The sequence below is a fragment of the Desulfogranum aggregans genome (assembly GCF_055398265.1).
The window spans coordinates 1,456,714-1,514,384 of record NZ_AP042447.1; the positions used below are offsets into that span (position 1 = coordinate 1,456,714).

The window sequence follows — 57,671 nt, forward strand, 5'->3', positions numbered from 1 at the left end:
TACTACACGATAGCCTTCCATGGCCGCCTGCAGTGCGCAGATGGGATCAATTTCGGTGACAAGGACCGTTGCTCCCATCCCCCGGAGGGCCTGAGCGCATCCCTTACCCACATCCCCATAACCGGCGACCACCGCAATCTTGCCGGCAATCATCACATCAGTGGCCCGCTTGATGCCGTCCAACAGCGATTCACGACATCCGTACAGGTTATCAAACTTGGATTTGGTCACGGAATCGTTAACATTGAAAGCAGGTGAGAGCAGGGTTCCCTCATTCGCCATTTCATTCAGCCGATGAACGCCGGTAGTGGTCTCTTCTGAAATACCGCGAACATCTTTCATCAACTCCGGATACTTCTGGTGCATAACCAGGGTAAGGTCTCCCCCGTCATCCAGCAGCATGTTGGGACGCCAATCGTCGGGGCCAAAAATAGTCTGATCAATACACCACCAAAATTCTTCCTCTGATTCGCCTTTCCAGGCAAAGGTCGGGATACCCGCTGCAGCAACGGCGGCTGCGGCATGATCCTGGGTGGAAAAAATGTTACATGAGGACCAGCGCAGCTCCGCACCCAGATCAACCAGGGTTTCCATCAATACTGCTGTTTGGATGGTCATATGCAGACAGCCGGCAATCCTGGCCCCGGCAAGCGGCTTACTGTCCCTGTATTCCTCACGAAGGGCCATCAGGCCTGGCATTTCGGTCTCGGCAATGGCGATCTCTTTTCTTCCCCATTCAACAAGGGCCATGTCGGCAACTTTAAAATCGGTCATGATATGCTCCTGCACCTCCTGTAAGGGGTGCTCTTTCTACTCTCTCAACTTTCTGGTTCAACAACATGCCTCAGCCGGGATACTAGATTCCGGCAGCATCCCTGAGGGCATCCACCTTGTCAGTTACCTCCCATGTAAATTCAGGCAGTTCTCGTCCAAAATGGCCATAAGCGGCGGTTTTCTTGTAAATCGGCCGCAACAGATCAAGCTGTTGGACAATAGCCTTGGGCCGCAGGTCAAAAACCTGCCTGACCACTTCAACCAATTTTTCTTCACTTACCTGACCTGTACCAAAGGTCTTCACGTTGATGGAAACCGGCTGGGAAATACCAATGGCATAGGCTACCTGTACCTCAACTTCTCGCGCAAGTCCTGCTGCTACAATATTTTTGGCCACATAACGGCCCATATAGGATGAAGAGCGATCCACCTTGGAAGGATCCTTTCCGGAGAAGGCGCCTCCACCGTGCGAACCACGGCCGCCATACGAATCGACAATGATTTTTCTCCCGGTTACGCCGCAGTCGCCAACCGGCCCACCGATAACAAAGCGGCCGGTAGGATTGATGAAGTATTTGGTGTTGCCATCGACCATTTCAGCCGGGAGGATGGGGCGAACTATCTCCTCCATGACCCCTTCCTTCAGGTCGGCGTAGGTCACGTCCGGACTGTGCTGGGTAGAGAGCACCACCGCCTCGATACGCTTGGGGACATTATCCTCATATTCAATGGTCACCTGACTTTTGGCATCAGGTCGCAGCCATGGTAATACTCTGGCTTTTCGTATCTCTGATTGCCGTTTTACCAGCCGATGGGCAAAGGTAACAGGCATGGGCATCAGTACTTCGGTCTCGTCACAGGCATAACCAAACATTAATCCCTGGTCCCCGGCACCCTGATCCAGGTCAAGGCCAGAGCCCTCATCCACGCCCAAGGCAATATCAGCGGACTGCTTGTCGATGGAGGTGAGCACGGCACAGGACTGCCAGTCAAACCCCATATCTGAGGAATTATAACCAATATCACGAATGGTCTGGCGAACGATATCTGGCATGTCGACATAGGCAGAGGTGGTGATCTCCCCGGCAATAAGGGCCATTCCGGTCGTCACGAGACTTTCACAGGCAACACGGGCATGTTTATCTTGACCCAGAATAGCGTCAAGAATGGCATCAGATATCTGGTCGGCGACCTTATCTGGATGGCCTTCAGAGACAGACTCCGAGGTGAATAAATGATTTGACATATGGTTTACTCCTTGAGGAGAAAAAAGGTTATAAGCATCCTGTGCCTGACACAGGGTGCATTTTTTGAATAAAAAATCTTAAATTTACCACAGACAAGAGGCAATTCAAGCCAATTATACCGTTGTTTGGGGAAAAATATGCACTGCTGGGTATTTTTTTCTGCTTTTTCTGTACCACCATCCAGTTGTTCACGACAGAGGACAACGGGGCAGAGGCCTCTCTTTCGTCAACAACCTTTATTTTCTGCTAAAAAAAACGACGAAACACCGGACAGGACAACACCCAGATGATTTTTTTCCGCAGCCTCACCTCTTTCCTGCTTGGAATCACCTTTCCAGTCTTCTGGATGTTATCACCCTTGAATGGCATACCCGCCATCCACCACCACGACCTGTCCATGGACCATGGAGGCAAGGTCGCTGCATAAAAACAAGGCCACATCGGCAACATCTTCCGGGGTTGTCAGCCGCCCCAGAGGTGTACGTTCTTCCGCCGTACGGATAATCTTGTCGCGATTGGGAAATTTCTTGAGTGCATCGGTATCAACAACTCCGGCACTCAGCGTATTAATGGTGATCCCTTTAGGACCAAGTTCCACGGCCAAATGACGAACCAGGGACTCGAGCGCCGCTTTGGATGCCCCGACCACGGTATATTCAGGGATAGCGCGTACTGAGCCCATGGAGGAGATAGCGATAATTCTCCCTCCCTGGCCCATCATAGGGGCCGCATGTTGCGTCAGGGATAATAAGGCCCGTGCATTGATATTCATCGCCCAGTCCCAATGGTGGAGGGTCAGCTCCATGGCGGGCTTCAACACCCCGGACGCAGCGTTGGAGACAACTATATCCAGGTGGTGTACTCCGCGCTCCCTGATCGATTGAAAAAGCTGAGCGAGGTGGCGCTCATCAGCGATATTTGCCTTAACGGCAAAACATTCAACGCCTTGTGCACGAATGGCCGCCACCGTCTGTTCCGCATCGCTGCGATGCCGAACATAGTTAACAATGATATTCACCCCATATTCTGCCAAGCGCAGAGCAATAGCTCGGCCTATTCCTCGTGAACCGCCCGTTATCAACGCGGTCTTCCCTTGAAAACTGTTCATAGAGTATCCTCCTTTTTCAAACCTTGAACCAATCCGGGGTTCCCCGATCAAACGCCCTGCCCTTCGATGGAACTATCGAGCAAGGTATGGCGCAGCGGCCCGGCGAATGGAATTTTTCAGATAGCGGAACGGATTAAAACGAATGGGCATAAGGCTATCAGGAACGCGAAAACCTTCCACGCAAAAATCGCCTGGTGACAAAAGTAACCACGAGATATCTTCCAGCATCACACCTGGAACACCAAGCTTTTTGGCAGCTGCCCATAACGGGCAACTCTCCGGAACAACACCAAAGAGGTGGAGAAAGGCGGTATCCAGTGCCACAGGGCTGGTTGATGCCCCCAGCACACCTGCAGAAAACGGCTTGCCGTGTATTGGTCCAGTTTCGTGCATGGCCCGTACACCATCGAGCACGCTGATACTGTTTGGAAAGGCCGCAAGCAGCAGCACAAGGCGCTCGGCAAAAGAGCCGTATTTACCGCCATAGGCCATATGCCACCAGGCCTTTCTAGGCCCGGCAACACAGCCAAACATATTTTTTACCGCCATGGTCACCCTTGCCTGCGCATGAGCTTTTACCCGTGGCACATTGACCAAAAGATCACATTCCCTGGAGGCAGCAGCAACCTGTACTTCAAGGGTATCTGCAACAACCACGCGCTCCACCCGATCAAACTCGACAATTTCGACTCCCAGCCGAACCAATTCTTCCAGTGCCCCGCATGCCCGAAGCACGGCTTTTGCCGACCCAAATGCCGGAGAATCACCAAGTTTGACGTGTGCTCCCCGATCGATAAACCAACGGGCGACACCTTGCATCACAGCCGGTTCACTACACGCCAGTGCGCCATTCCGGGCGCAGATAAGGTTAGGTTTTACCAGTACCTTTGCACCAGAAAAAGCACGATCTCCTGCAACGGCTGTCAATATACGATTTGTGGCCGCATCAACAAGCGATTGGGGATAGGCGTCAAGCGGTACCAGGGCTACGCAACAGTCCTTTGAACTCATACACACCGCAACGAAAAAAAGACCGGCTTGACCCTACAAAAGGATCAAGCCGGTAAAGGAGAGAAGAGATGAAGAATCACTAACCACTTTGCATAATTGATGCCAGAAAGAAATAGCGCAAAATACACCATTCATTTCAATATGTTACAAAAAAATTACCAATTATCCCCTGCTCAAAGCTGTGGCCAAAGGTACATTTTTTTGTTCTCTCTGTTCGGCCTGATCAAGAGCAAGGAAAAATACAATAGTATTTCAACTAGATAGACAGCGTCTAGTTTTTTTTACTCCCGCTGGCATTTTTTTGACCAAGTGGTTATTTTTTACCCACTTGTACGGCATCCTGCTCCCTTCCATTCAGAAAGCGTCCGCCTCAAGGCTGATGAAATGGTAAGACCCGTGTTCGGAAAACCCCTTCCTGATCACAGATCTGCTTTTCCACTTCTTTTGGTACCGGGCCTGCACAGTCAATAATGTTATACCCCACAGTCCCGTTGCTCTTGTTGGTATAGTTCATGATGTTGATGTGATGGGAGCCGAGAATATTGGTGACTAAACCGATCATTCCCGGCTGGTCACGATTAATGACCGTCAACCGGGTATGAATATCCACCGTTGGAATAGTCTCAATATTGGGAAAGTTGACGCTGTGGACAATGTTGCCATAGAGCAGATAACTCCTCAGTTCCTTGACCGCCATAATGGCACAATTCTCTTCCGACTCCGAAGTTGAGGCTCCCAGGTGGGGGGTGACGATGATCTTATCGTGACCTAAAAATTTCACTGAGGGAAAATCGGATATATGCCCTCTGAGTTTTCCGCTGGCGAGTGCGGCAAGCACCGCATCCTCATCTACGATCGGACCGCGGGCATAATTAATGAGAATTGCCCCGTCCTTGACAAACTCCAGGAAATCTTTTTTCGTCACATACCCCTTGGTCTTGGCGTTAAGTGGAATGTGGACGCTGATAAAATCCGCTTTGCTCAAGGCCTCCATCCGCGAACGAGCCAGGGTCACCTCAGGCGATAGACCATGAATGTTATCCATGGCAGGGAACGGGTCAAAGCCGATTACTTTCATCCGATGATGCAATCCGGCGTTGGCAACACCAACCCCAATCTTGCCCAGACCGATGACTGCCAGGGTCTTACCTGCCATCTCCTCCCCCTTGAACATCTTTTTCTGGGCCTCTACCTCCTTGTTAATGGTATCGTCGTCTTGGAGGGCTGTGAGCTCCTTGCAGTAGGAGATACTCTTTTCTACGTTCCTCAGCCAGATGCCCAGAGTCGTATAGACAAGCTCCACCACGGCGTTGGCATTGGCTCCCGGGGCATTAAACACACAGATGCCTTTTTCTGTGGCTTCCTCAACCGGAATGTTATTTACTCCCGCTCCAGCTCGAGCGACTGCCAGCAAATCCGGATAGAGTTGAAGATCCACCTGAGAGCTCCGGACCACCAACCCTTCAGGGGATGGTTCATCCGGATCAACGGTAAAACGTTCAGTCAATAGCTCCAATCCCTCCGGAGCAATGGCATTGATGGTCTTGATACGAAATGTGTGCATGTCTCTCCTCACTGTAAGATCATTCAAGGACTGTTACGAAACGACTGGCGCCCCCTGGCAAACGCACCGCTGCCAAATACCTTTCACCTCCAGCGCAATCTACGTAACCTCTTGTCAAGCGGTTATAAAATGCAATCGCCAAACCTACAATGGCCAGATAAAGCTTGTCAAGCACAAGGATTATTCACAGGTGCGGCATCCTTTCAAATCATAAAAAAATGATTATCATTACCCCGTGGTTCTTCTTCCATTTCTCGCACAACCATTTGATTGTCCATGAAAATAAAACGATTATTCACTCTGCTCGCCTTACTTGTACTCTTTTTTCGCCTCTGCTCTTCGGTGTTCGCCGCAGACACGCCTGAGGAGGGTATTCACCACCGGCTCTCTCTCAGCTTTGAGCTTGAACAAAGCACACTCTATGCGACGTCGCACATTTCCCTGCCCAGGGATACCCCATTGCACCTTCGTTTCGGCCCACTGGTCGTGACCGGTGTGGTGCTCGAGCAAGCAAACAGCACCCCAGTTCAACTGCGAGTCGACGGGGACAACTCCATCACCCTTGCCCGCTCCACTGATACCCGTCAACTCTACGTTTCCTGGGAACTGAGAACTCGTGAAACACCTGACAGAGATAACCTGATCGCAGCAACAGGCATCACCCTTGCCGGCTTCTGGCACCCGATTGGAGACAGGGACATGCGTTTTTCAGTGGACGCCGTGCTCCCTGCCCATTTTTCTGCAATTACCGAAGCTGAGACACTGCAGACCACCACCGACAAGCATGCACCCCGCATTCATGCCACGTTCCCGCATCTCGTGCAAAACATACACTTTGTTGCCGGACCATATGTCATTTTCCGCAAGCAGCTCGATACCCTCACCCTGTATGCCTATTTTTTCGAAGAGGACAAGCACCTCGCTCCAGCATACCTGGAAAAGGCCGCCGGATATATAGATCGTTATCAGCATCTGATCGGCCCTTTTCCCTACTCGCGCTACAGTATTGTCGAAAACAGGCTTCCCACTGGGTACGGTATACCCACGTTTACCCTGCTCGGTCAGGCGGTCGTACGCCTGCCATTCATCGTCAACACCTCACTGGGACATGAAGTCCTCCATTCCTGGTTCGGCAACAGCGTCTTCGTGCGGAGCGGCACAGGCAACTGGACCGAGGGGCTGACCACCTATCTTGCCGACCAGAGCTATGCCCAAGAGTCCGGAGAAGGTCCACAGTACCGAAAACAGCAACTGATCCGCTATGAGGCATTTTCCGGTAGCGGCCAGCCTCTCTCCCTGCGGAACTTTCACAACAGCAGCCATGCCCACACCGCCTCACGGGCTATTCGCAGCGTCGGATACGATAAGGCCTCCATGCTCTTTCACATGCTGCAGCAGTTGATCGGCAGGGACAACTTTATCCAAGCACTGTCCCGCTTCTACCGGGAGCATCAGTTTCAGCGGGTCGGATGGCAGGAGCTTCAGGCCGCATTCGAACAGGTCGCAGGCCACAAGCTCGACAGCTTTTTTCGTCAGTGGCTTGACCGGCTGGACGCCCCACGCCTCTCCTTTGGTAGAGTAGAGGTACGTCTTCAGGACGGCCAGGCAATAATCGAGGGTGAACTGGTCCAGGAGAACGACCAACCATATACCCTGCAGGTGCCCTTACGCATACATACCCTCGAAGGCCCGATCGATCATACAGTCACCAGCAACCGGCACCGTCAACCATTTCAGCTCAGCACCCCGTCCCTGCCGAGTTCCATCACCATCGACCCCGATTATGATCTCATGCGCAGGCTCTTAGAGAAGGAACGGATTCCTACCTTAGCGCACCTCATGGGCAGCAGCAAGCAGCAGCTTCTTCTACCCGGCAAGGGTGCCGCTGCCTTCGCCCCCCTGGCAAGGCTGGTGGAACAATGGGGTGGAACCGTGGTGACGGATGAGACCGTCTCCAACCAGGATCTGCAACAGGGGAGCTGGGTATTCGCCGGAGACAGCGCTGCGCGACGTTCGCTCTTTGGATCCTACCGGCAGCCTGGGGCAGGCTTTTCTCTGGACGTCCACTTCAACCCCTTTGATCAGGAGCATGTGGTGGTTCTTGTTGATAGCGCTTCCGTCGAAGAAACCCAGGCAGCGTGCACCAAATTACGCCACTACGGGAAATATTCCTCGCTGCAATTTGATGCAGGTGTCAATACACTTCGAAAGGTGGCCGCGGCAGACAATGGCATCATCACCCTACTTCTCCCTACTCCCAGTGCCGTACCGGTCGAAACCGCATTGGACTTTGCTGGCACCATCAAGCGGTTGCAGGACGCACGGGTGGTCTACATCGGGGAAATACATACCGACTACGGTGCACACCTCCTTCAACTGCAAATAATCCAGGGGCTCTACCAATCCAACCCTGATTTGATCATTGCTATGGAAATGTTCCCCCGCTCTTCCCAGCAGGCGCTGGATGACTATATCCAGGGAACAATCGAATCAGAGGGTAAATTTCTCCAGGCATCGCGGTACTTTTCCGTATGGGGCTACGACTATCGGCTCTACAGAGATATCATTGCGTTCGCCAAGCAACGGAACCTTCCCCTGATAGGGTTGAACCTGGACAAGGAGATTACCAGCACGCTTTTCCGCCAAGGCTCTACTAATCCCCTGACAGCAGAACAGCTGGCGACCATAGCCAGAGAGAGAGACCTGACCCTGCCTGGCTACCGGCAACGTCTGCTGGAAGCCTTTTCCATGCATGCTGCACCTCATAGCGGCAACGCTTTTGCCGGTTTTCTTCAGGCTCAGGCGCTCTGGGACGAAACCATGGCCGAATCCGTAGTTTCCACACTCCACCGTTTTCCAGACCGGCAGATGATAGTTATAGCAGGAAACGGACATGTACATAAACAGTCAGGGATTCCTCCGCGGGTGCACAGGAGATTGCCGGGGATTTCGCAACAGGTCGTCGTACCCGTTCACGACGGTGGCAGGGCATCGGCTTTACGGGCAGGCGCTGACCTCCTGATGGAAACACCCTCGCTGCAGCTCCCCGCCTCAGGAAAAATAGGCGTGGTGCTGGAAGAAACAGCCTCAGGCAACGTACGCATCCTTCGCATCAGTCCCCATGGACATGCAGGCGAGGCCGGTCTGCTTCCGGAAGACCTGATTACTCGGGTCAATAGCGTGCAAGTTTCCAGTATAACGGATGTGAGGGCGGCCCTTCTCGACTCAATTGCTGGAGAGCGGGCTGTGGTAGAAGTGGTACGCGATGAACGAACACTGCAGTTTTCAGTGGAATTATCTTCGGCCAAACAGGGGGCTGTGCCTAAGGGGCACCCGGAAGTTTCCCCGGCTAGCTCTTCAGGTCGCCATTCGTTGCCATAAGGGTGTGAGCCAGGGTCACGGCCTGTACATTGGCATACACAGCATGCACGCGGAGATAATCAACGCCCTGCTGGGCACACAGCGCTGATACTACGGCGGTGGCCAGGTCACGTTCTGCCACGGGGACGTCAAGCAGGTCAGCAAAAAACGATTTCCGAGAATGACCGACCAACACCGGACAGCCATGCTGCTTGAACGATTCTATATTGCGCAGAATGGCAAGATTATGGGCAAGAGTCTTACCAAAACCGATGCCCGGGTCAAGGATTACCCGATTTGGTGCGATTCCCCTGCGTTCCATCCATGCTAATCGCTCAGCAAAAAAGGCATTGATCTCCGCAACAACGTTCCCATACTGCGGACGATTCTGCATTGTACCCGGTGTTCCCTGCATATGCATGATGACCACCGGCCCATCATACGCTGCAACCACCTCCACCATCTGCGGGTCGTACCGCAGGGCAGAAATATCATTGACCATGGTAGCTCCCGCAGCAATCGCCGACTGGGCAACCGCGGCTTTGGTGGTATCAATGGAAATGGGAATATCGCTCAGCGCCCGTATCTGCTCAATAGCAGGTAGGACACGCCTCAACTCCTCTTCCGTCTCTACCGGCTCTGCATAAGGGCGGGTTGATTCCCCCCCTATATCAAGAATATCCGCCCCTTCTGCTATCATTTGTTGGGCCTGGCTCTGTATGGCTGATGCGGTACACCAACGCCCGCCATCAGAAAAGGAATCAGGGGTGACATTCAGGATACCCATTATCCTGGGAGCTCTGTTCATGGCAGGGTTCTCTCAATAGACAACGGCCGGCAGACTGCATGCAGTCTGCCGGCCGTTGTGGATCCTTCTACAAGGCAAATATTATGCTTCGACGGTTTCCTTCTCTTCACCGCTCTCCGCTGGTGTTTCCGTAACTTCTTCAGTCTCGGTTTCTTCGCCTCGCAACGTGGCGATAATGCGATCCATGTCTTCAAGCATAATGGTTTCTTTTTCCAACAACTCCTCAGCAACAGCGTCCAGAATGTCCATGTTCTCTTCCAGCAGGCGAGTGACCTTTTGGTTGGCATCAAGAATAATCTGTTTTACGGCTGCATCGATTTTCTGTGCTGTTTCTTCACTGTAGTCACGATGTTGGGCAATTTCCCGGCCGAGAAAAATCTGTTCCTCTTTTTTTCCGTAAGCGAGCGGCCCGAGTTCATCGCTCATGCCCCACTCACATACCATCTTCCTGGCAAGTTCGCTCGCACGCTCGATATCGTTTCCAGCTCCAGTGGTTATCTCATTAAAAACCAGCTTCTCGGCAACTCTCCCCCCGAAAAGTATGGCTATGGAATTGAGCAGGTAACCTCGCGCATGCGTATATTTCTCATCCATGGGGAGCTGCATGGTCAGTCCCAGTGCCCTGCCCCGCGGGATGATGGTTACCTTGTGAATAGGATCGGTGCCGGGAAGAAACCTGGCCACCAGGGCGTGTCCTGCCTCGTGATAAGCGGTTATCTCTTTTTCTTTTTCCGATATTATCATCGATTTTCGTTCAGCACCCATCATCACCTTGTCTTTGGCCCGTTCAAGCTGTTCGGCGTCGATTTTTTCCTTCCCTTCGCGGGCAGCCATCAAAGCGGCCTCATTGACAAGATTCTCGAGATCAGCGCCTGAAAACCCAGGGGTTCCCCTGGCAATAACCGCCATGTCCACATCATCGGCAAGCTTGGTTTTCTTACCGTAAATTTCAAGAATCTTCTCCCGCCCTTTGACATCCGGTACCGGAACCACCACCTGGCGATCGAAACGTCCGGGACGCAGCAGAGCCGGGTCAAGCACGTCGGGCCGGTTGGTTGCAGCAATAATAATGACCCCGTCATTGCCTTCAAATCCGTCCATCTCCACAAGCAGTTGGTTCAGGGTCTGCTCCCGTTCATCGTGCCCTCCGCCGAGCCCCGCCCCACGGTGGCGCCCAACGGCATCTATCTCATCTATAAAAATAATGCAGGGGGCATTCTTTTTGCCCTGGTTAAAAAGATCGCGCACCCTAGAAGCCCCCACGCCAACAAACATCTCTACAAAATCCGATCCTGAGATTGTAAAAAACGGAACTCCAGCCTCTCCGGCTATGGCCCTGGCAAGGAGGGTTTTCCCTGTACCCGGCGAACCGGCCAGCAGCACGCCTTTGGGAATGCGGCCACCCAGTTTGGTAAATTTTTGGGGATCGCGAAGGAAGTCTATAATTTCCTCCAGTTCTTCTTTGGCTTCATCTATTCCGGCCACATCCTTGAAGGTCACCTTGACCTCCCCTTCACCCTGGAGTTTGGCCCTGGTCTTCCCAAAGGAAAGCGCTCCCCCTTTGCCGCCCATCTGCATCTGCCGCATGAAAAAGATCCATACACCAATCAGCAGCAACATGGGAAACCAGGAGATAAAGATTGTCAGGTACCATGGGGTCTGCTCTGGCTCTCGTACCGAAATGTCCACCCCGGATTCCCTCAACATGGGAATAAGTTCTGTATCGTCTGGTGCAACGGTTGTGAAGGGACGACCGTCAAGCCCGGAGCCGGTGATCTTATCTCCCTGGATATTCACCTTGTTGATGGCTCCACTATCGACGCTTGACCAGAACTCACTGTAGGTCATGGAATTGCCGGCTGACTGTGGTTTATTAAACAGGTTGAACAGCAGGATCATGGTCAATCCGATGACCAGCCACATGCTTAAATTTTTATAAAAAGTATTCAAAAAAATTCTCCGCTGAATGCTGTGAACGGGCGGAAAGCAGGAAAAATATTCCAGACCCGCCACCCTTGGCGCCTAGTGTGGTTTTACGATAATACTGTTTTATTTTCCGTCAATGGTTTTAGAAAATTCCTGCACGGTTTTCACCCCTACCTCCTGGGCAATCAGAGATTCCACAGCCAGTGCCATGGACCATCCACCAGTAATCGTTGTCGAATAGGGGATATGATAGTCCAAGGCTGCTCGCCTGATGGTATAGGAATCTTCGGTGGTACGGGTTCCTGCCGAGGTATTCAGGATCATCTGCACATTCCCATCCTCAACCTTGTCGAGAATATGGGGTCTGCCCTGAGATATTTTGTTGACCTCGGTGCAGTCAATACCGGCTTCCTTCAGCCGGGCCGCCGTGCCATGGGTCGCCAGCAACGAATATCCCAATTCAACCAGTTTTTTTGCTACGGGAATAACCGCTTCCTTATCACTGTGACGAACCGACACAAAAACGGTTCCATGAAGCGGCAGGCTTGCTCCGGCGGCGAGCTGCGCTTTGGCAAGGGCCTGACCCAGATTATCATCTATCCCCATCACCTCACCGGTAGACTTCATTTCCGGCCCTAACAGGGTGTCGACATTTTCAAAGCGATCAAAGGGAAAGACCGCCTCTTTCACCGCCCAGTGATTCAGGTGCCGTTCCTCGGTAAAACCGAGATCCTGAAGCCGCATTCCCATCATCACCTTGGTGGCGATCTTGGCCAATTCAACTCCAGAGGCCTTGGACACAAACGGCACTGTCCGTGAAGCTCGGGGATTCACTTCCAGGACGTACAGGGTTTCCCCCTTTACCGCAAACTGGACGTTCATCAAGCCGATGACTCCAAGCTCATCAGCCATCGCCTTGGTCGCCCTGGTAATTTCCTTGATCATTGATGCCGACAGAGTGTGGGGCGGAAGGACGCAGGCAGAGTCACCCGAATGGATGCCAGCCTCTTCTATATGCTCCATGATCCCCCCAACAACGGTCATGCTCCCGTCGGAAACCGCATCAACGTCCACCTCAATGGCATCCTTGAGAAACTTGTCGAGCAATACGGGATGTTCGGAACCGGCCATGCCGGGAATGGCCATAAACTCCCGAATCCCCTCCTCGTTATAGACGATACGCATATCGCGCCCGCCGAGCACGTAGGAGGGGCGCATTACCACAGGATAACCGATGCGAACGGCAACAGCCAATGCCTCCTCCAGGGTATGGGCTGTGCCGTTTTCCGGCTGCCGAAGGTCGAGTTTATGAAGAAATTGCTGAAACCGTTTTCGGTCCTCTGCCCGGTCAATGGCATCCGGGGGGGTACCAATAATCGGCACGCCGGCATTTTCCAGGGGAACGGCAAGATTGAGCGGTGTCTGCCCGCCAAACTGTACGATTACCCCATCGGGTTTTTCCCGTTCAATGATATTGAGTACATCCTCTCTGGTTAGCGGCTCAAAATAAAGTTTATCAGAAGTATCGTAGTCGGTAGATACCGTTTCCGGGTTGGAATTGACCATGATCGACTCGACCCCTATCTCCCTGAGGGCAAAGGAGGCATGAACACAGCAGTAGTCGAACTCGATTCCCTGGCCGATACGGTTGGGACCTCCGCCCAGGATCATAATTTTTTTCCGTTCTCCAGCCTGGGTTTCATCCTCCTGATCATACGTCGAATAATAGTAAGGTGTATAGGACTCAAATTCAGCTGCACAGGTATCCACCAGTTTATACACAGGTTCCAGTCCCTGAGTAATCCGCAACTGGCGAATGTCGTCCTCAGAGGTACCGGTCAGGTTGGCCAGCTGTACATCGGAAAAGCCAAACTGCTTGGCCAGAAAAAGGTTTTCCCGGTCCAATCCGCTGAACCCTGCAGCCTCGATCGCTCGTCCCTTGTTAATGATCTCCTGAAAGTTGAACAGAAACCAGGGGTCAATAGCACTCAGCTCATAGATGCGCTCGATCGCCATCCCCCGCCGAAGCGCTTCAAACACATAGCTGAGGCGACGGGAGTTGGGACGAGTCAAACCGCGCTCCAGATCATCCTGGTGCAGCTCGGTCATCTCCTCCTTGCGGTCAAAACCAAAGCCCATGCGGCCCACTTCCAGGGAGCGCATACCTTTTTGAAAAGCCTCCTTGAACGTCCGGCCGATGGCCATGGTCTCCCCGACCGATTTCATTGCCGTGGTAAGCAGGTCTTCGGCTTCAGGAAATTTTTCAAACGTCCACCGGGGAATCTTCACAACACAATAATCGATAGTCGGTTCAAACGAAGCATAGGTTTCCCTGGTAATGTCATTCTTGATCTCATCCAGGGTATAGCCGATGGCCAGCTTGGCAGCAATCTTGGCAATAGGGAAGCCTGTGGCCTTGGAGGCCAGCGCCGATGAACGGGAAACCCTGGGGTTCATCTCGATGACCATCAACTCGCCGTCAGCAGGATTAACCGCAAACTGGACGTTTGAGCCGCCGGTTTCCACCCCTATTTCACGAATAATGGCAATGGCGGCATCGCGCATTTCCTGGTATTCGCGATCAGTAAGTGTCTGTGCCGGGGCAACGGTTACCGAGTCACCGGTATGGACCCCCATGGCATCAATATTCTCTATCGAACATATAATAACCACGTTGTCATTGTTATCGCGCATCACCTCCAGCTCATACTCCTTCCAGCCGAGGAGACTCCTTTCCAGCATAACTTCAGTGGTCATTGACAGGTCCAGACCGGCGGTGGCCAGTTCCCGCAATTCTGTACGGTTGTAGGCTACCCCGCCACCTGTACCCCCAAGGGTAAAGCTTGGGCGGACGATGATCGGAAAACCGATACGACTCCCTGCGTCCATGGCCTCATCAAGCGTATGGACGATGGCTGACTCGGGAACATTGAGGTTGATCTTCCGCATTGCATCGCGAAATTCCTCGCGCCCTTCAGCCTTCTGAATGACATCGATATCTGCTGCCAGCATTTCAACGCCGTATTTTTCCAGCACCCCCATCTCTGCCACTTTAATCGCAGTATTCAGGCCTGTCTGGCCGCCCAGGGTGGGCAGCAGGGCATCGGGCCGTTCTCGCTCAATCACCTTGGCAACGCATTCGGGCGTTATGGGTTCAATATACGTACGGTCGGCCAGACCCGGATCAGTCATGATCGTTGCCGGATTAGAGTTGATAAGCACCACCTCAAATCCTTCTTCTTTCAATGCTTTGACGGCTTGAGCACCGGAATAGTCAAACTCACAGGCCTGACTGATGATAATCGGTCCGGAGCCTATGATAAGAATCTTCTGTATATCTGTTCGTTTCGGCATGTTTCGTGTTCAGGTAAGGGATCAGGAGGATTGCTGCATCAGGTCGATAAATCGGGCAAAAAGGTATTCTGCATCCCGTGGTCCCGGAGCATATTCCGGATGGTACTGGACCGAGAAGGCGGGATATTGTCGATGGCGCATCCCTTCCAGGCTGTTGTCATTAAGGTTGATATGGGTCACTTCCACTTCGGCGGGGAGGCTTTCCGGGTCAACGCAGAATCCATGATTCTGGGAGGTGATTTCCACCTTGCCGGTGGTCAGGTCTTTCACCGGCTGATTCCCTCCACGGTGGCCGAATTTCAGTTTATAGGTACTGCCGCCATAGGCAAGCCCCAGCATCTGATGCCCAAGGCAGATACCAAAAATAGGCTTGACGCCAAGCAATTGGCGAATATTTTCCACCACACCCGCAACACCAGCAGGGTCGCCGGGACCGTTGGACAGGAAGATCCCGTCCGGGTTCATGGCGAGCACCTCAGCTGCTGAGGTGGTGGCAGGCACCGCCACAACCTGGCAGCCGTACTGGCTGAGCAACCGCAACTGGTTATACTTAATCCCAAAATCATAGGCAACGACCCTGTACGGCTGCTTCCCCTTTTCGCTAAAGCCCTTGCCCGTTACCGGACCTTCATCGGTCCAAGCATAGGGCAAGTCACAGGTGACACGCTCTACCATATCCCGGCCAACCAGTCCCGACCACTCCTGTGCCCGCTGTACGAGGGATTGACCGTCCAGATCCTCAGTGGAGACAATGGCCTTCATGGCACCACCCTTGCGTATCATCCGGGTAAGCATGCGGGTGTCCAAACCCTCGATGCCAAGCACGCCATGCTCCCGCAGAAAGTCCGCGAGCGTGCCCGTTGATCGGTAATTACTCGGATAGGACTGGTATTCACGAACCAGAAAAGCACGGGGATGAGCAGTTGCAGACTCCATATCCTGGGGATTTACCCCATAATTGCCAATAAGCGGATAGGTCATGGTGACCAGCTGTGCGGTGTAAGAGGGGTCGCTCAACACCTCCTGATACCCACTCATACTGGTGTTAAAAACAATTTCTCCCAGCGCCTCTCCGGGTCCGGTAAAGGAGTATCCCGATATAACTGTGCCATCTTCTAGCCCGATTAATGCCTTCATAGAGTGTAGTATTTTCGTTTGATTATGAAAGATTGGAGATATGATCGGGAGACACTCCCGATTGCACCGGTGGTCTGGAGTACGTCAGCAACTCTATTACCAAGTCAACTTGTTTATCAACAACTTCAGCGCCCCGTAGAAATAATTCCGCCGCATGGCCACAAGCCCTCTGGTACGCCTCACTCTCCGGGGTATATTCCAGAAGCAGCACGGCAAGATGTTCTCCGTCAGCGACAGGAATTCCACATCCCGCTGCCTCAAGCATACCGGCCTCATTTTTAAAGTCATGCATATGGGGCCCATAAAAAACAGGCCGCCCCCACTGCACGGCTTCAATGATATTATGTCCGCCACGTTCAACCAGGCTGCCGCCGCAAAAATTATAATCACCAACACTGTAGAGTTCTGCGAGTTCTCCCATGGTGTCCACAATAACCACCGAGTGACGCCGTCGCTCACCCTTTTTGAGCGATGAATACAGATGAAAGGGCAGCCCGGCGGCGGTCAATAGCGAGGCAACCTCTCGAGTACGCTCCAGGTGCCGTGGAGCAATCATCCATAGCAATGGTCGTTGAATGGCAATCTTTTTGTACACTTGCAGAAGCAGCGCCTCTTCTCCGGAGTGGGTTGATCCGCAAAGAAAAATCTGCTCCGCTTCAGCCTGTAGTTGCTTACGGTAATACCTGCTGGCCTGGGCTGTGTCCTTTTTTTGCGAGGCGATTTTCACATTCCCGCAGACTTGGACTCTGGAAGCTTCGGCACCGAGCCCGATAAAACGACCGGCATCGTCTCCGGAGACGGTAGCTATTCGATGAAAGGACTGCAGCAATTGACCTATTAACGGTGCGACATGCAGATAGCGCTGAAAGGAGCGCTCAGACAAACGCCCGTTGAGCAATACAGCGGCCACTCCGCAGGCCTGGGCACGCTTCAACATTGCCGGCCAGAGCTCGGTCTCCAGGCAGATATACAGGTCAGGTGCAATCTTGCGGATTGCTCTGTTAACCACAAGCGGTACGTCCAGCGGTGCCAGCAGGCACGGAATATCATCAGGAAGTCGACTTCTGGCAACCCTGTTCCCCTGTTCCGTAGTCGTAGTCAGCACGACGTCCAGGTCGGGTTCACGCCGGAGGAGCGCATCAAGCACAATGAGCGCGGCACGCACCTCTCCCACTGAAGAGGCATGAAACCAAAGCCGGGCGTGTCCGGTAGGTGATAACGCTACCTGATCATACAACCCAAGCCGCTGTTCTAGCCCATAACTGTACCTAGGACCAAGATGTTTTAACAAGGGAAGAAAAAGGCGCAGAAAGAGATACAGGCCCGTTCCGATGACGCCATACCCACAGTACAGAATTTTTTTCACAGCAGTACCGGCAATAATAAACACAAACAAAAAAACATTATATTAAACCAGGATTTCCTCAACCAGTCAACATCCTTCAATATCAATCCGCGAACATCAAGGGAAAAACAACGTATACACCACATAGAGCCACTTTGGTCATTGCTTGCCGGCAGCGAAAATCCGGGAGACTTTTTCATTGACAAGCAAAACATTGACTTGTAACAACCGGGTCATTTAGGATAAGGCTTTTCCCGGGTCGCTGACACGGGAAGCAAGGTGCACTGGCAAGAGCTCTTCTTAGCCTGTCGCTTAGCCGAAGACCATGCGCAATGCAGCATCCCGCAAACACAACCGAATACCTATTGATCTGTTTGAGGTAAAGCACAATGAACAAATGGCTCCCTTTTCTCCTGCTTATGGTGTTGCTCCTCGGATGCGGACAACAGGTATCAGCACAAACTGAGGATAAAAAAATGAAAGACGGACTGTATGCCCAATTCACCACCAGCAAAGGAACGATTCTCCTTAAACTGTTTTATGACAAAACGCCGCTGACAGTTATTAACTTCGTCGGCTTGGCCGAGGGAACCATGCACCTTGGAGGTTTTGAAAAACCTTCCGGCACCCCTTTTTACGACGGCCTCACTTTCCACCGTGTTATCGGCAATTTCATGATTCAAGGCGGGTGCCCACTGGGTACCGGTACCGGTGGTCCGGGCTATACTTTCCCCGATGAATTCGTCCCGTCCCTTAGACACGACAAGCCCGGAGTCCTTTCCATGGCCAATGCAGGCCCGGCAACCAATGGCAGTCAGTTCTTCATCACCCACCTGCCCACCCCTCACCTCGACGGAAAGCACACTGTTTTCGGACAGGTAGTAGAAGGCCAGGACGTGGTTAATGCCATTGCCCAGGGAGACACCATTGAAAAGGTGGAAATACTTCGGGTGGGAAAAAATGCGGAAAAATTCAGCGCCAACCAGGCTGCCTTTGACCGAACACTTGCCGCCATGCAGGACGACCAGCGTGATGCTGAAAAAAAAGAAAAAAAGCAACTCACAAAAAAAATCAAGGAGCGTTGGCCCAACGCCCAGAAAACCCGTTCCGGAATGTACTACCAGGTTGAAGCAGAGGGAACCGGGCCCACCCCGAAAAAGGGCGACATGATCAGTGCCCATTACACAGGGCGACTGCTGGCCAACAATCGCAAATTCGATAGTTCCTACGACCGGAGGGAACCCATTCAGTTTCCGGTTGGTACCGGACGGGTCATTGCCGGCTGGGATGAAGCCCTCATCCAGATGAAAAAAGGAGAAAAACGCACCCTGATCATCCCCCCCCAACTGGCCTACGGCGAGCAGGGAGCAGGCGGTGTCATTCCACCTAATGCATGGCTGGTCTTTGACGTGGAATTAGTTGATTTCTAAAAAGCTCTCTGAGCAAATTTTTTCTTTGGCGGCGGGCCTACCAGTAAACGGTATGCCCGCCTTTTTTTTGCCTGCAGTGGCGAGCTCATAGAGTCGCAACAGACCTCCTTGCCGGCCTTTCTTTTCGTGGCATTCTTTGCTTCACCGTGTTTAGCCTTTGGCTCACAGGCGGCACTTTGCTGCCAAAGAGACGCACGCCCTGTTTCCGGACTGTTGCCCCGGTGGCAGGTGAGCACGGGCAGTACCATCGACCTGGATGGCTTAGCATAGTTTATCGGCAGGATGCAGGGGGATAAACTTAATATTTCAGGCCGATACGGTCCCGGGCAAGCTCGAGAGTGGTGGTGGCCTTTTCCCTGGCTTTATCAGCACCCTTGGCGAGTACCTCCCTGAGATAGTCTTTGTTTTCCAGCAACTCCTTCTTCCGGGTTCTTGCTGCTGCAAAATAATCATTGATCAGTTCAAACAGATCCTGCTTGAGATACCCGTAGGCAGCACCTCCATTGACATAGAGATCGTGTACCTCTGCCATTTTTTCCGGTGATGCAAAAAGCCTCAGCAATGCATACAGACTGCAGGTCTCCGGATCCTTGGGTTCCTCTACCGGAGTCGAATCGGTCTGAATAGACATGACCACCTTACGCAACGGTTTTTCGTCGAGAAAAATGGGGATGGTGTTGCCATACGACTTGGACATTTTCTGTCCGTCGAGCCCGGGAACAATGGCTGTTGACTCGCTGATTGCCGGTTCAGGGAGCACAAAGGTCTCACCAAAGGTATTATTGAATTTTATGGCTATATCACGTGCTACTTCAAGGTGTTGCTTTTGATCTTTGCCGACCGGAACAACTTCGGCCTGATAGAGCAAAATATCGGCAGCCATCAGCACCGGATAAGCGAAGAGGCCGTGACTCGGAGCAATATTTTTGGCGATCTTGTCCTTGTATGAATGGCAGCGCTCCAACAAACCCATAGGAGTGATGGAAGAAAGCAGCCAGCTCAACTCACATACCTCTGGAACATCTGACTGTACCCAAAAGGTACAGCGATCCGGATCCAGCCCAAGCGCGAGAAAGTCCGCCGCGGCCTCCAGGGTACCTTCACGTAGCCTGCCCCGGTCATGAACAGAAGTAAGCGCATGCAGGTCTACGATAAACACATACAGTTCCGATGATTCCATATGCTCAATCATCGGTTGCATCATGCCGAAATAGTTGCCGATATGTAATTTTCCAGAAGGCTGGATACCTGATAATATTCGTTTCATAGAGGGTAAAAGTGGAATAAATTCATAGTGAAGAACGTTGGCCAGCTCATCTATAGCGCAAAAGCAAAAAAAATGGGAGTGCAGATTCTCTCTGCACTCCCATGGGGTTCGATAAGAACTCCTCTCTGCGAGGAAGCGTTACTTCACTTCTTCAAAATCAGCATCTACCACATCATCATCATCATTTTTTCCACCACTGCTCCCGGTACTGCCGCCGGCAGCTCCACCTGCTCCTGCAGCGCCACCAGCTCCTCCTCCGGGCTGCTCCTTTGAGGCCTGAGCATACATCAACTCTGCAAGTTTATGCGAAGCCTGGGTCAGGGCTTCGGTAGCGGCCTTGATGGCTTCGACATCATCGCCTTCAAGCGCCTTCTTGACGTTTTCAATTTCCTTTTCCACATTGGATTTGGTCTCGGCATCTACCTTGTCACCCAGTTCGGTCAGACTTTTCTGGGTCATATGGACCATGGCATCGCCGTTATTTTTGGCCTCGACCAGTTCCTTGCGCTTCTTGTCGTCTTCAGCATGAAGCTCCGCATCTTTTTTCATGCGTTCAATCTCTTCCTCAGAAAGACCAGAGGACGCTGTAATGCGGATCGATTGCTCCTTGTTGGTGCCCAGATCCTTGGCAGAAACATGCAGAATGCCGTTGGCATCGAGGTCAAAAGCCACCTCAATCTGTGGTACTCCGCGAGGTGCTGGGGGAATATCCGTCAACTCGAAGCGGCCAATGGTCTTGTTATCCTGGGCCATCTCACGTTCTCCCTGGAGCACATGAATGGAGACAGCCGGCTGGTTGTCGGCAGCTGTGGAGAAGACCTGGCTTTTCTTGGTTGGCACCGTGGTATTCTTTTCAATGAGCTTGGTCATTACTCCGCCGAGGGTTTCGATCCCAAGGGAAAGCGGTGTAACATCAAGCAGCAGAACGTCCTTGACGTCTCCTTGAAGTACCCCGCCCTGGATGGCTGCACCGATAGCAACCACCTCATCGGGGTTGACCCCCTTATGCGGCTCCTTGCCGAAGATGGCTTTGACCTTTTCCTGTACTTTGGGCATACGGGTCATACCGCCGACCAGAATGACCTCATTGATGTCCGAAGCGCTGAGACCGGCATCAGAGAGCGCCATTTTGCAGGGACCTGCGGTGCGCTCAATCAGGTCTTCGACCAGCGCTTCGAGCTTGGACCGGCTCAGCTTGATATTCAGATGCTTGGGCCCGGAGGCGTCTGCAGTGATAAACGGCAGATTAATGTCTGTTTCCATGGCGGTGGACAGCTCTTTCTTCGCTTTTTCCGCTTCTTCCTTAAGGCGCTGAAGCGCCATTTTGTCGTTACGAAGATCCACGCCCTGATCGCGCTTGAATTCATCAGCCAACCAGTTGACGATACGCATGTCAAAATCTTCACCACCGAGAAAGGTGTCGCCATTGGTGGACTTTACCTCAAACACGCCGTCCCCGATTTCAAGGATCGAGACGTCAAAGGTTCCGCCACCAAGATCGAATACAGCAATCTTTTCCTCGCCTTTCTTGTCTAATCCATAGGCAAGAGAGGCCGCTGTGGGCTCGTTAATAATGCGCTGTACATTCAAACCAGCAATCTTGCCGGCATCTTTTGTTGCCTGTCGCTGGGCATCGTTGAAATACGCCGGAACAGTCACCACTGCATCCGTTACGGTCTCTCCCAGATACTCCTCGGCGGTCTGCTTCATCTTGCCGAGGATCATAGCCGACACCTCGGCCGCAGAATAGGTTTTACCTTCCACCTCCACCACGGCGTCCCCGCCGGGGCCTTCAACGATCTTAAACGGACTGATCTCAACGGATTTTTGTACTTCCTGATCACTGAATTTGCGTCCGATCAACCGCTTGATTGCGAACAGGGTTCTTGTGGGGTTGGTTACAGCCTGACGTTTGGCTACCTGTCCGACGAGACGCTCACCGCTGTCTGGAAAAGCAACAATAGAAGGGGTGGTTCGGTTCCCCTCGCTGTTTTCAATGACCTTAGGGTCGCCGCCCTCCATAATGGACACGCAAGAGTTTGTGGTACCCAAGTCAATGCCGATAATTTTTCCCATGATACTATCTCCTATCTCCTGAAATAATCAGCTCAATGCTTATAAAAAATAAATAACTGAAATAATCAGCTCAATGCTTATAAAAAATAAATAAATTACCTGTATGGTCAATTCAATGCTGAGGATCGCTCGCTTACTGTTTTGCTTCCGGGCCGCTTGAAACCACTACCTGGGCATGACGAAGCACTCTGTCCTTAAAGCGATATCCTTTGGCAAACTCACGCAGAACATGGTTGGCGGGAACGGTATCGCTGGCCTCCATGGTTAGTGCATCCTGCTCATCAGGATTGAATTCATTGCCGACTGCCTCCAGCGGTTCGACACCAAATTTTTCGAGTGTCCCGACCAACCCCTTACGGGTCAGATCAACGCCCTCGAGCATGGATTCCAATTTTACGCTCGCGTCTCCTGCCTCAGCTTTTCCCTGGTCAATAGCGCGATCAAGATTATCCAGGGTTGTCAGCAGCTCGCGCAGGATATTTTCACCTGCATACTTCATGAGCTTACTCTGCTCGCGCTCCATCCTCTTTTTAAAATTCTCAAATTCCGCAGCAACACGAAGCAGTTTGTCCTTGGTGGCATCCAGCTCTTCCTGCAGATTTATCTCCTCGTTTTCAGCACCTTCTTGAGTAGCTGTTTCCGTTTCTTCGGCAACACTTGAGGCTCCAGCCTCTTTCTCCAGGTCTACAGGTTGCTGCTCTTTTGTTTCTTCTACCACCTCAAATCTCCTTGTCGCAAAGTATGTTTCCTCTGTGTTAAACTGGCCTACGAGGTTCGGTCTACAGGCCGACCCGACAAATCTGGTGCCAACAATAAGTATGGCAAAAACCAGTGTCAAGGGCATGAAAATGCAAATTACAAGAGGATGGGGACCCTCCAGATCCCCCGAAAATGCAAGGGTTGAACTTGTTGCTGGATCTTCATTGGTGGTCGCCTTACCTACGCACAAGGCGGTATTTTGGATCTTTTTCCGCTGGAAAAAACCTACGCGGCCATAAACCCAAACAGGGCTAATAGAACCTCTGCTCGCAGCTCTCACCAACACCGGTCAACGAGATTCTCCAACCTCATAAAAACGGTAGGTGTTTCGCCCTGCCTCCTTTGCTCGGTAGAGTGCCTGGTCCGCGCACTTGATCACCCCGTCGATGTTACTGGAATCGTCAGGATAGAGGGCAATCCCCATACTGGTTGAGATATCGAGACGGTGCCCTCCGACCATCACCGGCTCCTGCATACTGGCGATTATTTTTTCTGCAATTCCTGAAACGTCCTGACGATTGCCGATGCCGTCAAGGATGTACACGAACTCATCGCCTCCGAGCCTGGCCACCGTGTCCGATGCCCGACACTGCTGCTTCAACCGTTGAGCAACCGCCACCAATAATTCGTCCCCTGCATCATGGCCTAGAGTGTCATTTATCTGCTTAAACCTATCCAGGTCAAGAAACATGATGGCGACACTTTTTTGCATCCGCTCCGACCGAATCAATGCCTGATCGAGGCGATCGCGAAACAGCAATCTATTGGGCAAGCCGGTCAGGGTGTCATGGTGTGCGAGTCGGTACAGTCTGGACTGACTGTCCCGCAGTTCCTTTTCGATCCGAAGCCGGTCGGTTACATCCCGAGCAACTTCGATAACCCCATACAATTCGCCGCTGCTGTTGACCAGGGGAGAGATATCCAATTCAAACGTGTTGTTGATACCATTTCCGTGATAGGGGTTATGGATCAACTTTACCTGCTGGCCTTTCTCCTTAATTGCCTGAATGGGACAAGGGTATCGAGAATCTGTACAGGGAATGTCGGCCCCGCAAAAAAGCTCATAACATTTTTTCCCTTCCACCGAGCCCTTGCCCCCCGGGTTTTTCACAAGTTCCGCTGCTGTCCGGTTCATCAGGAGAAGAGTATACTGCAGATCAACAACCATAACCGGATCTCCGGCGCTGTCGATAACGGTCTGGAGAAAACTTCGTTCATGGTCCACCGCATCATGCAGTTGCTGCTGGATTGCCGCCAGTGTCTGTTCTCTCTGTTTCTGTATGGTGATATTCTGGTGGGTGCCGGTCATCCGTACCGGCATTTTATTCTCATCGCGTTCAACAACCCTTCCCCGGTCCAGATACCACGCCCACTCACCATCTGCATCTTTGACCCGATACTCAATGCGGTATTCATCGGTCTCACCGGCGAGATGCTTATTGAGTATAGCCAGTACCTTGGGCTTATCGTCTGGGTGGACGACACGATGTGATGCCCCTGGCCCTATATCACCGCTTCTGTAATCCAGATACTCCCTCTGGTTGGGACTGGTGTACATTTCACCCGTTTGAATATTCCAGTCCCATAATCCCGCCTGAGAGGCATAGAGGGCCAGTTCGTAGCGCTCTTCAGCCAAACGCATTTCCTCTTCCCTGTGTTTGGACTCCTCTTCAGCAAATAACCGTCGCAGGGCCTGGGCAACAGGTTCTCCAAGTTGGGCAAACAGGGAAGGAGCAAAACCCGTGTCTTCACCGCTTGCGCTCCGCAGGGGACGATAGACCAAAAGAAAACCATAGAGGGAGGAGGTGCACCTGATTGCCGTACATAGACCAGGAGGGTGCTCACCAGGGGCATCAGACTCAGGGACTGGAAACTGCTCAAGGTCGCACCATACCGCAATCTTCTCCTCGGCTGCCAGCACCCGGTCGCCGCAGGATGGCATGGTGCCCTCGCGGAGGGCCTCCAATACCGCTGGAAAGCGATCTGCAAAACCCGTCTCAGCAGTTATCATCATACCGGTTTCTTCATCGAGGAGAACCATCAGAGCAGAATCAAATGCCCCTCGGGTAACCAGTCGGTCGCAAATTCCCTGCAGCAGAGTGGGCAAATCTTTCTCTGAAAGCAGAAAGCGACAAACCTCATACATCGCCAGCAGCAGCGATTCTCTCCCGCCTGCTCTTATCTGGCTTTCCTTTTGTCCACTCACCATCGTATCTCTGTATTCATAACTGACCAGCTCATCGCTGCTGCCGTACACGGCATGTAGGTGAATTCTTTGTAGGTCGCCTCCACCGTTCTTTGCAGACCATGGAATTTTACTGGCTGACCAGAAACCCTCGTTTTGCTTCCATCACCGGTGCACCCGGACGTGAACGCCCTGAAAACCCTACTGTATATTATAACTCTTCAGCTTGTTCAAGAGCGTCTTGCGGGTAATTTGCAGCCGGCGTGCCGCCTCACTCCGATTACCGCCGGTTTCCTGCAAGGTTTTGAGAATCAATTCTTTTTCCGCCTCTTTGAGGGTCGCTGGTTTTTTCCGTACCTCGCCAGGGTGCCGTCCGGCCCAGCGTTGTATGGTAAGGGGCAGCCCGCTGACGTCGAGGTACTCGCCTCCCATGAGAATAACGCCACGCTCAATGGAGTTCTCGAGTTCTCGAACATTGCCGGGCCATGGATAACGAATAAGTATGTCCATACACTCCGGGGTGACGCCTCGCACTTGCCGGGAATTTTTCTCTGCAAAACGCTGGAGAAAGAACTCAACCAGCAGGGGAATATCACCATCTCGCTCCCGCAGGGGTGGAACTTCGAGCACTACTACATTTAACCGGTAGTAGAGGTCTTCACGAAATCTACTCTCAGCTACCTCCTGCTCTAGGTTCCGATTAGTAGCGGTGATAATGCGGGCATCGACCTGCAGGGTTTCCTGTCCCCCGACTCTTTCCAACTCATGCTCCTGCAAAACCCGCAGCAATTTCACCTGCATTGCCGGCGAAGTCTCACCTATTTCATCTAAAAACAGCGTCCCTCCCTGTGCCTGGATAAAACGGCCCTCCCTCCGCCGGTCTGCGCCGGTAAATGCTCCCCGCTCATGGCCAAATAATTCCGACTCGAGCAAATTTTCGGCCAGCGCCGCACAGTTGACTTTGACCAACGGTCCGCTGCACCTCCCGCTTTTATGGTGAATAGCCGAGGCAACCAGTTCTTTACCGGTTCCTGATTCTCCATATATCAGGACCGTTGCTTCAGTTGGCGCTACCTGTAAAATAAGCTGCCACAGCTGTTGCATGGCTGGTGAGTTACCGATAAAATATTCATTTTCACCAAAAGGTTGCCCTACTCCACTCGCGCTCTCCCCTTTCTGCCGATGCCCCATTGCCACCTCAAGGGTCTGTTTGAGCTTGTCGAAATCCAGCGGTTTGGTCAGGTAATCATGTGCCCCTTCTTTCATAGCCGCCACTGCTGAGTCAATAGAGGAGTAAGCGGTCATGATTACCACGGGAATGGCAGGGTTGATGGTATGGATACGCTTCAGCGCCTCCATCCCATCCATGGTTGTCATGCGTACATCCATCACAATGGCATCAAATGGACCCTGCTCCACGGCTGCAACTGCCGATAAACCGTCGTCGGCCTCACTGGCCTCCCAACCCCATTCCGTAAAAAGGGCACTGAGCATGAAACGATGTACTTGTTCATCATCAACAACCAATACCCTGCAGGTCGTTTGTCGCGTCTGTTGCATGGTAGCCTTGTTTTTTATAGTGTAGATGCTGTATAGATTGGCTTCCTCAACAGTGGAGAGCCCGATGAAAGAAATGCTCAAAATCGAAAAAATAATTCACGGAGGTGCCGGCCTAGGGCGCCTCAATAACGGCATGGTGGTCATGGTGCCCTATGTCCTTCCTGGAGAGCTGGTGGAAGTCCGGGAAAAAAAACGGGCCAAGCGATTTATTCAAGCAGAGCTGCAGACCGTGCGTGCGCCTTCCCCTGAGCGGGTGGACGCGCCGTGTCCATATTACACCAGGTGCGGCGGCTGCAACCTCCAGCACCTCAGCTACGCCGGGCAGCTGGCACTGAAACAAACCCTGCTCATCGAAGCCATGGAGCGCAACCGCGTAGACCTTGCTCAAGCAGCCATTGGTGACACTTTAGCCTCACCACATCCATTTGCCTATCGCCACCGCATCCGTCTTCATCTGGACCGAAAACAGAACCTGGGATTTCACCAGGCCGGCAGTCACCGAATTATCCCTACGACCCGCTGCCTCATTGCCACCGAAGCGATCAACGACAGCCTAGAAAAGCTGTTTTCCTCAGGTTCTCTGCAAAAAACTGCCGAGCAGTGCAAAGCCATTGAACTGATCGATTCGCCGGCAGATGGCACCATAATCGCGGTCCTTCATCCCCGCCGGACAGATACGCCTCTTGGACCAGCCGCTCTTCCCCAAAACGTAACACCTTACACCATTACCAGAGACAAAGCAGCATTTCGAAAGCCAGAAGGTCCTGCCCCTCCCCTACAACCGCTGCTACAGCAACATTTTTCCCATACTTCCCTGTGCTACGCCCTCTGCTGGGACAGCTACTGCTTTTTTCAAACCAATGCGCTGCAAAACCAACAACTCGTTGCCCAGGTTTGCGCTATTCTCGGCAATGGGCGGGGGGCCAGCCTCCTGGATCTCTACTGCGGCATCGGTAACTTTTCCATCCCGCTGCAGCAGCTGGACTGGAAAGTCACCGGGGTCGAACATAATCAACGCTCCATTTTCTGGGCACGCCGCAACAGCCAGCAGGTAAACGTCGATAATCCTGGGACTTTTTGCTGCGAGCCCGTTGGAGAGGCCCTGGCCCGCTTCAGCTACCGTCGGTCGTCTTTCAAGGCCGTCCTCCTCGACCCGCCCCGCCAGGGGCTGGAAAAACCAATGGTCAAGGACCTGAGCAGGCTGCAACCGGAAACGATTATCTACGTTTCCTGCGACCCGGCAACCATGAGTCGGGATGTTTTCTCGCTTGGCGCACAGGGGTATAAGGTCACAGCAGCAACTCCGGTGGACATGTTCCCCCAGACCCACCACGTTGAATCACTGGTTGTGCTGGAAAAAAATTGACATACGCACCTCGACGCACTAATACTATCCGGTCTTACATCAACTCCATTGCTGCCCGAAAAGCATAACTGAGCACAATCATCCGATAAGATTTCTCCTCCTTTCCAATTCTTACTTTTACATTATAACTGATGGAAACAACAAGCAATACTCTTCAGCAGCGCCGGGAAAAGGCCGATGCGCTTGCCAAGGAAGGCGTCAAGCTCTACACAAACACCTTTACCGCCCCCCAGGCAATCGCGGATATTCTCCCCCTGGGAGAAAACCTCAGTCCGGAAACCCACGATCAAAGCGGTACCACTTTCCGGGTAGCCGGTCGGATTATGTCGATGCGGAAATTTGGTAAAGCTGCCTTCTTCCACCTGCAGGACGCCTCGGAAAGGATGCAGATCTACGTGCGGCGAGATACTGTCGGCAGTGATCATTTTTCCCTGTTTAAGAAATGGGATGTCGGCGACATTGTCGGAGTGGAGGGAAAAGTCTTTAAAACCAAGACCGGCGAACCTTCACTGGATGCCCGCTCCCTGGTAATGATATCCAAGTCGCTGCGTCCGCTTCCGGAAAAGTTTCACGGGCTGACGGACGTGGAAACACGCTACCGCCAACGCTATCTTGACCTGATCGTCAACCCGGAAGCCAGAGAAACCTTCCAGAAACGGGTGGAAATTATTCGTTTGATCCGAGACTTTCTCAATAATCGTGGTTATTTGGAAGTTGAAACTCCGATGATGCAGCCCATCCCCGGAGGCGCCACCGCCAAACCGTTTAAAACCCACCATAACGCCTTAGGTATGGACCTCTACCTGCGGATTGCACCGGAGCTCTACCTCAAACGACTGCTGGTTGGCGGATTTGAAAAGGTGTTTGAGATAAACAGGAACTTCCGCAATGAGGGCTTGTCCACCCGTCACAACCCCGAGTTCACCATGCTTGAATTTTATCAGGCGTATGCTACCTACCACGACCTGATGGACCTCACTGAAGAGATGATTTCCTGGCTGGCTGCCGAGGTAACCGGATCCATGGAAATTACCTATCAGGGAGCACCGGTCAACCTGGCCCCTCCGTGGCGGCGCCTGTCAATGGACGAGGCTCTGGTGCAGATTGGTGGCATAGAGCCTGCTGTACTGGAAGACGAAGAGGCCATATTCCAGCTGGTTAAGGACAAAGGCATTGAACTGCAGCCGGAAGCCGGCTTTGGTAAAGCCAAAACCGAGCTTTTTGAACTCCTGGTCGAAGAACAGCTGGTTGACCCAACATTTATCACCTCCTACCCAACAGAAGTCTCCCCCCTGGCTCGCCGCAATGAAGATGACCCCAGGGTCACCGACCGATTTGAACTGTTCATCACCGGTAGAGAAATCGCCAATGCTTTCAGTGAGTTGAACGACCCGATTGATCAGCACCAGCGTTTTGCCCAGCAGATTGAACAACGGGGCGATGATGAGGAAATCCATCCGGTTCTTGATCAGGACTATGTCCGAGCACTTGAGTACGGCATGCCTTCAGCGGCAGGCGAGGGGATCGGTATTGACCGTCTGGTCATGCTGCTGACCGATGCACCTTCCATTCGTGATGTCATCCTCTTTCCGCACCTCAAACCGGAAGCTCGGGAATAGAGGCTTTTGACCGGCTCATTGAACATCTTCTGCCCAACTGCGATTATTCATGCCGTCTTTTGAGTGGTTTATCTGCCTGCGCTACCTGCGCGCCAAGAGGCAGCAAAAATTCATCTCGCTGATCACGGTGATTTCCGTCCTGGGAGTCGCCGTTGGAGTAATGGCACTGATCGTGGTGTTGAGTGTGTACACCGGCTTCACTCAGGGACTGCGCGACCAGATCATTGGCATCAATGCCCACATTCTGGTCCAGGCCTATGGCGGCACCATCAAGGACATCGACCGTGTTGCCGGCAGGGTTGAACCCGTTGAAGGAGTAGTAGCCGTTACCCCGTATGTCTATGGGCAGGCCCTTATTACTTCCGGCAACACCTCAACCGGTATTGTCCTTCGCGGCATCGACCCAGCCAGCGCGGCAAAGGTGATCACCATTGGCCAGGTCCTGAAAGCTGGACGCCTGGCAGACCTTGAACGCACCAGTACCTTCCCAGCCATTATCCTGGGAGTGGAGCTTGCCCGGCGGCTCCGGGTCACGGTCGGTGATAAGGTGCGCCTAATCTCGCCTAATGGTCCCCTTTCGCCCATGGGAGTGCTGCCAAAAATCAAAACCTGCCTGCTGGTTGGCCTGTTTGAAACAGGCATGTATGAATACGATTCCACCATGGGGTATACCAACCTGGATACCGCCCGCGCCCTGACCGGTCTGGATCAAGGCGTGCATGGCCTCGAAGTCCGGGTAGCGAGTGTCGACCATGCCGACAAGACAGCCGCTGCCATAACATCAACCCTTGGACCCGGGTATTCAGTGCGCGACTGGATGCAGATTAACCAGAATCTCTTTGCCGCACTTAAACTGGAAAAAGTGGGTATCTTTATTGCACTTGACTTGATCATCCTGGTAGCAGCACTCAATATTATCAGTGCACTGGTCATGGTGGTCATGGAAAAAAACCGCGATATCGCTATCCTGAAATCAATGGGCGCTACCACCCGCTCCATTATGCGTATCTTTTTTTATCAGGGGGCGGTGATAGGCCTGTGCGGCACCGGTCTGGGGGTCATCAGCGGGCTCGGCCTGTGCGCCGTGCTCAAACGATATAAAATAATCGAACTTCCCAGCAACGTGTATCCCATGTCAACCATGCCCATTACAGTGGTACCGATGGATGTGCTGGTGGTTGCCCTTTCGGCTATTGCCATTACTCTCCTGGCCACGCTTTATCCTTCCTGGAAAGCGTCAAAAATCAGACCAGCAGAGGCACTGACCTATGAGTGAGCGGGAACCATTACTCCTTCAGGCAACCGGTGTAACCAAAACCTACCACCAGGGACGGCAAGAGGTTCAGGTACTGCGCCAGGTCCAGATGGACATCGAGTATCGGGAAATGACCGCCATTGTTGGCGCTTCAGGCTCCGGTAAAACCACCCTGCTGCAAATCCTGGGCACCCTGGACGCTGCTGATGACGGCAATATTTTTTTCAAAGGGAGAGACCTGACAACTTACAGCGATAAAGAACTTGCCGCGCATCGCAATGCAAATATCGGCTTTATCTTTCAGTTTCACCACCTGCTGCCAGAATTTACTGCTCTGGAAAACGTCATCATGCCCGGGCTCATCAAGGGAATGCAGCGAGAATCGCTTGAAGCCAAAGGGTTGGACCTTCTTGAAAGAGTCGGTGTAAAGCCAAGAAGCCACCACAGAAGCGGTGAACTCTCCGGTGGCGAACAACAACGGGTTGCCCTTGCCCGGGCACTGATTATGCAGCCTGCACTCCTGCTGGCCGATGAGCCAACCGGCAATCTTGACTCTGCCAGCGGCAAGGTTGTCTTCGACCTGCTCAAGGAAATGAGCGACTCAATGGGACTGAGTGTAGTGATGGTTACCCATAATCTGCAGCTGGCCAAACGGTTGGATCGTTGCCTGACCCTCATAGATGGCCGTCTCAAGGAAGCGGCGTAAGCCACGCCACATCCAGCACCTGGCCCCCTACGTTCTCTTCCGCCCTGCCTCTATCCCCACCTTGCACCGCGTTGTGGTGTGTTTTTTTAGAAAGAAGTTTTTCCTGTGCCAAACGCACGCTATAGCGCTTCAATAGTGCGATTCGCTGTACATTTTTCACAACAAAACCCCACCGATCGCGCTCATGCCTCGACCAACCTTGTGACTGCAAGTATGCTGCACGGTATGGGCTGCTTCAGCAGCAAGGTGTAGCCTGTCAGGGCGGGAAAAGAAAAATGAACAGGGAGCAGGACAAAGGAGGGAGACGATCCCCGGTTTTCATGCTCACGGCTACTGTACTAAAAAAGACGGTACCGCTCCTCCTTCAGGCTAACCTTTCCCTGGAGTGCCTGGTGAATCTGCTCCAGGGTCGCCTCCTTTTCTTCCGGCAGGCGCGCCTTTATCGGCAGATAATTGGAGGCGTGGTTGGCATGAAAGTATCCTCCGCTTACATCCGTATGGGATATCATTATTCTCAGCTCTTCAAGCATCTCCAAAGGATCGAGGAGTACAAAGTTCCCATTCTCATAAGCCGTATGCAACTGAGTACCGGGGGTCAGCATAAGGCTCAGAGCACCGACATATTCTGGATCCATTGCACTCAGGGCCAGCCCTGACGCTTTTGCATGGGCATGGGAGCGTTCCCGGCCTGCAATACCCAGGATGACGGTCACTGAAAGGAGCATCCCGGCACGACGCAGCCGCTGTCCCATGGCTACCATGGCTGCAGCATCCCCCCCTTTGCAGATGCGCTGCAGCGTCACATCGTCTCCCGACTCAAGCCCCATGTAGGCAATCTTCAGTCCTGCCTCACGCAGTGCCCGCAGGTCAGCATCGGTTTTTTGCCTGATACTTTTGGTATTGGCATAGATCCCTACACGCTCAACCCATGGCAGACGTTCTCCAATGGCCTCCAGAATGCGAAGTAACCGTCGTTGAGGCAGTATCAGGGCGTCTCCATCACATATGAACAGCCGTCGCAGTCGCTGAAAATGGCGAGCTGCATAGTCGATATCCTCCATGATAGTGGCATCGTCTTTGATCGAAAACCGGCTGTTCTTGTACATCCCGCAGAAGGTACACTTGTTGTGGGAACAGCCGGTGGTCACCTGCAGGAGAATTGACTTGGCTTCACTTGGTGGTCGAAAAACGTCGCCCTGATAGTGCACGATGCTATACCGCCCTGCTTGCAGTTTTCTCCCGGTGCGCTGCCAGGCAAGCTCATGCAGCGCAAGGATCGATGGGCATTACCCTATATGCTCAAGAACGATGCGCAGCATCCGGCGCAATGGTTCTGCAGCCCCCCAGAGTAGTTGGTCGCCAACGCTGAACGCGCTGACATACTCAGGCCCGAGATTCATCTTGCGAACCCTGCCCACCGGGATGTCAAGCGTACCGGTCACTCGCGCCGGATGGAGTTCCCTGATGGTTGCCTCCTTGGAGTTTTCCACCAGGTATGCCCACTGGTTATGCTCACTAATGGCCTGTTCCACTTCATGGAGGGGTACATCCTGTTTCAGTTTGATGGTAAAGGCCTGACTGTGGCAGCGCATGGCTCCGATACGGACACAGCACCCATCGATGGGAATGGGATTTTCGCTCATACCGAGTATTTTATTGGTCTCACTGTACCCTTTCCACTCCTCCCTGGTCTGGCCGTTTTCCATGGGTACATCAATCCAGGGAATCAGGCTTGCAGCCAGCGGCGCACCGAAGTTGGCTACAGGAAACCCGTCCTCGTGAAGCGTGTTGGTCACCGTTCGATCGAGGTCAAGAATAGCGCTGGTCGGATTACTCAACAGGTCACCGGCCTGGTCTCCGATTCGGCGCATCTGTTCAACCAGCTCACGCATATTTTTTGCTCCGGCTCCGGATGCGGCCTGGTAGGTTTGAGAACTGACCCACTCGACCCAGCCTTGAGCAAAGAGACCGCCCAAAGCCATCAGCATCAGGGAAACTGTGCAGTTGCCGCCGATAAACTTCGTGGTTCCATCATTCAGGCCACGGTCTATGACCGCCCTGTTCACCGGGTCGAGGACGATGAGCGAGTCACTATCCATACGCAGCTTGGAGGCGGCATCAATCCAGTACCCCTGCCAGCCGGTGGCAACCAGCTGGGGATAGACTTCACCGGTATACCCCCCTCCCTGACAGGAAACGATCACATCCAATTCAGCAAGCTGTTCTATGGCGCGGCCATCAAGCAGCTGGTAGGTCGTTTCATTGATCTCTGGTCCGTCCTGCCCCACCTGGGAAGTGGAGAAAAAGCGGGGTTCAAATCCATGGAAATCATTTTCCTCCCGCATTCTGTCCATCAATACGGATCCGACCATGCCTCGCCATCCAACAATACCAACTTTTTTCATTGCTCTTCTCTTTGCTTTCCTTGATTCTATTTTTTCATGCGCAGATGTTTGCACAGCTCATCGGCAATAAGTGGAGCCACGGAAAAAATCTGCAGGAGTTCATCGCTGCAGCATCCGGGATAGGTATCCGCACCGATAATACAGTTGATGCCTCTTTTCTTGAAACGCTTCCTGGCGTCACCGGCCAGCACCAGATGGGTGGCCATCACGGCCACATCAACTGCTCCCGCCTCATAGCAGCGATCAACAGTCTGCAGCATCGACCCTCCTGTGCGAATCATATCATCACAGATAACCGCTGTCTTTCCCTTCACCGCACTGGAAAGTTGACTGACGATGGTTCTGTCTACATCATATCGATCCTTGTTGGCGGCTGTATGGGGACAATCCAACAACCTGGCCAGGCGCGACACCCGTTTACTAAAACCATAATCCGGCGAGACCAGCACAAAATCGTCCAGTCCCAGTTGGCGAATTTTTGCTGCAGCATATCGCTCTGTCCACAGATGTTGGGTGCGGATCTCACCGGCATGGGCATGAAGTACTGCCTCGGAGTGAAGATCGATAAAGGCCACATAATTCGGTCGAGTACGAAAAATCTGCCGGGTACGGGTTATCCCTTTAGGAATCTCGCCGGATTCGGGCCTTGCCCTTTCCATGGTTGAATAGCCGAGATAGGGTATCACGACATTCACCGACAGAGCATTCCAGTACCTGGCACCGGCTATGAGGTCAATCAGCTCCTGTTGCCCTCTGTCATCGGGCGTTGAGGCGATGATGACCACATGTTTGCTTGCCACTTCTGTCGGAAAGGCATGATACAGTTCACCGTCGGCAAACTGTTGCCGTATCATTTCTGTTCGCTCTACCCGCAGCTCACGGGCTACAGCCTCAGCGAGTGACGCGGCTGCCTCGTTATTGATAAGGAGCAGATTGCCTCGCTTCGCCATGTCCCCTCCTTACGGCTGTGGTTATTTTTCGAGTGCACTGATAATCGCATCACCCATGGCTGCAGTTGTTACCGGCGTCAGCCCGGATGTGGCTATGTCCATTGTCATTATCCCCTGCTCCAGACTGGTTGCAACGGCCTGTTCAATGGCAGCGGCTGCCTCCTCCTGTCCCAGGCTGTAACGGAGCATCATGGCGGCTGAAAGGATCTGGGCAATGGGGTTTGCCTTTCCCTGTCCGGCAATGTCGGGAGCCGAGCCGCCTGCAGGTTCATACAGTCCAAATTTTTCCGCATTCAGGCTCGCGGACGCCAACATGCCCATGGAACCGGTAATCATGGCGGCCTCATCGGATACGATGTCGCCGAACATGTTGCCGCACAGCATCACGTCAAACTGGTGCGGGTCGCGAACGAGCTGCATGGTGGCATTGTCAACGTAGATATGATTGCACTCCACATCCGGATACTCTTTGGCGATCTCGTTCACCACCTCCCGCCACAAAACCATAACCGTCAGCACGTTTGCCTTGTCAACGGAGGTCACCTTTTTACTCCGCACCCGCGCGGCTTCGAAAGCCATTCGGGTAATACGCTCGATCTCCGAGCGCCTGTATACCATAGTGTCCCAGGCCTTTTCCTCTGCTCCGCTCCCTTCCCTTCCCTTGGGCTGGCCGAAATAGATACCAGAGGTCAATTCACGAACCACCAGCACATCAAAACCGTCCCCCACGATATCTGCTCTGAGGGGACAGGCAGCGACAAGGGCAGGAAAGACCTTTGCCGGCCGCAGATTGCAAAAAAGGTCAAAATGTTTTCGCAGAGGCAGCAGGGCTGCTCTTTCCGGTTGCTCTTCGGGCGGCAGATGCTCCCATTTCGGCCCCCCGACTGAGCCAAAGAGGATGGCATCGCTCTGTTGGCAGACCTCCAGAGTAGCCGAAGGCAGAGCCTCCCCATGATTATCAATGGCTATTCCACCAACATCTGCGGCGGTAAATTCCAACGAAAAATCAAATTTCCGCTGCACAGCCTCCAGCACTTTCAGGGCCTCAGCCATTACCTCCGGTCCAATGCCGTCTCCGGCCAACACCGCAATCTTGCTCCTCATCCCACTCCTCTTTGCCTCTCATTGGTCGTAAAAACCCCTGTCTGCATCATTGGAGGTCGCACATCCGCACCATAAATGATGCAGAAGACCACCACCAACAGTTAAGCAGGTAAGTGCACCCACTATGCTACAGGGACATATGCTCGAATATTCCCACTCTAGTAACAGATAACTCCTGAAGTTACCAGTCTGAAAAAGGTACGGACTCGGTCGAGTCACCCGACATCGACACCGGTGCCCTCTGCGCTCCACCTCTGACCTGCCGGAGCTTTGTCGCTGTCGCCTTTGTTCAAACCAACCAGCCCGATGACCCTTCCAGCTCCGGAAAAAGGCAAGCGGTAGGTGATCACCTCAACCAGCCGGTAGGGTTGGGCCGTCTGCTTCACCACCTGTACACTCTCCTCTTTGGCTGCCATGAGTATTGCCTGAGCGCCGTACTCAAGAAAAGGGTGCAGGAGAGACAGCGCCTTTGCAGGGGCGGCAACCGCCCTGCTGGTCACATACCTATAGGGACGTACACCTTTAGCTGTAAAGGATTCAACCCGATCGGCAATAATCTCGACATTGGTCAGCTGCAGGGTCCGTACAACGTGACGAAGGAAGGAAACCCGCTTGAGTCGCGGCTCCAGCAAACTGACCCTGACCTCCGACATCACCGCGGCAAGCACAAGTCCTGGGAAACCAGCTCCCGTACCGACATCGAGCAGGCTGATGTCGCCACCCCTGTGTCGGGCGAGCAAAGGATAAAGGGTCAGCGAATCAAGAAAATGCTTCTCGATAACCTGCTGTTCATCGGTACTGCGGGCGATGAGGTTGATCCTTTTGCTCCATTTCTGCAGTTCCTGGAAATATTGCAACAGGGATGCCAATTGCGATGGGCCCAAATCCACGCCCAACTGTGCCGCTCCCTGCTGTAGGGTGGATCTACTTTTCACGGTTTACCCGTACAGTCACCGATTGACGATGGGCTGTGAGCCCTTCCAGGGTGGCCAGCCGCTGAATGTGCTCTGCATCATTGCGCAGGGCAGCGGCAGAGTAGGAGATGATGGAGCTTTTTTTCAAAAAGGTCTCCACCCCCAATGCCGAAGAAATGCGGGCAGTCCCCATGGTAGGAAGTACATGATTGGGACCTGCAACGTAATCGCCGGCCGCCTCGGGGGTATGTGGTCCGAGAAAAATTGCTCCAGCATGACGAATGTGCGGCACCCACGCCCACGGGTCGTTCACCTGAAGCTCAAGGTGCTCACTGGCGATCTGGTTGGCAATATCAATGGCCGTCTCCAGGTCGGCAACCATGAAGATGGCTCCATGATCCCGCAGGGCCTTAGTGGCGATGGCAGCCCGAGAAAGGACAGCCAGCTGTTTTTTCAGCTCTCTTCCGACCTCTTCCGCAACCGCAGCAGAGGTGGTGACCAGTACTGCTGAAGCCAGCTCATCATGCTCGGCTTGAGCCAGCATATCTGCAGCGATGAAGGCAGGAACAGCTGACTCGTCGGCAACGATGAGCACTTCACTGGGTCCGGCGATCATATCGATGCGTACCCGCCCCATCACCTGTCGCTTCGCTTCGGCCACATACTGGTTGCCTGGCCCGACAATAACGTCAACCCGGGGAATGGACCGGGTGCCGTAGGCCAGGGCACCGATAGCCCAAGCAGATCCGGCCTTGTATACCTCCTCAACCCCGATTTCCCTTGCGGCAACCAGCAGGGCGGAGCTAATGCGCCCCTGGGCATCGGGCGGAGTCACCATGACCCGGTGCTTGACGCCGGCAATGGCGGCTGGAATACCATTCATCAGCACCGAAGAAACCAATGGGGTCGAGCCGCCCTGCCCTCCAGGAACGTAAAGTCCGGCAGAGTCTACCGCCCGCACCAGCCGACCGGTAATGGTTCCGTCCTCACGGGTCAGCATCCAAGAGTCTTCCATTTCCCGTTCGTGAAAGGTCCGAATTCGATCCGCGGTAAACCGCAGGGTCTCGAGAAAAGCCTCATCGACTTCCGCATAGGCCTGTTCAAACTCAGCCGCCTCGACCCGCAGGGATTCCAGAGCCAAATTCGGTGCATCAAACCGACGGGTATAGTCAAGGACAGCGTCGTCCCCCTCGATGCGAACTCGTTCGAGGATCTCGGTCACCGCCTTTCGACAGTCAGCATCGGCTTCAACAAACCGGTTACCCAATTGGGCCAGTCGCTGCCGGCCCTTATCTCCGGCTGCATCTATTATATCCAACATGAAGCTATCACTCCTCTTCCAATTATCAGCACCCTGCGAGGGGCTAAACAGTATTATCGGCAGACATGCTCATCCACCGTGACGATGAAACCATTTTTCCAGGTCTGCTGCAGTAAAGGTACGCACCACTGGTCTGCCATGGGGGCAGTGAGAAAAAACATCACTTTCCTCCATCTGCTGCAAAAGGCTGAGCATCTCCTGCGGCTCAAGGGTATTCCCGGCCTTTATTGCTGCTTTGCACGCCATGGAGGCCAACAGGTCATCAACCATGGTTGCAACGATTTTGTCGCTGCCTGTCTTTCGTTCCTCGAGCATTTCCAGCAGATCGTAGACCAGTGTGGCCGGATCAAGCACACGCATACTTGCAGGGACGCTCTTGATCACCCAGGTGGAATCTCCAAAATAATCAAGTTCCACTCCAAGCTCATTGATTTCAAGGTGATGCCGCTCGATTGTTTCCATATGATCCGGACCGAGCTCTATCGTTACCGGAAAAAGCAAGTTCTGCCGGGGAATCTCTTTTGCCAGGTATCCCTGCTTGAGTTGACCGTAGAGGATACGCTCATGCGCTGCGTGCTGATCTATAACCACCAATTGTTCGTCTTTTTCACCAAGCAGGTACAGCGAAAAAAGCTGTCCGATGAGTCGCAGTCCGGCAAATGTCTTCTCCCTGTCATTGGCTCCGGAAAGGGTTGACGACGAGTGGCTTTCTCTGTTTGCCGGCAAGGAGGAGGCGGAAGCCGCGGGTGCTGCGGCCAAATGATCGCTTGGCCCCCCTTGTCGCAAAGGGGAATCAGCCTCCTTCTCTTCGGCTGGCGTCGATGGATGCAGCACATGTTGATACGGCTCTGGTTCGGCGACCTGCAGAGGAGAGGGAGCTGCTGTCGCGGTTTGCTCCGCGTTTGCCTTCACCTGGGGACCAAAGAGCGTTTCACGGGTGTGCTCCTGGTGACGGCAGATAGCCTGCCGAACCACGGTACGGACCAGCTCATATACATGGCGATGATCGCGAAAACGAATCTCCCGCTTTGCCGGATGCACATTGACATCGACCATTTCAGGGGAAACATCCAGTAATACCGCGCCAGCGGGCTGGTAACCCTTCATGAGGAACCCCTGAAGGCCATCGACCACCGCATTGCGGATTATCCTGTCCTGAACAGCGCGCCCGTTCACCAGTATCCGCAGGCGTGCGGACCTGGCCGGCGCAGTTTCTGGCAGCAGCAGGTAACCTCCAACATGGGCATCGTCCGGTACGGCTGCCCCGGCATGCTCCAGAGACAGTAATTTGCCGGAATACCGAAAAATATAGCGCACCCTGGTTTCCAGATCACTTCCAGGAGGGCAATCAAGGACTGTTCGCCCGTCAACCTGCAGGGTAAACCCTAACTCAGGGAGTGCAAGCGCCTGGTTCTTTATCACTTCTTCAATATGGTGCGTCTCGGTTCGGGCGGACTTGAGAAATTTTTTCCTTGCCGGAACATTCCCGAATAGGTGACGTATCTCAACAATTGTCCCATTTCTACAACCATCCTCGTGGATGGCGTGCAGTTTTCCATACCGGACCTCGGCACGGGTGCCACTTTCTTTGCCCTCAACGCGTGAGAGTAGGGTCATGCGCGCCACGGATGCGATGCTGGGCAGTGCCTCACCGCGGAAGCCCAAGGTGGCAATAGCTCCCAGCTGGCTCTCTTCCGCAATCTTAGAGGTTGCATGCCGCTCCAGGCATAAAAGCACATCATCCTCCACCATGCCGCAGCCATCATCGACGACCCGTAACAAGCGAACCCCGCTGCCCTCTACCTGGACGTCAATCTGTCTGGCACCGGCATCTATGCTGTTTTCGACAAGTTCCTTTACCACCGATGCTGGACGCTCTACGACCTCACCGGCCGCAATTTGGTTGGCAAGATGTTCTGAGAGGATGCGAATGCGTGACACGACAGCCAGAGTATAAGGAGGTGAGCTTTGATGATGCTCAACACAACAATTCGTGGTAGAGAACGGCTACACGCTGGGCCGGCAGTGGCCCACGCAGCCGAAAAGGTATGCAACAGTTTACTTTTCAAACCCTAACATTACATACTCTCTGCGCACTTGTCCACCAAAGCAAAACAAAAAAAACGGTCCGCTTCGGTAAAACGAAAACCCCGCAAAGTATACGGGCATTCCCACCTGTGCGTATATCTGCTGCTCCTCGGCGCAGTTGCGACCATCGTTATCGGTTCCGGGCTCGCCTGGTTCCTCCTGCTGGACATCCCGAATATCCGCACAGTGGAGGATTACCGGCCCCAGGTTGCCACCACGGTATTGGACCGGCACGGGAAGCCGGTTGATGCCATTTACAGGCAGTACCGAATCATCACTCGCCTTGAAGACATGCCCCCACTTTTGCCCAAGGCTTTTGTCGCTGCTGAAGACAGCCGATTTTGGGTACACCAGGGGCTTGACGTGTGGTCCATCCTCCGTGCAGCGATCAACAACCTTCGCTCAGGTCGTCGAAGCCAGGGCGGCTCGACGATTACACAGCAGGTAACGCGCTCCCTGATGCTGTCGCGGGAAAAAAGCTATTCCAGAAAAATAACGGAATCGATCCTGGCCTATCGGCTCAACAAGGTCCTTACTCGGCAGGAAATCCTCTTCATCTATCTCAACGAAACCTATCTCGGTGAAGGGGCCTACGGTGTTGCAGCAGCCGCCCGCCGCTATTTCGGAAAATCGGTCAAAGAGTTAACCCTGGCAGAAATCGCCCTTTTGGCAGGCCTACCTCAAGCGCCAAGCCGTTACTCGCCGCACAAACGTCCTCAGGCAGCCAAAGCCAGGCAACGCTATGTCCTCAACCGCATGGCCGAAGATGGCATCATCTCCTCCGGAGCGGCCCGTGCGGCATATAGTACGCAGCTACAATACCGGCCACCTCAGCACAGCAAACAGGTTGCCGGATATTTTACCGACCATGTCCGCACCCTGCTGCGCCGCACGTATGGACGGGAAGCCCTCTATGGAAAAGGCTTGACCGTCGTCACCACTCTTGACAGCGACATGCAGGAAAACGCCGTCAAGGCGATCAGCGCAGGGGTCAGTGCCATCGTCACCCGACAAGGTGATCCCCCGCCCCAAGGGGCGCTGGTCGCCATGAACGCACAAACCGGCCGGGTCAGAGCCCTGGTGGGCGGAACCAATTTCCAGGAAAGCCCGTTCAATCGGGCGACCAACGCCAAACGACAGCCGGGCTCGGTGTTTAAACCATTTGTCTATGCCGCAGCTTTTGAACAGGGGCGACGACCAAATGATACCATCACTGACGCACCGCTCACCATTCGCAACCGGGACGGATCAGTGTGGAGCCCGAAAAATTACGCCAATCGCTATGCCGGGCCGACCACACTGACCGAGGGCTTTATTCATTCGCGCAATATTGTTGCCATCAAGCTTCTACAGCAGACCGGTCTGCAGCCGGTTGTCCGCCTTGCGCGAAATGCGGGCATCAACGCACCGCTTGAACCAGACTTGACGCTAGCGCTCGGCTCCTCGCCGCTCTCCCTGCTGGAGGCTACCAGTGCCTATACCATGTTTGCCAACCAGGGTCGGTCAATCGAACCGGTATTCATTACCAGTATTCGCGACCATAATGGACGCCGCCAAGGCTGGCCACAGTCACGTCCCAGGCCCGTACTCTCTGCGGAAACCGCCGCCACCATGCACCGCCTGCTCACCCTCGCTGTACAACGGGGAACAGGAAAAAAAGCATCAACTATAGCGCATGCTGCAGGAAAAACAGGCACCACGGACCACAACACCGATGCCTGGTTCATCGGCTACTCAGGCCGTCTCCTGACCGGAGTCTGGCTCGGCCATGATCGCAATCGCCCCCTGGGCAGGAGTGAAACAGGTGGAAACAGTGCCGCCCCGGTATGGACAACATTCATGAAGCATGCTCAGCCACGCTAGAGCCTCCTGCAAATGCGGAAACAGAGAGAACGGTGCGGGTGCAGATCATGAGGTTCCACCCCTTCAGTGAAGGGAAGGGTGAACACCTTGATGAACAAGCAAAAATGGGGTAAAGCAATGGGGAATGTTCTGCAGTGTCCAGCTTCAATTCCCTTTTGCTCAGGAGGCACTCATGGTTGACATCATTATTGGATCGGTCCAGCCAACCGGACCGCCGGTTAACAAACCGGAAAGCAGTACCGTTACGGTTGAAGCGGAAATCCTTCATGTCAGGCCTCCACGGCAACGGATTTCACGTCCTGAAGGAAAGGAGCGGAGGAAACAATTTCGCCAGGATCCCCACAACGGCCAGGTACTGACGGTGCTGGTACCCAACGGCACCGCCCTCCCCAAGGACCTCGACGGCCGCAAATACAAAGTAGTCATGCGAATCATGAAAAAATAAAAGCCCTTTTTCGCACAAGCCGGCGAAAAAGGGCTCCAATAACGGGTAAGGCTGTTGATCGTTCAGAAAGGCTGCATCACCCAGATTCCGCAAGGACAGGTATCAGCGCAAAACCCGCAGGCAATGCATTTATTGTCATCTGAGACATACTCATAGTTGACACCGTCAGCACCTTTCAACTTTTCCTGTCGACTGATGGCATTGGTCGGGCATATTGTCTCACAGAGGTGACAATCCCGACAAGAACCGCAGCTGAGGCATCTTGCCGCCTGTTGGTCCTCTGTAACGGGAACATCCCGCTCAGGATCGTAGTGGGCAATGGTGAGATCTTCGTATTTGATGAGCCGCTTATTGAATGGAAGCCACTCTTCTCCTTTGATCTTGGCGATAATATACTCGGCTGTACGCTTACCGGCTCCAAGGGCATTGGTCGCTAGTCCAGGCCGTTCGACATCCCCCACTGCAAAAATTTTCTCATCGCTGGTACGTCCGGTTTCATCGCTCTTGATCCAGGTCCCGCCGGCAACCTCCACCAACTCAACGGAATCTGGCAGAAACGGCAGACTGGGAATATCACCAATAGAAATAATCACCGTTTGTGCCGGAATAAGGGTTCCGTCATTGGTGACGAGTCCCTCCTCAGTAACCTCCTTGGTCATAACCGGCCACCTGAAGGTTGCCCCAAGCGCCTCGGCAGCATCACGCTCCTTGCCAAAGGCAAGCGGTTTCTGAATATCCACCAGGGTCACCTGCTCAGCACCCAGACGGTAGGCCTCGGCGGCCACATCGCAGCCGACATTACCGGCGCCGATGACCACAACCTGCTTGCCTGTAACCATGGGAGTATCGCTTTTGGCGGCCTTGAGGTAGTCCAGTGCGGGAATCACCCGTTCATGACCTGGAAACGACAGGGTTTTCGGTTGATGCGCACCCACACCGATTACCAGGTAGTCATATTCCTCCTTGAGCGCCTCCACCTTTTCCTTGGTAAGCGTAACCCCGAGATGAACATGGATATTCTCATATTTGAGGAAGCGTTCGACCTCCATTTCCCAGACAGCCTTGGACAACCGTTCCCAGGGAATAGTCTGGGCAAGCTTTCCGCCAAGCACGGTATCTTTTTCAAAGATATCAGCGGTCACACCGTGCATTGCCAAATGCCAGGCAACGGCCATACCGCTGGGCCCACCGCCGATAATCGCCACCTTACAGTCGATTGCAGGTTCCGGCTCCGGCGGGTCTACAAGCTGCACCGCCCTGCCAAGGACAGAAACATCGATACTGTAGTCGAGCTTCTCCCGGGAACAATTCTGAACGCAGAGGTTCGGGCAGATGGTGCCGCACACCGAAGCCGGAAAAGGGGTATAACGAAGGAGCATCTCATAGGCCTCCTCATTGCGCCCTTCCCGAATCATCCGCAGACGGTCAATGGTGGGAATATGGATCGGACAATAAAAGGTGCAGGGTGCAGCCGAATCACGATTGGCCCACCAGGGCTTCTTGCGCCGCATGTCCCCTGTCTCAACCACCCCGATAACGCTCCGCTCCAGGGTCGGCGCCAGATCACGCAACGGGTCGCCGCCGGCAAACCCCTGCTTCCAGATACGTCGTCGAAACTCCTCCATCGGCATGGGCCCGGAAAACATCAAGGCCCGCTCCTGAGGCGTGATGGCGTCAAGCACCTGCCATTCTTCCCGCACGGAGAGCGTTTCCAGTAACTCCGGACGCCCAATGGCATCAAGATAGGCCGGGAGGTTGTTACTCAGCCACTGCCAATCTTCATCACTCGGATCGGAAAGTTTGGCATTTGTTCGAGAATAGGAATCGTCGGTTTTCCCGCGAAAAAAGATCTTCCCGCCGACCATCCCCACGCAGGGACGATACCCGAGAACATTGTCCGGGTTTTTGGCCTCTACGCCGCAGACAACGCCGATGCCGCCGCAGTTGAACTCTGCAAAAGTATCCCCCACCGAACCCAGGATCCACATCTCCGGTTTGTCATAGTCGGGGTTCCACTTGGTCATGGTAAGTCCACGGGCACCAATGGAGCCGCCGACCATCACCCTGCCGGCTGCCATGGCATTGCAGACACCATTGGTTGCGTCACCTTTGACGACTATATCAGCACCAATATTCAGGTATCCTACATCATCAGAAGCCGATCCTTCACATACGATGGTCGCACCAGGCATCCCCATACACCCAAGTCGCTGCCCCACCGGTCCCTTGACGGTAATATGCAGTGGGCGCTCCAAGGAACCAAGCCGCATGCCTATATTGTGCTGTCCAAAAGACTCAAGGACCAGCCTGTCGGCTCCGGCTGCAGCACCGCGAATCTCCTCTTCAAACACTTTCGAGGAAATCCGCCGGTTGTTTTCATCCATACCGCGAACGGTAATTACATGTGCATTTTCTTGACTCATAACAGTAACGATCAGCAGATATAGTTAATTTTCAGCCGTTCAGCAGCAGCGGCATCATCAATTCCCAGAGCGTCGGACATGCCAATAGGCAAACTTTGAGAACGACCGAGCGGAGCCATAATTTTCTTGATCTCGGTCCGTATTCCCATGAAGGTATCGACTACCCGCTGCGCCACGTCATCGGGATCAAGACGCCTGTAGAGCTTTTCATTCTGGCTGGTAATCCCTTTCGGACAAATCCCTACATTACAGACATTGCAGCGTCCGATTTCATTGCCCAGACATCCGGCCGCAGCCTGCATGATATATTTGCCGATATGCACACCAGAAGCACCGAGCATGATCAATGCCATACCGTTCTGGGTAACATTGCCGTTCTTGCCCACGCCGCCTGCAGCAAAAAGCGGAATCTCATTCTGTTTACCCTGAGCGACGAGGTCAAGGTAACACTCCCGCAGGTTGGATGCCACCGGATGGCCCGTTGCCTGCATGCTGACATCATAGGCAGCACCTGTACCTCCGTCGATACCGTCTATCATCAACCCGGAGGCATAAGGATTTCGAACCAGATTATTCAACACCGCTTTGGCGGAGGTTGAACCAGAGATCTTGGGATACACCGGTACTCGGAAGCCGAACGCCATGGACATGGTCTGAATCATTTTCATTACGCTCTCCTCAATGGAGTAGAGCGTCTGGTGAACCGGCGGAGAGGGCAGATCCACCCCTTCGGGTACACCGCGCAGCCGGGCTATCAACTTACTTACCTTGAACCACATCAGCAGGCCGCCATCACCGGGCTTTGCCCCCTGGCCGTATTTGATCTCTATCGCAGCCGGATCACATTGCATCTCAGGGATGGCTCGAATAATCTCATCCCAGCCGAAATAGCCGGAGGCGATCTGCAGAATAATGTATTTTAAAAAGGGTGATTTCAGCACCCATGGGGGACAACCACCTTCTCCGGTTGCCATGACCACCGGAATCCCCAGCACCTCGTTACAGTAAGCAACGCCCTGAAGCAGGCCGAGCCACATATTCGGAGAAAGGGCGCCAAATGACATTGAGCCGATAACAAAGGGAAAAATTTCGCGGGTTGGTGGAATCCACTCCCCCTTGGCGTTGCGGGAAAGATACTCTTCCGGTGAAAGAACCCTGCCAAGAATTGTATTATAGTTGAATTCATGGCGCCCGGCATCCAGGGCGGGGTCGGTCAGCATGGAAATACGGTCAAAGGAAATGCGGTCCAGGATGGTTGCACCAGTGCTATTTCTTCGTCCACCACGCTTATAGGCCTCACCTTTTTCATTATGAAGAAAATGAGAGCGGTTCTCATTGCTGTTGGGCTCAGGACCGATAGCCTCATTGGGGCAGACCTCTGCACACATGCCACACCCGATGCACCGCCTGGCGATGTCGGTCCTCTGCCGAATTCCTACAAAATGGCGATACTCATTTCCGCGCTTCTTCTTGAGTACATCAAGCTTGGGAACCCGCTGTCTTCTGTACGTCAGGTAAATGGCGTTTTTCGGACAGACCGAAGTACATCTGCCGCACAGGGTGCAGCGATCTTCCCGGTGAGTAATGATCCACGGGAGATCATGATAGGTTAAGCTGCTTGGGGAAGTGTAAATGGATCGAACTGAGACCATATCTTAAGTTCCTTTCGTTCAGGTGGTATAATGACAGTGTGTTCCCGCATTGGCTGAAAATCCAGGCGAGGATCGCGATCAGGTACAAGCGCATCGACACCGCACATTTCCGATGCAATAGCCCAGGCGCCTGGCCTTCCGCCGACGGTGGCCGGACGCAGCTTTTTCTGGTCCATGACCAGCATGCACGTCTCGTCCGGAAGAGTGCCGATTACCGCATTAGGGCCGTCAATGATAAGACGCCGACAGGCGGTGCGCAGCCCCTTGAGGAATTCGCCCTGTGGGTGGCGATCGAGTTCTTCACTCTTGAGGGGGGTGATAACATGCTTGTAGACTTCAAGCGGCAGTCCGAGGACTTTTGTCACATAATGCAGAATATGGGTAAACACTTCGGAGTCACTGTGGTAGCCCATATACCCTGGGATCTCACGACCCTCCAGGTATTCCTTTATCGGAATAAAGGCAGTGTTCTCCCCATTGGTCATAGTGGAAATGCCTTGGATAAAGAAGGGATGACAGGCATAGAGGTTAATGCCATAATTGGTATTCTGCCTGCCCTGGGCCATGGCCACTCTGGCCCGGATTCGATTATCATCAAGTCCGAGTCCGTCACCTATCTGGAGCGGCCACCCCACCTCCTTAATCATAATGACATCATGCCATAAGGAAAATACCGTCAGGTCGCCGCCATTTTCCTCACCATTTTTGCGAAGAGCAATGCGTGTAGCTGTCAGTTCGTCTTCCTGCTCCTGCTTGTTCATGGTGTTCCAGCGTTCTGGCACACGATATACCCGAACGACATATTTGAACCGGTCACGGGAGCGCTCCTCGATTATGCCCTTTCGACGTTCAAAGTCATGCTGGTATCTAACCTCATACCCCGCATCAGCCATGAAATCAGCCATTCGATTGAATGCTTTTTCCGTATGGGCGATTCCGGATAAAATGACGTGACGGGGATGCAGTTTGAAATCCTCAAAATGAATCCCCCGAAGCAACAGACCGAGACCACTGCCGTCATATCCCTCCTGCATGGCCTCCATCGCATTGAGGACTTCGTAAGGGGAAAATGGTTCATCTGCGCTTTTTAAAGCTAATCGGCACATGCATTACTCCTGAAAAATTCGTTCTTGGAAGCGGATTTGACCAGGAAAACTGGTAATATATACAAGCAGATGCAATTCCTGAGACAGGGGATGTCTCATGAAAAAGAGCTGAGTTGCAAGCACAAAAAGTTACAGAACCTCAGCAACCTTGTCAAGCAGAAAGGATAATCAGCCCGATAACAAGTAAATATAAAAACAGAAAAAGAATGCTGTGGTGGAAGAACCTCCGAAATGGAGGTAACGTACGGATTTCCATCCCGCTCTGCAGACAAAACGGGATGGAAAGAGAATTATTTATCAAAAACTTTGGAAATTGTTTTTGCCTTGTCCACTTTCTCCTGGATGGCAGTAATTTCGCGGGCTCCTGGCAGACGTTTTTTCATATCCAGGCCCAGATCTTCCGCCTCGTTAAGCCCCTGTTTAAAGGAACCGATAGCCTTTCCCAACCCTGATCCGATTTCAGGCAGTTTTTTCCCGCCGAAAATAAGAAAAGCTATTCCAAAGATTACAAGCAGTTCAGGTGTTCCCAATCCAAACATGGCGGTCCTCCTGTGGGGTTTGACTAACCGGTGGGCATTGTTTACGCTTCCGGATCTTTTTTGTCGTCCTCAATGGACTTTTTCTCCTCTTCCTGCTTGGTGGCATCTTTAAAATTCTTGATGCCTTTGCCGATGCCGCTACCTATTTCAGGCAACTTCCCTGCACCAAAGATAATTACGATAATGACCAGAATTATTATTAATTCAGGCATTCCAAGGCCGAACATATGGATACCTCATGAAGTTGACTTATAGTTAAACTTGGCAATACTAGCACTTCCTGCAATAGGCTGTCAACCAGCATTGCGCTGGGTTCCGATCCTCAAGGCCATTTCCTGTATGCGAGAAAGAACCGCGGCCTCGTCAATTGTCCGTAGGTGCCGGTCATACATCACCACCCGACCGTTAATGATGGAATGAATGACATCCCCTCCCCTGGCTGCATACACCAGGTGGGAGACGGGATTATAGAGGGGGGTAAGATGCGGCTGATTCAGATCAAGGACAATACAGTCTGCCCGCTTCCCCTCCTCCAGAGAACCGAGAGAGTCGGCAACGCCCAGCACCTCCGCTCCTCCGATGGTTGCCGCACGAAGGGTTACAGTCGCATCCATGGCGGTTGGATCCATGCAATGCACCTTGTGTACTTTGGCAGCTGTATTCATCTCGCCAAACATGTCCACATCGTTGTTGGATGCAGCCCCGTCGGTGCCGATTCCAACCTGGACGCCTGCAGCGAGCAGGCCAGGTATCGGCGCCACTCCTGAGGCCAGCTTCATGTTGGACTCCGGACAATGGGCAACCCGTACGCCCTTATCAGCCATGAGCGCTATCTCCTCATCAGATACCATCACACAGTGGGCCGCCACGACATTGTTACGCAGTACACCAAGCTGCTCCAGATGATAGACCGGTGAACAGTCGTATTGTTTCTTACACGCGGCTACTTCATCGTGATTTTCAGCAAGATGAATATGATAAAGGCAATCATGGTCTTCGGCCATCACTGCCAAACGTACAAGCAGGTCAGGCGAACAGGTATAGACTGCATGCGGATCTATGGTTACACGGATCAGTTCATTGGTCCTGAATTCCGCCAACAGGTCATTTGTATAAGCGAACCCGTTTTCCAATGCCCCGTAATTGGGCGAAGGAAAATCGTAGAGCACTTCGCCGATCCAGGCACGCATACCCGCGAGTTCAATTGCCCGTCCAACGTCCGCGGCAAAAAGGTACATATCGCACAGGGAAGTCGTACCGGATTTGATCATTTCACACAGGGACAACAGGGTGGAGTGATAGACCATGTCTCCGGTCAGGGTTGCCTCAACCGGAAAAATATACTCCTGCAGCCACTGCATCAGCGGGAGATCGTCGGCCAAGCCACGAAAACATGCCATGGCTGCGTGGGTATGAACATTAATCAACCCTGGCATGATCAACCCGTGTGGCTCATGGATGGTCTGGTCTGCGGTGTAGTCGGCAGCAATATCTTCGCCCTTACCGACGGCGACAATCCCCCCCTTGCTGATGGCAAGGGCTCCATCACGGATGATGCTTCCCTTTTTATCCATGGTCACCAGGTAGCTGGCGCGCAGGATAAGATCAACCTGTTTTTTCATAGCGTAATCCCCATGAGAAAGGAGTGCAGCATTTTGCCCAGCCGGGGACCTGCCTGTGCTGCCGCGCTAATAATGTCATCGAGCAGAATGGGCTGAAAATTGTCGGGATCGTTGACATTGGCGACTACCGAGATGCCGACTACCCGCAAACCGGCATGAATGGCGACAATCACCTCCGGAACCGAGGACATCCCCACGGCATCGGCACCGATCATCTTCAGGTAACGGGTCTCAGCCGGTGTTTCCAGGCTTGGTCCGGGTATGCACACATAGGTACCTTCACGAATATCTTCAATACCTTCAGCAGCAGCGGCAGCCAGCACCTCTTTTCGCATGGCAGGGTCATAGGGACAGGAGAGATCGGGAAACCGTTCGCCCCACTCTTCAACATTGGGCCCCCGTAGAGGATTCTCAGGCAGGAAATTGATATGATCAGCAATCACCATCATCGACCCAGGACGAAAAGCACTGTTCAGTCCGCCGCTGGCATTGGTGATAATAGCAAGCCGTGCGCCAAGAAGGGATAACACCCGGATAGGGAAGGTTACCTGCAGGGTGGAGTACCCTTCATAATAATGAAACCGCCCCTGCAGCACAGCTACCTCTTTTCCACCGAGTCGGCCGAAGGCCACCTTGCCGGCGTGACTGGCTACCGTTGAACGGGGGAAGTGAGGAATTTCCCCATAGGTTAGCGAAACCGCATCTTCCATGGCTAAAACCAGATCGCTTAAACCGGTACCTAACTGAATAATGACCTCCGGCATCCGCTTCAGCCGGACCTGCAGAAAGGTGACCGCTTCCTCGACCTGCTCTCTGTATGTCGCCATTATCCCTTACCGAAGCCCATGCTGTTCGAGGAAAGTGCGGACCACCTGGGGGTCTGCGTCAATGACCTCGCACCGGGTTTGTTTGTCCGCCAGGTCAGCCAGCGGAGGTGGAAGTTGCGGTTCTTCCCCGATGGCCTTGAATACGGCGTCGCCGAATTTTGCGGGGTGTGCGGTGGCCAGGCAGACCACCGGTCGATCGGAGACGCGACAATCCATGGCCGCCTTGACCCCGACAGCCGTATGGGGGTCGAGCAGGTAGTTCTCCTGCTGATAAAAATCACGTATCATGGCAAGGGTTTCCGTTTCGGAAACCGAGCTGGAAAGGAAATCTTTGCTCACCCGTTCCCGAAAAGCGCTGAGATCAAGTGCTCCGGTTCGAGTAAAATTATCCATATCCTGTTTGACCTGGCTGCCGTTTTCGTCTCGGAGGTAATAAAGATAGCGCTCAAAATTGGAGGCTATCTGAATATCCATAGACGGGCTGCTGGTGGCCATCACCGACCCTTTGGAATAATCCCCCTTGGTCACAAACCTGGTCAACAAATCATTGGCATTGGTTGCCAGAATTAACTTATGGATGGCGCCGGGGGGCAGCAGCCGTTTGGCAATGTACCCGGCAAAAATATCACCGAAATTGCCTGTTGGAACCGAAAAATCAATGGTGGATGCACCTTGCTTGTACAGCTTCAGGTAGGCAAAGACATAATAGACGACCTGGGCCAATACCCGTGCCCAGTTAATGGAGTTAATCGCGCCGAGATGATAGCTGTCCTTAAATGCCAGGTCATTAAACAGGGACTTGACAATGGCCTGCGCATCATCAAATGTTCCTCGAACAGCCAGGTTAAACACATTGGGGTCCAGCACCGTGGTCATCTGCAATGCCTGAATAGGACTGGTGCGTTGGTGCGGATGGAGGATAAATATATTGATCCCCCGCTTACCTCGCACACCGGCAATCGCTGCACTGCCGGTATCGCCGGAGGTTGCCCCCAGAATATTCATTTTCCCGCCGGTACGTGCGAGCTGGTACTCAAAAAGATTGCCCAGGAGCTGTAGGGCTACATCCTTAAAAGCAAGGGTGGGGCCATGAAAAAGTTCAAGAATATAGAGGTCGCCACGGCGGGTCACCGGCGTTACCTGTGGATGGGTAAAAGCGGCGTACGCCCGGTCCACCATCTCTTCAAGGTCTGTTACCGGTATGTCATCGATAAAAAGAGAGAGTACCTGCACTGCGAGTTGCTGGTACGGCAGATTCTGCCACCCGGCGATCGTTGCGGAAGAAACAGATGGTAAAGACTGGGGAAGCAGGAGCCCTCCGTCTCTTGCCAGCCCCATCATCACCGCATCCCTAAAGCCAATGGGGTCTATCCCTCCCCGCGTGCTCATGTATTTCATAGTATTTTCGTCCTGATATGTGCTGTTCTCCGATGGCCCTTGCAGATACACGGAGAAAGCATATGGCTCTTCCTGTTTACAGCGCTATGGCAGCTCCGCCTGCCACAGTCAACAGCTGCAGCTCAGGAGTTTTCCCCGGTCAGTTTTTCCACATCCATGCGCGGCGCATCGTGCCACAGACCCTCCAGGTCATAAAACTGACGGCTCTCGTGATAAAAGATGTGAACCACCATCTCACCGAAATCCAACAACACCCATTTCCCATCACGCAGTCCTTCACTGTGCTTGGTGCTCACTCGTTTGGACCGCAATTCACCTTCAATGGCTTCAGCTAACCCCTGTACATGACGGGTCGAACGTCCGCTCATTATGACAAAAAAATCGGTGAACGAGGAAATTCCCCGTACATCAAGTACTACCAGGTCTTCAGCCTTGGCATCAGCGGCTATCCGTGCAGCCACCCCTGCCAGCTCTTCTCCACCTTTCTCCTGGTACCCTTTTTTTAACTGTCTCATCTTTTCCTCATCGGACCGATAGTCAACGGTCCCAGTTGTTCTGCCTGTATGCGCAACCTGCTTTCTTGTCTCAGTCAGCCCGCTTGCCTGCAAGTGGGCTGCTCACGCCATCGGTTGCGCAGCTGCAGTGTTATTCCTTATTTTGCAGAAGCCTTTTCGCCGCTCTTACTGCCTTTTCGTGGCTTTCGCGGAGGAAACTCAAAGCTTATTTTTCCCTTGTTGTCGAGCAGGAGGTAGGCATCAAACGGTCTCTTTTTTTTGGAAATAAACCCCTTGATAAGTTGGGTTTTTCCCTGACTGAGCAGCTGACGGATATGCTCCGGCTCAAGCGTGCTCCCCAGGATCATCTTCGAAATCCGTAATCCCTGCTTTTTATCCCCTTCCAGCGCTGACTCGGACAGGTAGCCCACGGGTGTTTCAAACACCCGGGTCTGGTCTACCGGTGAAATACCTAGTGGTTCCTGGGAAGTAATAGATTGAATATCAAGCTCTTCGGTAGAGTCAGTGAATAGAAATTCCACTTTGGAGTTGTTGATGCGAACGGCGGCAGTAAACGATTTTCCGCGCTTGGACCGAAAATCATCAAAAGGGCCAATGGTCCGTCCTCTGATCAGATCGACAATTTCCGCTTCTGTCATCACCCGGCCACCAAGGACTTTACGAATGACCAACTTCTTATCCTCAGATTCGTACGCAGTAGCGTTTTCAAAAAACCTGCGTCCATCAACCGGCGAAAAGGGTGCTTCTGTTGCGGTTGCCTCTTCACCTGTTTTCACCTTCTGGACTATACTACTGGTCATATCGCGAATTTCTCGCATGAACTGCTCTCTGGTCATATCACCGTGGAGAATGCGATTGAGTTTATACTCCCATTCTCCTGTCAACTCCGGTGAGGCCAACACATCAATCTGCCTTGCCTCAAGCAGGGAGAGCAGCTCTATCGCCTTTCCGGTGGGGACCAGTTCACGCTGTTCGCGAACGATATATTTTTCGTTCAGCAATTTCTCTATAATCGAGGCCCTGGTGGCCGGCGTGCCCAGCCCCCTTTCTTTCATAGCCTCGGCAAGTTCCTCGTCATCCACCAGTTTTCCCGAGTGCTCCATGGCCGACAGGAGCGTTGCCTCGGAATACCTCGGAGGCGGCTTGGTCTCGCTCTTAATCATTTCCACCTCCCGGCAATGAACCGCTTCGCCGTTGGGCAACGGCTGGAGTTCACTTTTTTCCTCTCCCCCACCGCTGACGCCATACACAGCACGCCAGCCGGGCTCCACCAAAATCTTTCCTTCGGTGAGAAAAGTTTCTGTTTCAACCACGGACAATCTTCTGGTGTTGTGGTAGACGGCAGGTGGAAAAAAAACTGCCAAAAATCGCTGTACGATCATCTGGTAGACTTTCAGTTCCGGCTCGGAAAGCGATTTTGCCAGCCCAGTGGTAGGGATGATGGCAAAATGGTCGCTGACCTTCTTGTCGTTGAAGATACGCTTGTTCTTCTTCAGATAGCCTTTCTCAAGAGCCTCTTTGGCAAACCGTCCGAATTGCCATTGCTGCTGCACCCCCATGACTTCTTTCACGGTGGGCAGATAATCCTCTGGCAGGCAGCGGCTGTCTGTCCTCGGATAAGTGATCAGTTTGTGTTTTTCGTAAAGTGCCTGCGCCAGAGACAGCGTGTTTTTGGCACTAAAGCCAAAACGACTGTTGGCCTCACGCTGGAGCAGGGTGAGGTCGTAAAGCGGGGGAGCGCCTTTGGTGGACCGTTTGCTGGTTTCCTCTACCTCAGCCGGCTTATCGGTGCAGGCGGCTACGATGGCCTCGGCTCGTTTGACATCCCACAACCTGGTTTGACGACCGTGAGGCTGATGCTCATCCTTGGTAAAGGCGGGATCAATCCACATTCCCTCATAGGTTACGTTGTCGGCAGTAAAGGTGCCGCGGAGTTCCCAATAGGTGGTAGGGGTAAATGCTCTGCGCTCAGCCTCGCGTTTGACCAGAAGCGACAGGGTCGGTGTCTGCACCCTCCCGCATGGTGTTTTTCTAAAACCGCCAAATCGTGAATTATAGCAAGTCAGGGCGCGCGTCGCATTGATGCCAATCAACCAGTCTGCTTCCGAGCGACAAAGGGCCGTGTCCTCCAGGGGTCGCATTTCCTGGTCGGATCGAAGGTGCGAAAGCCCTTCCCGAATTGCCTCCTGGGTCATGGAGCGCAGCCACAGTCGCTGAACATGCTTATTTTCTACTGACTTGCTCCACGCCTGTTTGAGAATATACTTAAATATCAGCTCACCTTCACGCCCGGCATCACACCCGTTGACAATTACCGATACATCCCGTCGCCTAATCAGCTTGCTCAGGGCGTTAAACTGGCTTTTTGTGCCCGGCAGCACGGTCAAAGGGAATTTCTCCGGAAGAATAGGCAAGTTGTCCAGGGTCCACTTCTGAAAACTCGGGTTGATTTCCTCCGGGTAGGCAATGGATACAAGATGACCAACGGCATAGGAAACAATATAATCGTCGCTCTCAAAATGCGTTTTGGATTTGGTAAATTTTCCCGGTAACGCTTTGACGATATCGGAAGCCACACTTGGCTTTTCTGCAATTATAAGGGTTTTATCCATTGGATTGGCTCAAGATAATAGTGGACCTCAGCACGACGCTCGCGCTTTTCCTGACACGGACAGTATTGCCTGAGAAGAAGTAAGCGACATGCGGTTCTTTGTCAACGACCAAGAAAAAAAGCGGAGTATTGACTCGACAATTTAGGGACCGGCAGAGAGAAAACGGTTGGACGGAAAGCGTGTGGCACAGGGCGCTAAAAAAACAGGAGCGGCCAACGGCCGCTCCCTAGTACGCTTATGTATACATCGACAAGCTGTTATTCCTGCAACGGTGTCTGCTGCAGCTGGTCCATCAGATCGGCAAGCTGCTTGTTTTTATCAGTGAGCTCCTGCACGAGCTCGGTATTTTCCTGCTCCAATTCCTGCAGGGCATCCTGCTGATCGCCTATTTTACCCAGCAGCACATCCATGTTGATTTTCACCCGATCAAGTTCTCGGCTGGTCTCTTCAAGTGCAGCATTTTTTTCTTCAACAATCTGCTCCAGACCAAGAATCTGGGCTTGCGCAATCTCAAAATCCATTGACAGCTTGGCGAGCATCTCCTTTTCTTCCTCAGCAGCAACGGTCTCCTGCTCCTTGGACGCAGTGATAGTTTCCCGGGCCGCAGTCAACTGCTCCTGGACAGCGTTAAGCTCCTCCTGGACAGCGGTCAGCTGCTCCTGAAGTTGCGCTTTTTCCGCTTCAGCTTTCTCTGCTGCCGCAGTCAACTGCTGCAGTTTTACCGCTTCCGCCTGCTGTGCTTTTTTCACTTCTGCCAGTTCCTGCTGGAGGGTCGAGGCCTCTTTACTTGCCTGAGCTCCCATCTTCTGTTTGGCTGCAACAGCCTGCTGCAGGTTCTTGATCACCGCCTGTTGCTGAGCTAGCTGCGCTTCAAGCCGCTTATTCGCCTTGCGCACCCCTACAAGCTCTTCTCTCGCCTGCTTGAGCTTTTCAACCTTGGCGCCAACTGCCTGTTTGGTTCCCTGAAGCTCCTCTATCTTTGCTTCCAGTTCTGCAACCCGTGGATCATCGGCCTGAATAGCTTCAGGCTCAGGCTCGGCAGGAACTACGCTTTCTTCGGACTTCAACGCCTCCAGTTCCGTGTTGACAGCATTCAGCTCCAAGCGCAAGGATTGTGCCTCACGACTGTTTACCGATCCCCAGATAGAGCAGATGACCAGTAATGCAATTAACCCACCGATAAGTAAGTTCCTGTTCTTCTCCATAATGTGCATACTCCTGTAATTAGTTTCGGTCTGTGAAGGAGAGTGTCTTGGTCCACTCGTTCCACGTATTCTTCATCAAGGCAATGATGTCGAGGGCTAAGGGGTGTCGCCTACCGTCGCTGGTGCAGTGAGCAAGGTCGGATCGATACGCTGTATCTCTTCCTCTATCCTTTCCAGATTCCTATTGACCTTTGCATTGAGTCCTGCCTGCGGATATTTGATCAGGATATCCTGGAGCAATTTTCTCGAGGCAAAAAGCAGCTTGGTTTTGCTTTCGATATCTCCGGTTCGGGTAGCGCGCATGAAAAGCTCTGCGGCCCGCTGTCGATCCTCTCCGGCAGCAAGCCTAGCGGCCTCATCAATGCGCTCCTGTGCTTTGGGACCATACGATGTGGCGAGCAGGCTGGAAAACACCTCAATGGCCTGATCATATTCTCTGGCTTCCAGGAGCAACATGCCATTGTTCCAGTCTTCCTGTAACTCCTGCTCCTGCACCAGCCGATCGGTTTCAAGAGAAATGGACTCCGCGGTCAACAGCTGTTCACTTTTCCGGCGCAGCATTTCCTGTTGCTCCGGGGGCAGAACATCTTGAGGAACCCGCTCCACCAACAGCAACGCTTCCTGAAACTTTTTTTCTTCGGACAATTGCTCGATCCGGCTCAATACTGTCGCCAACCACGTATCTGCCTGGGCCTTTGCCGCTTCCAGCAGGACATCCACGTTGGAGGCTACCGGAGAATAGGGATATTTTTCTATGTAGCGCTGGGCTTGTTGTACTACGCCATATCCATCCCGGTCAGGGTTATATCCCAAATGGCTTTTCAA

General features: G+C 53.1%; 42 protein-coding genes (2 of these 42 only partly in view). 8 read left to right on the forward strand and 34 right to left on the reverse strand.

Annotation, left to right across the window (positions count from 1 at the left end; translation table 11 throughout):
- From ahcY to ACZ52Z_RS06715, 5 genes are all read right to left on the reverse strand, one after another.
- A protein-coding gene (gene ahcY / locus ACZ52Z_RS06695; protein WP_464269976.1) for an adenosylhomocysteinase crosses the window boundary here: on the reverse strand, positions 1–774 show its 5' portion. Its footprint begins 513 nt before the window's first position; the window shows 774 of its 1,287 coding nt (coding positions 1–774); the start codon lies at positions 772–774; the stop codon falls past the left edge of the window.
- An 82-nt stretch (positions 775–856) separates the two neighbouring features.
- Entirely contained in the window at positions 857–2,020 is a 1,164-nt protein-coding gene (gene metK, locus ACZ52Z_RS06700; RefSeq protein ID WP_464269977.1) for a methionine adenosyltransferase, read from the reverse strand.
- 353 nt (positions 2,021–2,373) lie between these two features.
- Positions 2,374–3,129, reverse strand: coding sequence for an enoyl-[acyl-carrier-protein] reductase FabL (gene fabL / locus ACZ52Z_RS06705; RefSeq protein ID WP_464269978.1), 756 nt, complete (start codon positions 3,127–3,129; stop codon positions 2,374–2,376).
- A gap of 72 nt (positions 3,130–3,201) precedes the next feature.
- The gene (locus ACZ52Z_RS06710) at positions 3,202–4,140 is read right to left on the reverse strand and encodes a DUF362 domain-containing protein (protein ID WP_464269979.1); all 939 of its coding nucleotides are present in this window, start codon (positions 4,138–4,140) and stop codon (positions 3,202–3,204) included.
- 370 nt (positions 4,141–4,510) lie between these two features.
- Positions 4,511–5,704: a 3-phosphoglycerate dehydrogenase family protein gene (locus ACZ52Z_RS06715; RefSeq protein WP_464269980.1), complete on the reverse strand. Its 1,194-nt coding sequence runs from the start codon at positions 5,702–5,704 to the stop codon at positions 4,511–4,513.
- A gap of 276 nt (positions 5,705–5,980) precedes the next feature.
- Here ACZ52Z_RS06715 and ACZ52Z_RS06720 point away from each other — a divergent pair, with 276 nt between their 5' ends.
- On the forward strand, positions 5,981–9,085 hold the full coding sequence (locus ACZ52Z_RS06720; protein WP_464269981.1) for a ChaN family lipoprotein: 3,105 nt from the start codon (positions 5,981–5,983) through the stop codon (positions 9,083–9,085).
- Here the strand turns inward: ACZ52Z_RS06720 and folP are convergent.
- From folP to ACZ52Z_RS06745, 5 genes are all read right to left on the reverse strand, one after another.
- Positions 9,054–9,872: a dihydropteroate synthase gene (folP, locus tag ACZ52Z_RS06725; protein ID WP_464269982.1), complete on the reverse strand. Its 819-nt coding sequence runs from the start codon at positions 9,870–9,872 to the stop codon at positions 9,054–9,056. The two genes, ACZ52Z_RS06720 and folP, sit on opposite strands and share 32 nt — an antisense overlap.
- Positions 9,873–9,953: 81 nt before the next feature.
- Positions 9,954–11,822, reverse strand: a complete 1,869-nt coding sequence (gene ftsH, locus ACZ52Z_RS06730) for an ATP-dependent zinc metalloprotease FtsH (protein WP_464269983.1) — start codon at positions 11,820–11,822, stop codon at positions 9,954–9,956.
- A gap of 99 nt (positions 11,823–11,921) precedes the next feature.
- Positions 11,922–15,152, reverse strand: a complete 3,231-nt coding sequence (gene carB, locus ACZ52Z_RS06735) for a carbamoyl-phosphate synthase large subunit (RefSeq protein ID WP_464269984.1) — start codon at positions 15,150–15,152, stop codon at positions 11,922–11,924.
- Positions 15,153–15,173: 21 nt separating this feature from the next.
- Positions 15,174–16,289, reverse strand: coding sequence for a glutamine-hydrolyzing carbamoyl-phosphate synthase small subunit (gene carA, locus ACZ52Z_RS06740; protein ID WP_464269985.1), 1,116 nt, complete (start codon positions 16,287–16,289; stop codon positions 15,174–15,176).
- A 22-nt stretch (positions 16,290–16,311) separates the two neighbouring features.
- Positions 16,312–17,655 (reverse strand): 3-deoxy-D-manno-octulosonic acid transferase, encoded by a 1,344-nt coding sequence (locus ACZ52Z_RS06745; protein ID WP_464269986.1) that lies wholly within the window; start codon positions 17,653–17,655, stop codon positions 16,312–16,314.
- A gap of 455 nt (positions 17,656–18,110) precedes the next feature.
- Between ACZ52Z_RS06745 and ACZ52Z_RS06750 the strand changes: the two genes are divergently transcribed.
- Positions 18,111–19,064: a peptidylprolyl isomerase gene (locus ACZ52Z_RS06750; RefSeq protein WP_464270767.1), complete on the forward strand. Its 954-nt coding sequence runs from the start codon at positions 18,111–18,113 to the stop codon at positions 19,062–19,064.
- A gap of 298 nt (positions 19,065–19,362) precedes the next feature.
- On the opposite strand, the gene trpS is transcribed toward ACZ52Z_RS06750, so the two are convergent.
- From trpS to ACZ52Z_RS06775, 5 genes are all read right to left on the reverse strand, one after another.
- Positions 19,363–20,331 (reverse strand): tryptophan--tRNA ligase, encoded by a 969-nt coding sequence (gene trpS / locus ACZ52Z_RS06755; protein WP_464269987.1) that lies wholly within the window; start codon positions 20,329–20,331, stop codon positions 19,363–19,365.
- A gap of 138 nt (positions 20,332–20,469) precedes the next feature.
- A complete protein-coding gene (dnaK, locus tag ACZ52Z_RS06760) occupies positions 20,470–22,407 on the reverse strand; it encodes a molecular chaperone DnaK (protein ID WP_464269988.1) in 1,938 nt (645 codons plus the stop codon).
- Between the two features lie 133 nt (positions 22,408–22,540).
- Complete coding sequence (locus tag ACZ52Z_RS06765) at positions 22,541–23,125, reverse strand: nucleotide exchange factor GrpE (protein WP_464269989.1); 585 nt, start codon at positions 23,123–23,125, stop codon at positions 22,541–22,543.
- A gap of 330 nt (positions 23,126–23,455) precedes the next feature.
- Positions 23,456–25,375 (reverse strand): diguanylate cyclase domain-containing protein, encoded by a 1,920-nt coding sequence (locus ACZ52Z_RS06770; RefSeq protein WP_464269990.1) that lies wholly within the window; start codon positions 25,373–25,375, stop codon positions 23,456–23,458.
- Between the two features lie 177 nt (positions 25,376–25,552).
- Complete coding sequence (locus ACZ52Z_RS06775) at positions 25,553–26,911, reverse strand: sigma-54-dependent transcriptional regulator (RefSeq protein ID WP_464269991.1); 1,359 nt, start codon at positions 26,909–26,911, stop codon at positions 25,553–25,555.
- Positions 26,912–26,975: 64 nt separating this feature from the next.
- Between ACZ52Z_RS06775 and ACZ52Z_RS06780 the strand changes: the two genes are divergently transcribed.
- From ACZ52Z_RS06780 to ACZ52Z_RS06795, 4 genes are all read left to right on the forward strand, one after another.
- Positions 26,976–28,277, forward strand: a complete 1,302-nt coding sequence (locus ACZ52Z_RS06780) for a class I SAM-dependent RNA methyltransferase (RefSeq protein WP_464269992.1) — start codon at positions 26,976–26,978, stop codon at positions 28,275–28,277.
- Positions 28,278–28,408: 131 nt separating this feature from the next.
- Positions 28,409–29,896 (forward strand): lysine--tRNA ligase, encoded by a 1,488-nt coding sequence (gene lysS, locus ACZ52Z_RS06785; RefSeq protein WP_464269993.1) that lies wholly within the window; start codon positions 28,409–28,411, stop codon positions 29,894–29,896.
- A 49-nt stretch (positions 29,897–29,945) separates the two neighbouring features.
- On the forward strand, positions 29,946–31,172 hold the full coding sequence (locus ACZ52Z_RS06790; protein ID WP_464269994.1) for a lipoprotein-releasing ABC transporter permease subunit: 1,227 nt from the start codon (positions 29,946–29,948) through the stop codon (positions 31,170–31,172).
- Positions 31,165–31,857: an ABC transporter ATP-binding protein gene (locus ACZ52Z_RS06795; protein WP_464269995.1), complete on the forward strand. Its 693-nt coding sequence runs from the start codon at positions 31,165–31,167 to the stop codon at positions 31,855–31,857. The genes ACZ52Z_RS06790 and ACZ52Z_RS06795 overlap by 8 nt, the downstream gene beginning before the upstream one ends.
- Positions 31,858–32,195: 338 nt before the next feature.
- On the opposite strand, the gene ACZ52Z_RS06800 is transcribed toward ACZ52Z_RS06795, so the two are convergent.
- From ACZ52Z_RS06800 to mutL, 7 genes are all read right to left on the reverse strand, one after another.
- The gene (locus ACZ52Z_RS06800; protein WP_464269996.1) at positions 32,196–33,065 is read right to left on the reverse strand and encodes a radical SAM protein; all 870 of its coding nucleotides are present in this window, start codon (positions 33,063–33,065) and stop codon (positions 32,196–32,198) included.
- Positions 33,066–33,143: 78 nt separating this feature from the next.
- Positions 33,144–34,262 carry an aspartate-semialdehyde dehydrogenase gene (gene asd / locus ACZ52Z_RS06805; protein WP_464269997.1) on the reverse strand — a complete coding sequence of 373 codons (1,119 nt, stop codon included), beginning with the start codon at positions 34,260–34,262 and terminating at the stop codon, positions 33,144–33,146.
- 26 nt (positions 34,263–34,288) lie between these two features.
- Complete coding sequence (gene prs, locus ACZ52Z_RS06810; RefSeq protein WP_464269998.1) at positions 34,289–35,212, reverse strand: ribose-phosphate diphosphokinase; 924 nt, start codon at positions 35,210–35,212, stop codon at positions 34,289–34,291.
- Between the two features lie 21 nt (positions 35,213–35,233).
- The gene (gene leuB, locus ACZ52Z_RS06815) at positions 35,234–36,316 is read right to left on the reverse strand and encodes a 3-isopropylmalate dehydrogenase (RefSeq protein ID WP_464269999.1); all 1,083 of its coding nucleotides are present in this window, start codon (positions 36,314–36,316) and stop codon (positions 35,234–35,236) included.
- Between the two features lie 215 nt (positions 36,317–36,531).
- On the reverse strand, positions 36,532–37,251 hold the full coding sequence (gene rsmG, locus ACZ52Z_RS06820) for a 16S rRNA (guanine(527)-N(7))-methyltransferase RsmG (RefSeq protein WP_464270000.1): 720 nt from the start codon (positions 37,249–37,251) through the stop codon (positions 36,532–36,534).
- A complete protein-coding gene (hisD, locus tag ACZ52Z_RS06825; protein ID WP_464270001.1) occupies positions 37,241–38,551 on the reverse strand; it encodes a histidinol dehydrogenase in 1,311 nt (436 codons plus the stop codon). The genes rsmG and hisD overlap by 11 nt, the downstream gene beginning before the upstream one ends.
- A 69-nt stretch (positions 38,552–38,620) precedes the next feature.
- Positions 38,621–40,492, reverse strand: coding sequence for a DNA mismatch repair endonuclease MutL (gene mutL, locus ACZ52Z_RS06830; RefSeq protein WP_464270002.1), 1,872 nt, complete (start codon positions 40,490–40,492; stop codon positions 38,621–38,623).
- A gap of 156 nt (positions 40,493–40,648) precedes the next feature.
- Here mutL and ACZ52Z_RS06835 point away from each other — a divergent pair, with 156 nt between their 5' ends.
- Positions 40,649–42,502, forward strand: a complete 1,854-nt coding sequence (locus tag ACZ52Z_RS06835; protein ID WP_464270003.1) for a penicillin-binding protein 1A — start codon at positions 40,649–40,651, stop codon at positions 42,500–42,502.
- A gap of 172 nt (positions 42,503–42,674) precedes the next feature.
- Positions 42,675–42,947, forward strand: coding sequence for a hypothetical protein (locus ACZ52Z_RS06840; protein WP_464270004.1), 273 nt, complete (start codon positions 42,675–42,677; stop codon positions 42,945–42,947).
- Between the two features lie 62 nt (positions 42,948–43,009).
- Here ACZ52Z_RS06840 and ACZ52Z_RS06845 read toward each other — a convergent pair whose 3' ends face one another.
- From ACZ52Z_RS06845 to ACZ52Z_RS06900, 12 genes are all read right to left on the reverse strand, one after another.
- Positions 43,010–45,370 (reverse strand): FAD-dependent oxidoreductase, encoded by a 2,361-nt coding sequence (locus ACZ52Z_RS06845; RefSeq protein ID WP_464270005.1) that lies wholly within the window; start codon positions 45,368–45,370, stop codon positions 43,010–43,012.
- 11 nt (positions 45,371–45,381) lie between these two features.
- Positions 45,382–47,022 (reverse strand): glutamate synthase-related protein, encoded by a 1,641-nt coding sequence (locus ACZ52Z_RS06850; RefSeq protein WP_464270006.1) that lies wholly within the window; start codon positions 47,020–47,022, stop codon positions 45,382–45,384.
- Complete coding sequence (locus ACZ52Z_RS06855) at positions 46,980–48,128, reverse strand: class II glutamine amidotransferase domain-containing protein (protein ID WP_464270007.1); 1,149 nt, start codon at positions 48,126–48,128, stop codon at positions 46,980–46,982. Before ACZ52Z_RS06855 ends, ACZ52Z_RS06850 begins: the two co-directional genes overlap by 43 nt.
- Before the next feature lie 290 nt (positions 48,129–48,418).
- Complete coding sequence (gene tatA, locus ACZ52Z_RS06860; protein ID WP_464270008.1) at positions 48,419–48,667, reverse strand: twin-arginine translocase TatA/TatE family subunit; 249 nt, start codon at positions 48,665–48,667, stop codon at positions 48,419–48,421.
- A 41-nt stretch (positions 48,668–48,708) separates the two neighbouring features.
- Positions 48,709–48,894 (reverse strand): twin-arginine translocase TatA/TatE family subunit, encoded by a 186-nt coding sequence (tatA, locus tag ACZ52Z_RS06865; protein WP_464270009.1) that lies wholly within the window; start codon positions 48,892–48,894, stop codon positions 48,709–48,711.
- A gap of 66 nt (positions 48,895–48,960) precedes the next feature.
- Positions 48,961–50,289, reverse strand: a complete 1,329-nt coding sequence (locus tag ACZ52Z_RS06870) for an amidohydrolase family protein (protein ID WP_464270010.1) — start codon at positions 50,287–50,289, stop codon at positions 48,961–48,963.
- Positions 50,286–51,116 (reverse strand): purine-nucleoside phosphorylase, encoded by an 831-nt coding sequence (locus tag ACZ52Z_RS06875; RefSeq protein ID WP_464270011.1) that lies wholly within the window; start codon positions 51,114–51,116, stop codon positions 50,286–50,288. Before ACZ52Z_RS06875 ends, ACZ52Z_RS06870 begins: the two co-directional genes overlap by 4 nt.
- 6 nt (positions 51,117–51,122) lie before the next feature.
- Positions 51,123–52,514: a threonine synthase gene (gene thrC / locus ACZ52Z_RS06880; protein ID WP_464270012.1), complete on the reverse strand. Its 1,392-nt coding sequence runs from the start codon at positions 52,512–52,514 to the stop codon at positions 51,123–51,125.
- 122 nt (positions 52,515–52,636) lie between these two features.
- On the reverse strand, positions 52,637–53,029 hold the full coding sequence (rsfS, locus tag ACZ52Z_RS06885) for a ribosome silencing factor (RefSeq protein WP_464270013.1): 393 nt from the start codon (positions 53,027–53,029) through the stop codon (positions 52,637–52,639).
- Positions 53,030–53,166: 137 nt separating this feature from the next.
- Entirely contained in the window at positions 53,167–55,641 is a 2,475-nt protein-coding gene (locus ACZ52Z_RS06890; RefSeq protein ID WP_464270014.1) for a DNA topoisomerase III, read from the reverse strand.
- A gap of 257 nt (positions 55,642–55,898) precedes the next feature.
- Positions 55,899–56,846 (reverse strand): hypothetical protein, encoded by a 948-nt coding sequence (locus tag ACZ52Z_RS06895; RefSeq protein ID WP_464270015.1) that lies wholly within the window; start codon positions 56,844–56,846, stop codon positions 55,899–55,901.
- 96 nt (positions 56,847–56,942) lie between these two features.
- On the reverse strand, positions 56,943–57,671 hold the final stretch of the coding sequence (locus ACZ52Z_RS06900; RefSeq protein ID WP_464270016.1) for a hypothetical protein. Its footprint extends 993 nt past the window's final position; the window shows 729 of its 1,722 coding nt (coding positions 994–1,722); its start codon lies beyond the right edge, outside the window; the stop codon is at positions 56,943–56,945.

Excerpts from the sequence above, each read along its gene's own strand:
- metK (WP_464269977.1), bottom strand. The coding sequence starts at position 2,020 with ATGTCAAATCATTTATTCACCTCGGAGTCTGTCTCTGAAGGCCATCCA.
- fabL (WP_464269978.1), bottom strand. The coding sequence starts at position 3,129 with ATGAACAGTTTTCAAGGGAAGACCGCGTTGATAACGGGCGGTTCACGA.
- ACZ52Z_RS06710 (WP_464269979.1), bottom strand. The coding sequence starts at position 4,140 with ATGAGTTCAAAGGACTGTTGCGTAGCCCTGGTACCGCTTGACGCCTAT.
- ACZ52Z_RS06715 (WP_464269980.1), bottom strand. The coding sequence starts at position 5,704 with ATGCACACATTTCGTATCAAGACCATCAATGCCATTGCTCCGGAGGGA.
- ACZ52Z_RS06720 (WP_464269981.1), top strand. The coding sequence starts at position 5,981 with ATGAAAATAAAACGATTATTCACTCTGCTCGCCTTACTTGTACTCTTT.
- folP (WP_464269982.1), bottom strand. The coding sequence starts at position 9,872 with ATGAACAGAGCTCCCAGGATAATGGGTATCCTGAATGTCACCCCTGAT.
- carB (WP_464269984.1), bottom strand. The coding sequence starts at position 15,152 with ATGCCGAAACGAACAGATATACAGAAGATTCTTATCATAGGCTCCGGA.
- carA (WP_464269985.1), bottom strand. The coding sequence starts at position 16,289 with ATGAAGGCATTAATCGGGCTAGAAGATGGCACAGTTATATCGGGATAC.
- ACZ52Z_RS06750 (WP_464270767.1), top strand. The coding sequence starts at position 18,111 with ATGAAAGACGGACTGTATGCCCAATTCACCACCAGCAAAGGAACGATT.
- trpS (WP_464269987.1), bottom strand. The coding sequence starts at position 20,331 with ATGAAACGAATATTATCAGGTATCCAGCCTTCTGGAAAATTACATATC.
- dnaK (WP_464269988.1), bottom strand. The coding sequence starts at position 22,407 with ATGGGAAAAATTATCGGCATTGACTTGGGTACCACAAACTCTTGCGTG.
- ACZ52Z_RS06770 (WP_464269990.1), bottom strand. The coding sequence starts at position 25,375 with ATGGTGAGTGGACAAAAGGAAAGCCAGATAAGAGCAGGCGGGAGAGAA.
- ACZ52Z_RS06775 (WP_464269991.1), bottom strand. The coding sequence starts at position 26,911 with ATGCAACAGACGCGACAAACGACCTGCAGGGTATTGGTTGTTGATGAT.
- ACZ52Z_RS06780 (WP_464269992.1), top strand. The coding sequence starts at position 26,976 with ATGAAAGAAATGCTCAAAATCGAAAAAATAATTCACGGAGGTGCCGGC.
- lysS (WP_464269993.1), top strand. The coding sequence starts at position 28,409 with ATGGAAACAACAAGCAATACTCTTCAGCAGCGCCGGGAAAAGGCCGAT.
- ACZ52Z_RS06790 (WP_464269994.1), top strand. The coding sequence starts at position 29,946 with ATGCCGTCTTTTGAGTGGTTTATCTGCCTGCGCTACCTGCGCGCCAAG.
- ACZ52Z_RS06795 (WP_464269995.1), top strand. The coding sequence starts at position 31,165 with ATGAGTGAGCGGGAACCATTACTCCTTCAGGCAACCGGTGTAACCAAA.
- asd (WP_464269997.1), bottom strand. The coding sequence starts at position 34,262 with ATGAAAAAAGTTGGTATTGTTGGATGGCGAGGCATGGTCGGATCCGTA.
- prs (WP_464269998.1), bottom strand. The coding sequence starts at position 35,212 with ATGGCGAAGCGAGGCAATCTGCTCCTTATCAATAACGAGGCAGCCGCG.
- leuB (WP_464269999.1), bottom strand. The coding sequence starts at position 36,316 with ATGAGGAGCAAGATTGCGGTGTTGGCCGGAGACGGCATTGGACCGGAG.
- hisD (WP_464270001.1), bottom strand. The coding sequence starts at position 38,551 with ATGTTGGATATAATAGATGCAGCCGGAGATAAGGGCCGGCAGCGACTG.
- ACZ52Z_RS06840 (WP_464270004.1), top strand. The coding sequence starts at position 42,675 with ATGGTTGACATCATTATTGGATCGGTCCAGCCAACCGGACCGCCGGTT.
- ACZ52Z_RS06845 (WP_464270005.1), bottom strand. The coding sequence starts at position 45,370 with ATGAGTCAAGAAAATGCACATGTAATTACCGTTCGCGGTATGGATGAA.
- ACZ52Z_RS06850 (WP_464270006.1), bottom strand. The coding sequence starts at position 47,022 with ATGGTCTCAGTTCGATCCATTTACACTTCCCCAAGCAGCTTAACCTAT.
- ACZ52Z_RS06855 (WP_464270007.1), bottom strand. The coding sequence starts at position 48,128 with ATGTGCCGATTAGCTTTAAAAAGCGCAGATGAACCATTTTCCCCTTAC.
- tatA (WP_464270008.1), bottom strand. The coding sequence starts at position 48,667 with ATGTTTGGATTGGGAACACCTGAACTGCTTGTAATCTTTGGAATAGCT.
- tatA (WP_464270009.1), bottom strand. The coding sequence starts at position 48,894 with ATGTTCGGCCTTGGAATGCCTGAATTAATAATAATTCTGGTCATTATC.
- ACZ52Z_RS06870 (WP_464270010.1), bottom strand. The coding sequence starts at position 50,289 with ATGAAAAAACAGGTTGATCTTATCCTGCGCGCCAGCTACCTGGTGACC.
- ACZ52Z_RS06875 (WP_464270011.1), bottom strand. The coding sequence starts at position 51,116 with ATGGCGACATACAGAGAGCAGGTCGAGGAAGCGGTCACCTTTCTGCAG.
- thrC (WP_464270012.1), bottom strand. The coding sequence starts at position 52,514 with ATGAAATACATGAGCACGCGGGGAGGGATAGACCCCATTGGCTTTAGG.
- rsfS (WP_464270013.1), bottom strand. The coding sequence starts at position 53,029 with ATGAGACAGTTAAAAAAAGGGTACCAGGAGAAAGGTGGAGAAGAGCTG.
- ACZ52Z_RS06890 (WP_464270014.1), bottom strand. The coding sequence starts at position 55,641 with ATGGATAAAACCCTTATAATTGCAGAAAAGCCAAGTGTGGCTTCCGAT.
- ACZ52Z_RS06895 (WP_464270015.1), bottom strand. The coding sequence starts at position 56,846 with ATGGAGAAGAACAGGAACTTACTTATCGGTGGGTTAATTGCATTACTG.